At 66.9% G+C, this 55,560-nt stretch carries 54 protein-coding genes and 1 tRNA gene (1 of these 55 only partly in view); 32 read left to right on the forward strand and 23 right to left on the reverse strand.

Annotation, left to right across the window (positions count from 1 at the left end; translation table 11 throughout):
- Positions 1 to 453 precede the first annotated feature (453 nt).
- Entirely contained in the window at positions 454 to 3,288 is a 2,835-nt protein-coding gene (rapA, locus tag CFE50_RS02855; protein WP_286730996.1) for an RNA polymerase-associated protein RapA, read from the reverse strand.
- A 105-nt stretch (positions 3,289 to 3,393) separates the two neighbouring features.
- On the opposite strand from rapA, the gene CFE50_RS02860 reads away from it, so the two are divergent.
- From CFE50_RS02860 to CFE50_RS02875, 4 genes are all read left to right on the forward strand, one after another.
- Positions 3,394 to 3,651: a hypothetical protein gene (locus tag CFE50_RS02860; RefSeq protein WP_286730998.1), complete on the forward strand. Its 258-nt coding sequence runs from the start codon at positions 3,394 to 3,396 to the stop codon at positions 3,649 to 3,651.
- A 2-nt stretch (positions 3,652 to 3,653) separates the two neighbouring features.
- Positions 3,654 to 4,238: an alpha-ketoglutarate-dependent dioxygenase AlkB family protein gene (locus tag CFE50_RS02865; protein WP_286730999.1), complete on the forward strand. Its 585-nt coding sequence runs from the start codon at positions 3,654 to 3,656 to the stop codon at positions 4,236 to 4,238.
- Complete coding sequence (locus CFE50_RS02870; protein WP_007160293.1) at positions 4,235 to 4,393, forward strand: hypothetical protein; 159 nt, start codon at positions 4,235 to 4,237, stop codon at positions 4,391 to 4,393. The genes CFE50_RS02865 and CFE50_RS02870 overlap by 4 nt, the downstream gene beginning before the upstream one ends.
- Before the next feature lie 130 nt (positions 4,394 to 4,523).
- Entirely contained in the window at positions 4,524 to 4,970 is a 447-nt protein-coding gene (locus CFE50_RS02875) for an Hsp20 family protein (RefSeq protein WP_007160292.1), read from the forward strand.
- Positions 4,971 to 5,036: 66 nt separating this feature from the next.
- Here the strand turns inward: CFE50_RS02875 and CFE50_RS02880 are convergent, their stop codons facing one another.
- Positions 5,037 to 5,945: a LysR family transcriptional regulator gene (locus CFE50_RS02880; protein WP_286731013.1), complete on the reverse strand. Its 909-nt coding sequence runs from the start codon at positions 5,943 to 5,945 to the stop codon at positions 5,037 to 5,039.
- Between the two features lie 91 nt (positions 5,946 to 6,036).
- On the opposite strand from CFE50_RS02880, the gene CFE50_RS02885 reads away from it, so the two are divergent.
- Genes CFE50_RS02885 through aroQ form a run of 6 tightly spaced genes read left to right on the forward strand, consistent with a single transcriptional unit; the run spans position 6,037 to position 10,345 of the window.
- A complete protein-coding gene (locus CFE50_RS02885) occupies positions 6,037 to 6,987 on the forward strand; it encodes a ketopantoate reductase family protein (RefSeq protein WP_286731015.1) in 951 nt (316 codons plus the stop codon).
- Positions 6,984 to 7,379 (forward strand): VOC family protein, encoded by a 396-nt coding sequence (locus CFE50_RS02890; protein ID WP_044340777.1) that lies wholly within the window; start codon positions 6,984 to 6,986, stop codon positions 7,377 to 7,379. The genes CFE50_RS02885 and CFE50_RS02890 overlap by 4 nt, the downstream gene beginning before the upstream one ends.
- Positions 7,380 to 7,387: 8 nt before the next feature.
- On the forward strand, positions 7,388 to 7,846 hold the full coding sequence (locus CFE50_RS02895) for a MaoC family dehydratase (protein ID WP_286731016.1): 459 nt from the start codon (positions 7,388 to 7,390) through the stop codon (positions 7,844 to 7,846).
- Positions 7,843 to 9,075: a CaiB/BaiF CoA transferase family protein gene (locus tag CFE50_RS02900; protein ID WP_286731018.1), complete on the forward strand. Its 1,233-nt coding sequence runs from the start codon at positions 7,843 to 7,845 to the stop codon at positions 9,073 to 9,075. The genes CFE50_RS02895 and CFE50_RS02900 overlap by 4 nt, the downstream gene beginning before the upstream one ends.
- A complete protein-coding gene (aroE, locus tag CFE50_RS02905) occupies positions 9,072 to 9,890 on the forward strand; it encodes a shikimate dehydrogenase (protein WP_286731020.1) in 819 nt (272 codons plus the stop codon). Before CFE50_RS02900 ends, aroE begins: the two co-directional genes overlap by 4 nt.
- Positions 9,891 to 9,898: 8 nt before the next feature.
- A complete protein-coding gene (aroQ, locus tag CFE50_RS02910) occupies positions 9,899 to 10,345 on the forward strand; it encodes a type II 3-dehydroquinate dehydratase (RefSeq protein ID WP_286731022.1) in 447 nt (148 codons plus the stop codon).
- A gap of 361 nt (positions 10,346 to 10,706) precedes the next feature.
- Here the strand turns inward: aroQ and CFE50_RS02915 are convergent, their stop codons facing one another.
- A complete protein-coding gene (locus tag CFE50_RS02915) occupies positions 10,707 to 11,228 on the reverse strand; it encodes a cupin domain-containing protein (protein ID WP_286731024.1) in 522 nt (173 codons plus the stop codon).
- An 88-nt stretch (positions 11,229 to 11,316) separates the two neighbouring features.
- Here CFE50_RS02915 and CFE50_RS02920 point away from each other — a divergent pair, with 88 nt between their 5' ends.
- From CFE50_RS02920 to CFE50_RS02945, 6 genes are read left to right on the forward strand one after another with little or no spacing between them, the layout of a single operon-like run.
- Positions 11,317 to 13,539, forward strand: a complete 2,223-nt coding sequence (locus tag CFE50_RS02920) for an ABC transporter substrate-binding protein (protein WP_286731026.1) — start codon at positions 11,317 to 11,319, stop codon at positions 13,537 to 13,539.
- On the forward strand, positions 13,536 to 14,513 hold the full coding sequence (locus CFE50_RS02925; protein WP_286731028.1) for an ABC transporter permease: 978 nt from the start codon (positions 13,536 to 13,538) through the stop codon (positions 14,511 to 14,513). Before CFE50_RS02920 ends, CFE50_RS02925 begins: the two co-directional genes overlap by 4 nt.
- A 5-nt stretch (positions 14,514 to 14,518) precedes the next feature.
- A complete protein-coding gene (locus CFE50_RS02930; RefSeq protein ID WP_286731029.1) occupies positions 14,519 to 15,976 on the forward strand; it encodes an ABC transporter permease in 1,458 nt (485 codons plus the stop codon).
- Positions 15,973 to 17,625 (forward strand): ABC transporter ATP-binding protein, encoded by a 1,653-nt coding sequence (locus CFE50_RS02935; RefSeq protein ID WP_286731032.1) that lies wholly within the window; start codon positions 15,973 to 15,975, stop codon positions 17,623 to 17,625. The genes CFE50_RS02930 and CFE50_RS02935 overlap by 4 nt, the downstream gene beginning before the upstream one ends.
- A complete protein-coding gene (locus CFE50_RS02940) occupies positions 17,622 to 18,158 on the forward strand; it encodes a GNAT family N-acetyltransferase (RefSeq protein ID WP_286731034.1) in 537 nt (178 codons plus the stop codon). The genes CFE50_RS02935 and CFE50_RS02940 overlap by 4 nt, the downstream gene beginning before the upstream one ends.
- Positions 18,155 to 18,727: a GNAT family N-acetyltransferase gene (locus CFE50_RS02945; RefSeq protein ID WP_286731036.1), complete on the forward strand. Its 573-nt coding sequence runs from the start codon at positions 18,155 to 18,157 to the stop codon at positions 18,725 to 18,727. Before CFE50_RS02940 ends, CFE50_RS02945 begins: the two co-directional genes overlap by 4 nt.
- Before the next feature lie 209 nt (positions 18,728 to 18,936).
- Here the strand turns inward: CFE50_RS02945 and CFE50_RS02950 are convergent, their stop codons facing one another.
- The 10 genes from CFE50_RS02950 to CFE50_RS02995 all read right to left on the reverse strand — a co-directional run bounded on the left by CFE50_RS02950 (position 18,937) and on the right by CFE50_RS02995 (position 29,999).
- Positions 18,937 to 20,148, reverse strand: coding sequence for an MFS transporter (locus CFE50_RS02950; RefSeq protein WP_241808544.1), 1,212 nt, complete (start codon positions 20,146 to 20,148; stop codon positions 18,937 to 18,939).
- 438 nt (positions 20,149 to 20,586) lie between these two features.
- Positions 20,587 to 21,102, reverse strand: a complete 516-nt coding sequence (locus CFE50_RS02955) for a DUF4142 domain-containing protein (protein WP_017642172.1) — start codon at positions 21,100 to 21,102, stop codon at positions 20,587 to 20,589.
- Between the two features lie 123 nt (positions 21,103 to 21,225).
- Complete coding sequence (locus CFE50_RS02960; protein ID WP_058791598.1) at positions 21,226 to 21,981, reverse strand: hypothetical protein; 756 nt, start codon at positions 21,979 to 21,981, stop codon at positions 21,226 to 21,228.
- Entirely contained in the window at positions 21,981 to 22,175 is a 195-nt protein-coding gene (locus tag CFE50_RS02965; RefSeq protein WP_007159025.1) for a hypothetical protein, read from the reverse strand. Before CFE50_RS02965 ends, CFE50_RS02960 begins: the two co-directional genes overlap by 1 nt.
- A 94-nt stretch (positions 22,176 to 22,269) precedes the next feature.
- Positions 22,270 to 23,511, reverse strand: a complete 1,242-nt coding sequence (alaC, locus tag CFE50_RS02970) for an alanine transaminase (protein WP_286731076.1) — start codon at positions 23,509 to 23,511, stop codon at positions 22,270 to 22,272.
- A gap of 147 nt (positions 23,512 to 23,658) precedes the next feature.
- Positions 23,659 to 24,231, reverse strand: a complete 573-nt coding sequence (locus CFE50_RS02975; protein ID WP_027599890.1) for an ANTAR domain-containing response regulator — start codon at positions 24,229 to 24,231, stop codon at positions 23,659 to 23,661.
- Between the two features lie 11 nt (positions 24,232 to 24,242).
- A complete protein-coding gene (locus tag CFE50_RS02980; RefSeq protein WP_241808549.1) occupies positions 24,243 to 25,439 on the reverse strand; it encodes a CmpA/NrtA family ABC transporter substrate-binding protein in 1,197 nt (398 codons plus the stop codon).
- Between the two features lie 244 nt (positions 25,440 to 25,683).
- The gene (locus CFE50_RS02985; RefSeq protein ID WP_286731082.1) at positions 25,684 to 28,062 is read right to left on the reverse strand and encodes a penicillin acylase family protein; all 2,379 of its coding nucleotides are present in this window, start codon (positions 28,060 to 28,062) and stop codon (positions 25,684 to 25,686) included.
- A gap of 145 nt (positions 28,063 to 28,207) precedes the next feature.
- The gene (locus CFE50_RS02990; protein WP_286731084.1) at positions 28,208 to 28,987 is read right to left on the reverse strand and encodes a hypothetical protein; all 780 of its coding nucleotides are present in this window, start codon (positions 28,985 to 28,987) and stop codon (positions 28,208 to 28,210) included.
- Between the two features lie 43 nt (positions 28,988 to 29,030).
- Positions 29,031 to 29,999: an alpha/beta hydrolase gene (locus tag CFE50_RS02995; protein ID WP_077172470.1), complete on the reverse strand. Its 969-nt coding sequence runs from the start codon at positions 29,997 to 29,999 to the stop codon at positions 29,031 to 29,033.
- Positions 30,000 to 30,134: 135 nt separating this feature from the next.
- Between CFE50_RS02995 and aroC the strand changes: the two genes are divergently transcribed.
- The 13 genes from aroC (at position 30,135) to CFE50_RS03060 (ending at position 41,385) form a co-directional block, all read left to right on the forward strand.
- Positions 30,135 to 31,226: a chorismate synthase gene (gene aroC / locus CFE50_RS03000; RefSeq protein ID WP_286731088.1), complete on the forward strand. Its 1,092-nt coding sequence runs from the start codon at positions 30,135 to 30,137 to the stop codon at positions 31,224 to 31,226.
- Positions 31,227 to 31,383: 157 nt separating this feature from the next.
- Positions 31,384 to 32,547: an MFS transporter gene (locus CFE50_RS03005; RefSeq protein WP_286731089.1), complete on the forward strand. Its 1,164-nt coding sequence runs from the start codon at positions 31,384 to 31,386 to the stop codon at positions 32,545 to 32,547.
- Between the two features lie 195 nt (positions 32,548 to 32,742).
- Positions 32,743 to 33,357 (forward strand): methylthioribulose 1-phosphate dehydratase, encoded by a 615-nt coding sequence (locus CFE50_RS03010; RefSeq protein WP_027601863.1) that lies wholly within the window; start codon positions 32,743 to 32,745, stop codon positions 33,355 to 33,357.
- A complete protein-coding gene (locus CFE50_RS03015) occupies positions 33,354 to 33,905 on the forward strand; it encodes a 1,2-dihydroxy-3-keto-5-methylthiopentene dioxygenase (RefSeq protein ID WP_027599882.1) in 552 nt (183 codons plus the stop codon). The genes CFE50_RS03010 and CFE50_RS03015 overlap by 4 nt, the downstream gene beginning before the upstream one ends.
- Positions 33,902 to 34,588, forward strand: coding sequence for an acireductone synthase (mtnC, locus tag CFE50_RS03020; RefSeq protein ID WP_286731093.1), 687 nt, complete (start codon positions 33,902 to 33,904; stop codon positions 34,586 to 34,588). Before CFE50_RS03015 ends, mtnC begins: the two co-directional genes overlap by 4 nt.
- A 249-nt stretch (positions 34,589 to 34,837) precedes the next feature.
- Entirely contained in the window at positions 34,838 to 35,050 is a 213-nt protein-coding gene (locus CFE50_RS03025) for a PLD nuclease N-terminal domain-containing protein (RefSeq protein ID WP_372237634.1), read from the forward strand.
- A gap of 96 nt (positions 35,051 to 35,146) precedes the next feature.
- Complete coding sequence (gene speE / locus CFE50_RS03030) at positions 35,147 to 35,998, forward strand: polyamine aminopropyltransferase (RefSeq protein WP_286731097.1); 852 nt, start codon at positions 35,147 to 35,149, stop codon at positions 35,996 to 35,998.
- Between the two features lie 104 nt (positions 35,999 to 36,102).
- Positions 36,103 to 36,444 carry a ribonuclease E inhibitor RraB gene (locus CFE50_RS03035; protein ID WP_241808556.1) on the forward strand — a complete coding sequence of 114 codons (342 nt, stop codon included), beginning with the start codon at positions 36,103 to 36,105 and terminating at the stop codon, positions 36,442 to 36,444.
- A 258-nt stretch (positions 36,445 to 36,702) separates the two neighbouring features.
- A complete protein-coding gene (locus CFE50_RS03040; RefSeq protein ID WP_007159009.1) occupies positions 36,703 to 38,112 on the forward strand; it encodes a circularly permuted type 2 ATP-grasp protein in 1,410 nt (469 codons plus the stop codon).
- A gap of 62 nt (positions 38,113 to 38,174) precedes the next feature.
- Positions 38,175 to 39,128, forward strand: a complete 954-nt coding sequence (locus CFE50_RS03045; RefSeq protein ID WP_007159008.1) for an alpha-E domain-containing protein — start codon at positions 38,175 to 38,177, stop codon at positions 39,126 to 39,128.
- The gene (locus CFE50_RS03050) at positions 39,125 to 39,925 is read left to right on the forward strand and encodes a transglutaminase family protein (RefSeq protein WP_286731102.1); all 801 of its coding nucleotides are present in this window, start codon (positions 39,125 to 39,127) and stop codon (positions 39,923 to 39,925) included. The genes CFE50_RS03045 and CFE50_RS03050 overlap by 4 nt, the downstream gene beginning before the upstream one ends.
- A gap of 98 nt (positions 39,926 to 40,023) precedes the next feature.
- Complete coding sequence (locus tag CFE50_RS03055; protein ID WP_286731103.1) at positions 40,024 to 40,761, forward strand: proteasome-type protease; 738 nt, start codon at positions 40,024 to 40,026, stop codon at positions 40,759 to 40,761.
- Between the two features lie 534 nt (positions 40,762 to 41,295).
- Positions 41,296 to 41,385 (forward strand) — tRNA-Ser (locus CFE50_RS03060).
- Positions 41,386 to 41,455: 70 nt separating this feature from the next.
- On the opposite strand, the gene CFE50_RS03065 is transcribed toward CFE50_RS03060, so the two are convergent.
- The 3 genes from CFE50_RS03065 to CFE50_RS03075 form a co-directional block, all read right to left on the reverse strand.
- A complete protein-coding gene (locus CFE50_RS03065; protein WP_286731104.1) occupies positions 41,456 to 42,268 on the reverse strand; it encodes an HDOD domain-containing protein in 813 nt (270 codons plus the stop codon).
- A 183-nt stretch (positions 42,269 to 42,451) separates the two neighbouring features.
- Positions 42,452 to 43,180 carry a UDP-2,3-diacylglucosamine diphosphatase gene (gene lpxH / locus CFE50_RS03070; protein ID WP_286731106.1) on the reverse strand — a complete coding sequence of 243 codons (729 nt, stop codon included), beginning with the start codon at positions 43,178 to 43,180 and terminating at the stop codon, positions 42,452 to 42,454.
- Positions 43,177 to 43,671 (reverse strand): peptidylprolyl isomerase, encoded by a 495-nt coding sequence (locus CFE50_RS03075; RefSeq protein ID WP_007158996.1) that lies wholly within the window; start codon positions 43,669 to 43,671, stop codon positions 43,177 to 43,179. The genes lpxH and CFE50_RS03075 overlap by 4 nt, the downstream gene beginning before the upstream one ends.
- A 146-nt stretch (positions 43,672 to 43,817) precedes the next feature.
- On the opposite strand from CFE50_RS03075, the gene CFE50_RS03080 reads away from it, so the two are divergent.
- Together CFE50_RS03080 and cysS are read left to right on the forward strand one after the other, a co-directional pair.
- Entirely contained in the window at positions 43,818 to 45,506 is a 1,689-nt protein-coding gene (locus tag CFE50_RS03080; protein ID WP_286731109.1) for a glutamine--tRNA ligase/YqeY domain fusion protein, read from the forward strand.
- Entirely contained in the window at positions 45,506 to 46,891 is a 1,386-nt protein-coding gene (gene cysS / locus CFE50_RS03085; protein WP_286731111.1) for a cysteine--tRNA ligase, read from the forward strand. The genes CFE50_RS03080 and cysS overlap by 1 nt, the downstream gene beginning before the upstream one ends.
- Positions 46,892 to 47,044: 153 nt before the next feature.
- Here cysS and rhlE1 read toward each other — a convergent pair whose 3' ends face one another.
- Positions 47,045 to 48,361 (reverse strand): RNA helicase RhlE1, encoded by a 1,317-nt coding sequence (gene rhlE1, locus CFE50_RS03090; protein ID WP_145248070.1) that lies wholly within the window; start codon positions 48,359 to 48,361, stop codon positions 47,045 to 47,047.
- Between the two features lie 138 nt (positions 48,362 to 48,499).
- Between rhlE1 and CFE50_RS03095 the strand changes: the two genes are divergently transcribed.
- Entirely contained in the window at positions 48,500 to 50,392 is a 1,893-nt protein-coding gene (locus CFE50_RS03095; protein WP_286731114.1) for a metallophosphoesterase family protein, read from the forward strand.
- A gap of 2 nt (positions 50,393 to 50,394) precedes the next feature.
- On the opposite strand, the gene CFE50_RS03100 is transcribed toward CFE50_RS03095, so the two are convergent.
- From CFE50_RS03100 to CFE50_RS03125, 6 genes are all read right to left on the reverse strand, one after another.
- Positions 50,395 to 51,627, reverse strand: a complete 1,233-nt coding sequence (locus CFE50_RS03100; protein WP_286731116.1) for a TIGR03862 family flavoprotein — start codon at positions 51,625 to 51,627, stop codon at positions 50,395 to 50,397.
- 46 nt (positions 51,628 to 51,673) lie between these two features.
- The gene (locus CFE50_RS03105; RefSeq protein WP_286731118.1) at positions 51,674 to 52,915 is read right to left on the reverse strand and encodes a zinc-dependent alcohol dehydrogenase; all 1,242 of its coding nucleotides are present in this window, start codon (positions 52,913 to 52,915) and stop codon (positions 51,674 to 51,676) included.
- Positions 52,916 to 53,069: 154 nt separating this feature from the next.
- Positions 53,070 to 53,846 carry an NYN domain-containing protein gene (locus CFE50_RS03110; RefSeq protein ID WP_241810210.1) on the reverse strand — a complete coding sequence of 259 codons (777 nt, stop codon included), beginning with the start codon at positions 53,844 to 53,846 and terminating at the stop codon, positions 53,070 to 53,072.
- Positions 53,847 to 53,858: 12 nt separating this feature from the next.
- Entirely contained in the window at positions 53,859 to 54,785 is a 927-nt protein-coding gene (locus CFE50_RS03115) for a histone deacetylase family protein (RefSeq protein WP_286731121.1), read from the reverse strand.
- Entirely contained in the window at positions 54,782 to 55,414 is a 633-nt protein-coding gene (locus CFE50_RS03120) for an exopolysaccharide biosynthesis protein (RefSeq protein WP_007158986.1), read from the reverse strand. The genes CFE50_RS03115 and CFE50_RS03120 overlap by 4 nt, the downstream gene beginning before the upstream one ends.
- Positions 55,411 to 55,560, reverse strand: partial view of a histidine kinase famiy protein gene (locus CFE50_RS03125; protein ID WP_286731124.1) — the final stretch only. It continues 1,467 nt past the right edge of the window; 150 of the gene's 1,617 nt are visible here — the last part of the coding sequence; its start codon lies off the right edge, out of view — the gene reads right to left on this strand; the stop codon is at positions 55,411 to 55,413. The genes CFE50_RS03120 and CFE50_RS03125 overlap by 4 nt, the downstream gene beginning before the upstream one ends.

Raw genomic sequence — 55,560 nt, forward strand, 5'->3', positions numbered from 1 at the left:
CTTGGGCGCCGCCATGCGCAAACTGCTGCAGATTGCCTATGGCGTGCTCAAGACGCAGCGACCTTATCAACCACGACAGGCCCTTTAGAGGACCTGTTGTGATTGGTGGGAGAGATGGTATCTACGGCTTGCCTCGCGACCGATCCCGAGCTTGCCGAGGCCAATGCAGCTGAATGCCTGCTCGAATAGCCCCCTCTCCCGGCGGGAGAGGGTTGGGGTGAGGGCGCCCCTCGCTACTAAGTCCAGTGGAAAAGGTTGCGCCGTTTTCCACGCTACGGGGCTGAGCGGTGCCGTAGGTTGGGTTGAGCGCCAGCGAAGCCCAACGGCCGGGTTCGACTCTGCCTGTTGGGCTTCGGCGATAGAGCCGCCTCAACCCAACCTACGGGGTAACGCCTAAATGCGAGCCCGTAGGTTGGGTTGAGCGCTAGCGCAGCCCAACAGTGGCGACGGGTCTCAACCCGCCACCAGCACCCGAATCGCTTCCAGGCGCAGCGAGGCCTTGTCCAGGTAGGTCAGGCCTTCTTCGCGCTGTTGGCGCAGGCGGTCGATCTCGTCCTGGCGGACGCTGGAATTGACCGCGCGCAGCGCTTCCAGGCGGGCGATCTCTTCGTCCATGCCCGACAGATAGGCCTGGCGGGCCTTGGCCACGCGCTCCTCGTGACGGGGCAGGGCCTTGCCTTCGCCACCGCCGATCAGCTTGGCCAGGGAGTCGCGCTGGGCCTGGACGAACTTGTTGGCGCTGGTGCGCGGCACGCTTTCCAGCTGATCGTTGAGGGTCTCGAAGGCTACTCGGGCGGCCAGGTCATTGCTGTTGGCGTCGAGCAGGCAACGAATGGCCAGCGGCGGCAGGTAGCGACCCAGTTGCAGGGCGCGCGGCGCCACCGCCTCGCTGATGTAGATCAGCTCCAGCAGCACGGTGCCCGGCTTGAGCGCCTTGTTCTTGATCAGCGCCACGGCGGTGTTGCCCATGGAGCCCGACAGCACCAGGTCCATGCCGCCCTGGGCCATGGGATGCTCCCAGGTCAGGAATTGCATGTCTTCGCGGACCAGCGCCACGTTGCGGTCGTAGGTGATGGTCACGCCTTCGTCGTCGCCTAGGGGGAAGCCGGCGTCGAGCATCTTCTCGCTGGGCTTGAGGATCAGGGCGTTGTCGGAGTGGTCTTCGCTGTCGATGCCGAAGGCGTTGAACAGCTCTTCCATGTACATCGGCAGGGCGAACTGGTCGTCCTGTTCGAGGATGTCCTCGACCAGTTGCTCGCCGGCACCGGCGCCGGAGGAATTGAGTTCCAGCAGGCGGTCACGGCCGTTGTGCAACTCGGCTTCCAGGGCGACGCGCGCCTGGGCGCCCTGTTCTAGCAAGGCCTGCCAGGTGGCATCGTCGCCACCGGCCAGCTGCTCGTCGAGTTCGCTGGCGAAGCGCGCCTGCAGGGCGCTGCCGGTGGGCGAGGTGGCCAGGAAGGCGTTCAGCGCCTGGTGATACCACTGGAACTGACGCTCCTGGCGGCTACCTTCGAGGTAGGGCACGTGCAACTGGATGGTGTGACGCTGGCCGATCCGGTCGAGACGGCCGATGCGCTGTTCCAGCAGGTCCGGGTGGGCCGGCAGGTCGAACAGCACCAGGTGATGGGCGAACTGGAAGTTGCGGCCTTCACTGCCGATCTCGGAGCAGATCAGCACCTGGGCGCCGAATTCCTCGTCGGCGAAGTAGGCGGCGGCGCGGTCGCGTTCGAGGATGCTCATGCCCTCGTGGAACACCGTGGCCGGGATGCCGGACTTCAGCCGCAGGGCATCTTCCAGGTCCAGGGCGGTTTCCATGCGCGCGCAGATCACCAGCACCTTGTGCGGCTTGAGCGCCTTGAGGGTGTCGATCAGCCACTCGACGCGGCCGTCGTGGCGCCACCAGCGGTCGTTGTCGTCTTCCGGGGCGAATTCGATTTCCGGCTGCAGCGACTGGCCGGGCATCACGCCCTCGTCCAGGTAGGCATCCGGGAAGGGCAGGGCATGGGCGTGCAGCTCACGCTCGGGGAAGCCCTTGACCGCGGCGCGGGTGTTGCGGAACAGCACGCGACCGGTGCCGTGGCGATCCAGCAGCTCGCGCACCAGGCGGGCGCGGGCCTCGGCATCGCCGGCGGCGGCAGCGCTGAGCAGGGTCTCGCCTTCCTGGCCGAGGAAACCGCCGATGGCGTCCTGGGCGGCCGGGCTGAGGGCGCCGGCGTCGAGCAGTTCCTGCACGGCTTCGGCCACCGGGCGATAGTGCTGGGACTCCTGCTGGAAGGCGGCGAAGTCGTGGAAGCGGCTGGGATCGAGCAGGCGCAGGCGGGCGAAGTGGCTGTCCTGGCCCAGTTGCTCGGGGGTCGCGGTCAGCAGCAGCACGCCGGGGATGACCTCACCCAGTTGCTCGACCAGGCTGTATTCGCGGCTGGCACCCTCGGGGTGCCAGACCAGGTGGTGGGCTTCATCGACCACCAGCAGGTCCCAGCCGGCGGCGAAGGCGGCATCCTGGGCCTTTTCGTCGCGCACCAGCCAGTCCAGGGAGACCAGGGCAAGCTGGGCATCCTCGAAGGGATTGCCCTCTTCGCTGGCCATGAAGCGCTCGGCGTCGAACAGCGCCACTTCCAGGTTGAAGCGTCGGCGCATCTCCACCAGCCACTGGTGCTGGAGATTTTCCGGGACCAGGATCAGCACCCGGCTGGCGCGACCGCTGAGCAGCTGGCGATGGATCACCAGGCCGGCTTCGATGGTCTTGCCCAGACCCACTTCGTCGGCCAGCAGGACCCGCGGCGCGACCCGGTCAGCCACGCTGCGGGCGATGTGCAGCTGGTGCGGGATCGGTTGGGCGCGGGTACCGCCGAGGCCCCAGAGGCTGGACTGCAGGAGGCGGTTGCGGTGCTCGTGGGTGTGATAGCGCAGGCCGAACCAGGGCAGGGGATCGATCTGCCCGGCGAACAGGCGGTCGCTGGCCAGGCGGAACTGGATGAAGTTCGACAGCTGGGCCTCGGGCACGCTGCGTGCCTCGCGCTCGGCGGTGAAGCCGTGGTACGTCAGCAGGCCGTCCTCTTCGGAGACCTCGCGCACGGTGAGCTTCCAGCCCTCGAAATGGGTCACCTCGTCGCCCGGGGCGAAGCGCACCCGGGTCAGCGGGGCGTTGCGCTGGGCATACTGGCGCGTCTCACCGGTGGCTGGATAGAGCACCGTGAGCAGGCGGCCGTCCAGGGCCAGGATGGTTCCCAGGCCCAGTTCGGCCTCACTGTCACTGATCCAGCGTTGTCCCGGTTGATGCGACGCCATGTGGAAGCTTCTCCCCAGCTATCAAAAAGCCGGCTATTTTAGCGAAAGCGGAGTCAGAAGCCTAACGCGCTCTTTGCCGCAGTCCGCGAATTCGAGGTCCCCGTCATGATCCCCATCGTTCCGCCCCAGGGCGTGACCCCACCCAACCAGCTGGATCCGGCACCCGTGCGCCCCGTGGTCGCGCCCGTGGCGGCCGCTGCCGAAACGGCGCACGCCCCGCTGGAGGACGAAGCGACCCTGGATCGCGAGGCGCGCCGCCGCCGCCGGCAGCGCGAAGCCCTGCGCCAGGGCCTCGGCGCCGAACGGGCCCAGACCCTGGAAGAGCCGGAGCAGGTGGGCGCCCAGGTGGATCTGCGGGTCTAGCCATGCTCGAGCGCCTGGAGCTGGACGACGCCGAGCTGGCCTTCCATCCGCACTGGCTACCTGCGGAACGAGCCGACGCCTGGCTGCAGCAGCTGGACGCCGAAACCCCCTGGAGCCAGCCGCAGGTGCGGGTGTACGGCCGCTGGCACCCGGTGCCGCGGCAGGTCGCCTGGTATGCCGATCCCGGGGTGGTCTACGGCTACGCCGGGCTGGACCACGCCGCCTTGCCCTGGACGCCGCTGTTGCAGCTCATCCGTGAAGGCGTCGAGGCGGCCTGTGGCCAGGCCTTCAATGGCGTGCTGCTCAATCGCTATCGCGACGGTCAGGACTCCATGGGCTGGCACAGCGACGACGAGGCCAGTCTCGGCGCCAATCCGCTGATCGCCTCGCTCAACCTGGGGGCCGCGCGGCGCTTCGATTTCCGCCGCAAGGGCACCAGCCGCATCGGCCATTCCCTGGAACTGGGTCACGGCAGCCTGCTGGTCATGGCCGGCGCGACCCAGCATCATTGGCAGCACCAGATCGCCAAGACCCGCAAAGCCAGCGGGTTGCGGCTGAATCTCACCTTTCGCCGGATAGCGACATGAGCGACGACAGCAATCTCATTGACTTCACCACCGAGCGCGGCAAGCGCATCCACGACCTCAAGGAGCGCCGGCTGCAGGAAGTGCGCTCGGCCTTCGAGCAGGCGCTGCCGCTGACCGCCGCCAAGAAGAAAAAGCGCAAGCCAAAGAAGAAATAGCAGGCACTACCGTTCGTCGGGATTCGCCCTTGAAATTTTGCGGGGGGTTCCTATCTAGGTTCGTGTGGGATGCCGAAGTCGGGTCCCGCAGGCAACACCGAAACTTGCTGAACCTATCAGGAGATTCACCATGAGCAACGTACTGTCCCTGGCCCCGCTGTTCCGTCATTCCGTCGGCTTCGACCGGTTCAACGACCTGTTCGAATCCGCTCTGCGCAACGACGCTGGCAGCTCCTATCCGCCCTACAACGTCGAGAAGCACGGTGACGACCAGTATCGCATCGTGATCGCTGCCGCCGGCCTCCAGGAAGATGACCTGGAGATCGAAGTCGAGCGTGGCGTACTCACCGTCAAGGGTGGCCGGCGCGAAAACAGCGCCGAGAGCGTGACCTTCCTGCATCAGGGCATCGCCCAGCGCGCCTTCAAGCTGTCCTTCCGCCTCGCCGACCATATCGAGGTGAAGGGTGCCGATCTCAAGCACGGCCTGCTGAGCATCGAACTGGTGCGCGTGATCCCGGAAGAAGCCAAGCCCAAGCGCATCGCCATCGCCGGCCAGCGCCCGGCCCTGGACAACTGATCGTCCAGGCGTCCTGCCCAAAAGCCCCAGCCCCGTGCTGGGGCTTTTTCGTTTGCGGCCCCGGCGCTAGCGGCCCTGGCCGAAAAGCTCCAGCAGCACCCCGCGCAACCAGCGATTGCCGGCGTCCTGGTGATAGCGCGCATGCCAGTGCTGCCTGACCGCGAAGCCTTCGATCGGCACCGGGCATTCGTGGACCCTGAGGCCATAGGTCTCCGCCAGGGTGGTGCCGATGTGTCGCGGCAGGGTGACGATGAGGTCGGAGGTGCCGACCACCGCGCCGACGCCCAGAAAACCTGGTAGCTCCAGCACGATGCGGCGCTGCACCCCGGCGCGTACCAGGCCCGCTTCCAGCAGCTTCTGCCCGGTGCCGGCACTGACCAGCACGTGGCCCTCTTCGGCGTAGGCCGTGGCCGTCAATCGCTCGCCGAGGCGCGGATGTCGGGCGCTGACCAGGCAGACCCAGTCCTGGGGAAACAGCAGTTGCTGATAGAGGCTGCCGCCCAGCCAGGGAATGAAGCCGATCGCCAGGTCCGCCTCGCCGATCTCCAGGGCCTGCTCGGTGTTGCCGTCGATCCGCGCGATCTCCAGCCGCACCCCGGGCGCCACCTCGCGCAGCTGCGCCAGGATCCGCGGCAGCAGGGTGATGTGGCTGGCATCGCTCAGGCAGAGGCGAAACAGCCGTTGGGCGGTGGCGGGCTCGAAGGTGACCTCCCAGGCCACTAGCCGGCGCAGGGATTCGAGCACCTCGCGACAGGGGGTGATCAGGGCCTCGGCCTGGGGCGTGGGCTTCATGCCGCCCGGCGTGCGCACGAACAGTGGATCGCGCAGCTGCTGGCGCAACTTGCCCAGCCAGAGGCTGATGGTGGGCTGGCTCTGACCCAGCTGTTCGGCGGCCCGGGTCACGCTGCCGGTGCGATAGAGCACCTCGAACAGCATCAGCAGCTTGGGTTCGGGCAGGCCGTCCGTGGGCAGCATTATCAGAATTCCTGATGGGCGAATTGGACTCTTTGTATAGCTCAATACCGGGCGCAGGCCTAGGGTAGGGCGAAAACAAGGAGCCCGATCCATGAAAATCTGCATCCTCGGGGCCGGCGCCCTGGGCAGCACCTTTGGCGCCTGGCTGAGCGAGGCGGGACACGAGACCTGGCTGCTCAATCGGCCCAATGCCCATATCGAGGCGGTCGCCCGTGACGGCCTGGACATCGAGACCGCCGACGGCCGTCGCCGGGTCCAGATGCGGGCGGCGGTGAGCGCCGAGGCGGTCGGCGTGGTTGATCTGGTGGTGGTGCTGGTCAAATCCTTCGCCACCACCGCGGCCATGAGCCATGCCCGGGCGCTGGTCGGTCCGCACACCCTGGTGCTGTCGTTGCAGAACGGCCTCGGTCACGAAGAGCTGCTGGCCGAGATCGTCGGCCAGGAGCGGGTGATTGCCGGCAAGACCTATGTCGGCGGCGTGCTGCTCGGCCCCGGGCGAATCCGTAGCGGGGTGGCGGGCAAGCGCACGCTCATCGGCGAACTCGACGGCCAGCTCTCGGCACGCGTTCAGGCCGTCGCCGCCGTCTTCGAGGACGCCGGGCTGGCCACCACGGTCAGCAGCAACATCCGCGGCACCCTCTGGGACAAGCTGCTGGTCAACGTCGCCACCGGTGCCCTGACCGGCATCACCCAGCTCACCTATGGCCAGCTCTACAGTGAGCCCCTGCTGCGCGACACCGCCTTGCAGGCGGTCGCCGAGGCCATCGCGGTGGCCCGCGCCGCCGGCGTCGAGCTGGGGCTGCAGGAGCCGGAAGCCGCCTGGCAACTGGCCCGCGAAGGGCTGGCGCCGTCGTTCAAGACCTCCATGCTGCAGAGCCTGCAGAGGGGCTCCATCACCGAAATCGACTTCATCAACGGCGCGGTGGTGCGGCTCGGCCAGCAGTACCGCGTACCGACCCCGGTCAACGCCACGCTGGTCGCCTGCATCAAGGGCATCGAGCGCGCCCTGGCCGATCGACAACAAGAGGACGCCACATCATGAGCATTCCCAAGGCCTACCTGGAACACGTGGCCATCTGGGTGAAAGACATCCACTGGCATATCCGCTTCTTCCACGAGGTGTTCGGCATGACCCTGCGCGAGGTGCAGGGCACGGTCGAGCAGCCCACCCAGTACTGGACCCTGGGCGGTATGCAATTCATGAGCAAGCCGGATTTCGCCGGCCCCGAGGGGCGCCTGGGCCACCTGGGACTGATGTGCGAGGACCTCGACGCCGCCCTGGCCGCCGCCCGGCGTTTCGAGGGTGTGGAGCAACTGCCCCAGGGCTACAACTGGCTGCGCCTGCCCGATGGCCTGGCGCTGGAATTCATCCAGGCCGTTCCGGCCCGCGCCGTGCACGACGCCCTGGCCGTCAACGCCCGTCAAACCGAGTGACAGCGACCATGACCGTACAAGAAAAATATTTCGAGGACGCCCGCGAAGGCGACGAGGCGATCACCCCGAGCTACCAGGTCACCAAGGAACGCATCCTGGCCTATGCCGACCTGACCGGTGACCACACCCCGGTCCACGTCGACGAGGCCTATGCCAATGCCAGCCACTTCGGCGGCCTGGTCGCCCATGGCCTGATGGGGCTGGCCATCGCCGACGGTCTCAAGACCCAGTGCGACTATCGCTTCCTGCCGGGGATGTCGCTGGGCTGGACCTGGGACTTCCTCCTGCCGATCCGCGTCGGCGACGAATTGCACGTCAAGCTGCGGGTGGGGTCCATGCGTCCGAGCAAGAGCAAGCCGAGCTGGGGCATCGTGGTGCTGCCGTCCGAGCTGATCAACCAGAAGGGCGAGGTGGTCCAGCGCGGCGAGCACCGCCTGATGGTGCCGCGGCGGGAGGGCGCCCTATGAGTCAGCCACTGCCGCTGCAAGGCCTGAGGGTCATCGACTACAGCCACTTCCTCGCTGGTCCCTATGTGGGGCGCTGCCTGGCGGCGCTGGGCGCCGAGGTCATCAAGGTGGAACGTCCCGGCAGCGGCGATGCCGGGCGCCAGCACGCCTTCGTCCTCGACGACCAGCAGAGCGGCTACTTCCTGCAACTCAACATGGGCAAGCAGGGCGTCAGCGTCAACATGAAGGACCCGCGCGGCAAGGCCTTCATGCAGCAGCTCTGCGACAGTGCCGACGTCTTCATCGAGAACTACCGGCCCGGCGCCCTGGACAGGCTCGGCCTGGGTTATCAGGAGTTGTCCGCGCGCAATCCGCGACTGGTGTACTGCTCGATTTCCGCCTACGGCCACACCGGGCCCGACGCCCATCGCGCCGGCTTCGGCCTGATCGCCGAGGCCAAGAGCGGCATCATGCAGATGGTCGGCACGCCGGGCGAGGCTCCACCATTGCTGCGCATCTCCCTGGGCGACATGTACACCGGCGCCCACGCGGTGGCCGCCATCAACGGGGCGCTGCTCGGCCGGGTCACCAGCGGCCGCGGCCAGCACATCGACATGGCGCTGTATGACACCCTGGTGTCCATGCACGAGTACGCGGTGCAGTGCTACACCCTGTCCGGCGGCGAGATCCTGCCGCAGCAGACCGGCCACGACATGCCCACCTCGACCCTCTATGGCGTGTTCCGCGCCCAGGACGGCGATCTGGTGATCGCCGCCCAGGTGGACGACTCCTGGAAGCGCTTCGCCGCGCTGGTGGAGCAGGATGCCGGCCAGTCAGGCTTCGGCAGCGACGTCCGTTTCCACACCTCCACCGGCCGCAACGCCCATCGCGAAGCCATCCTGCCCGTCGTCAAGGCCTGGGTGGCGGCCAATCCGGTCGCGCGGCTGCTGGCGCTGCTCGACGAGATCGACGTGCCCTGCGCCAAGGTGCAGCGCATCGACGAGGTGATCGAGGATCCGCAGATCAAGGCCCGCGGCATGATCCAGGAGCAGCAGCACCCGCGCTTCGGCACCCTGCGGATGCCCAATCTGCCGTTCCGCTTTTCCGAGTGCGACACCACCATCCAGCAGGTGGCGCCGGATCTCGGTGAGCACAACGCAGTCGTGGCCCAGAGCCTCGGCTATAGCGAGGAAGAGATTGCCCGGCTGCAGGCCGACGGCGTGCTGTTCACCCAGGAGATGCCGGTATGACCGACCAGTACGCGGTGATCGGCCGTCCGATCAACCATACCAAGTCGCCCCTCATCCATGGGCTGTTCGCCAGTACCACCGGGCAGGACCTGGAATACGGCGCCATCGAAGGCTCGCTGGAGGATTTCGCCGGTGACGTGCAGCGCTTTCGCGCCCAGGGCGGGCGGGGCATGAACATCACGGCGCCCTTCAAGCTGCAGGCCTACCAGCTGGCCACCGAGCCCAGCGAGCGGGCGCGCCTGGCCAAGGCGGCCAATGCGCTGAAGTTCGAGGGCGAGCGGGTGCTGGCGGAGAACTTCGACGGCATCGGCCTGCTGCGCGACATCGAGATCAACCTCGGCCAACCGCTGGACGGCAAGCGGGTGCTCTTGCTGGGCGCGGGCGGTGCGGTACGGGGGGCGCTGTTGCCCTTCCTCGCGGCTGGACCTGTGCAGTTGGTGATGGTCAATCGCGATGGGCAAAAGGCCGCCGGGCTCGCCCAGGAGATCGGGCATCCATTGCTGAGCGTGAGCAGCTACGAGGCCCTGGAAGGGCAGAGATTCGACCTGGTGATCAACGCCACCTCGGCCAGCCTGGTCGGAGAATTGCCGCCGGTGCCGGCAGGCGTCTTCGCCCAGGCGGCGCTGGCCTACGAACTGGCCTATGGCAAGGGGCTGACGCCCTTCCTGCGCCTGGCTAAGGAACAGGGCGTGGCGCAACTGGCCGACGGCGTGGGCATGCTGGTGGAGCAGGCGGCCGAAGCCTTCGCCTGGTGGCGCGGTGTGCGCCCCGAGACCCGGCCGGTCATCGACCAACTGACCATTCCCCTGCAGTGAGCGGACCCATGAAGATCCTGATGTTGCACGGTATCAACCACAACATGTTCGGCAAGCGCGATCCCGTGCAATACGGCACCGTGACCCTGGCCGAGATCGACGCCAGGCTCGCCGCCCTGGGCGTGGAACTGGGGGTGGAAATAGAGTCCTTCCAGAGCAACCACGAAGGGGCGATGGTCGAGCGTATCCACCAGAGTTACGAGGAGGGCGTCGATGGCGTCCTCATCAACGCCGGTGCCTGGACCCACTACAGCTACGGCATCCGCGACGCCCTGGCGATCCTCACCGTACCGGTGGTGGAACTGCACATGTCCAATATTCATGCGCGGGAGCGCTTCCGCCATCACTCGGTCTTCGCCGAGATCGTCCTGGGCCAGATCGCCGGCTTCGGCGTGGACAGCTACCTGCTGGCCCTGCGCGCCGCGGTGAGCGCGGCCCAGGCGCGCAGGGCCTGAGCCGCCGACCCCCACCTCAAGGGAGAGGGAGCGCTCCCACAGCTCCCGCGTAGGGTGGAAAACCGCGCAGCGTTTTCCACGCACCAAGGTGTTGGCTGAGGCCCTGTTGGGTTGAGGCAGCTCCATCGCCGCAGCCCAACAGTAGGATAAGGAGCGGTGTGCAGGCTATCGCGGCCATGGGCCGCTCCTACAGTGTAGGAGCGGCCCATGGCCGCGATAAAGCAGGGTAGGGAGGCACCGCTTCTCTCGGCATGAGAATCAAGCTGATGCTCGCCATAGCCGAGGCAGGTATCGGGCGCCAATTGCAGCTGGGTGAGAAGTCCCGCGTTGGCGCGGATGGAGGCGGGGAGTCGCAACGGATTCAAGGGCACTCGTCGTCCTTTTTGCGCGATATCGCCTCACCCGTATGCGGCCCCAGTTCCCGCTTGGGACAGTCCTGCCACTGCTTGTCCCCCAGGCCCGCGGTGTATTCCGGATGCAGCGGATAGTGCAGGCGGTTGTCCGCCCGGCTCGCATCGCCCACCACCAGCAACTCCACCGGCTCGTCGGTCTCGTTGATGAAGGTGTGGGCGACGCCATCCCCCGCCTTGAAGCCCACCCCGTCACCTGGCTTGAGGCGCTGGGCATGGCCGTCGATCCAGGCGGTGGGATGACCGGCGATCACATAGATGAATTCGTCTTCGGTGGCCTCGGCATGGGGCCGCGAGGTGCGGCGACCGGGTGGCAGCCATTCGTGGTGGATGCCCAGGCGGGCGAAGCCGAAGTGGCGGCCGAAGGCGGCGCCCAGGGAAAAGCGCTCGTCACTGTCGGCATAGTCGGGGCCGTCGGGCGCCTGGAGCTGGGACCAGTGGACGATCTTGTCGAAATCTTTCCGGGATTGCATGGGGTGCTGCGCCTCGCGGGAAAATAGCTCAAGCTTAGCCGGTTGGGCGGACGCTGCCGCCTCAGGTCCCTTTCGGTGCAGGAACGCGATGCCCAGACTGTCCAGACAACTCCTCGCACTGCTGACCCTGGCGCTGCTCGGCGGCTGTTCACCCGATACGCCGATCAACAGCCCCTACCGCGCCGGAGCCGAAGGTCAGAATACCCTCTATACCGCCTTCACCACCCGCTCGCCGAAGTACCTCGATCCGGCCAGTTCCTATTCCGGCGACGAGACCAATTTCACCTACAACATCTATGAACCCCTCTACGGCTACCACTATTTCAAACGGCCCTACGAACTGATCCCCCGCGGTGCCGAGCGGGTGGTCATGCCTTACTACCTGGATGCCCAGGGCCGGCGCCTGCCGGACGACGCACCGGCCGCGCAGATCGCCCAGAGCGTCTACGACATCCCCATCCGCCGCGACGCCCGCTATGCGCCCCATCCGGCCTTCGCGCGCGATGCCCAGGGCCATTACCGCTATTTCCCGATCCAGCCCGCCGACCTGGCCGATCGCTACCAGATCCCCGACTTTCCCGAGACCGGCAGCCGCGCCCTGACCGCTGCCGACTACGCCTACGGCCTGCGGCGCCTGGCCAGTCCGCGGCTGGTCTCGCCCAGCTACGCCATCTTCGCCGAGCACCTGGTCGGCATGCAGGCCTATGGCGACGGCCTGCGCGCCGCCGACAAGGCCCTGCGCGCCGGCCTGCCCAGGGGCGCGCCGCTGCCCTGGCTGGACCTGCGCCAGGGCGAGCTGCCCGGGGTCGAGGTGCTGGACGACCACACCCTGCGGCTGCGGGTGATCGGCAAGTACCCCCAGTTCAACTACTGGCTGGCCATGACCTTCGCCGCGCCGGTGCCCTGGGAGGCGGATCGCTTCTACAGCCAGCCGGGGATGGCCGAGCACAACCTCGGCTTCAACAGCTGGCCGGTGGGTACCGGACCCTATCGCCTGGCCGAGTCCATCCCCAATCGCCGCCATGTGCTGGAGCGCAATCCCAACTACCACGCCGATCCCTATCCCTGCGAAGGCGAGCCCGAAGATCGCGAACAGGGCCGGCTGGACGACTGCGGCAAGCCCCTGCCGCTGATCGACCGCGCGGTGTTCAGCCTGGAAAAGGAAGGGGTGCCGCTGATGGGCAAGTTCATCCAGGGCTACTACGACACCCCCCAGGTCGAGCGCGGCGAATATGGCGTGGCGCTGCGCACCAAGGCCGGTGACTCGGCCGATTCCGCCGAGCTCTACCGCGAGCGTGGCCTCAAGTTGCCCACCGCGGTGGAGGCGTCCAACTGGTACCTGGGTTTCAACTGGCTGGATCCGGTGGTGGGGCAGGGCGCCACGCCCGAGCAGCAAGAACGCAATCGCAAGCTGCGCCAGGCACTGTCCATCGCCTTCGACTGGGAGAGCTACATCACCGTCTTTCTCAACGGCAACGGCCTGGTCGCCAATGGCCCGCTGCCGCCGGGCGTGCTGGGCTATGAAGCGCCGCCGGCCGGCAGCAACCCGGTGGTCTATCGAATGGTGGATGGCAAGCCCGAGCGGCGACCCATCGAAGAGGCCCGACAGCTGCTGGCCGAAGCCGGCTATCCCGATGGCCGCGATGCCAGCAGCGGGCGGCCGCTGATCCTGCAATACGACGCCCAGACCAGCGGCGACAGCGCCATGTTCGACTGGATGCGCCAGCAGACCGCCAAGCTGGGCATCCAGCTGGAACTGCGCGGCTCGGACTACAACAGATTCCAGGACAAGATGCGCAAGGGCGCGGCGCAGATCTTCTTCTGGGGCTGGAACGCCGACTATCCCGATGCCGAGAACTTCCTCTTTCTCTTCTACGGTCCCCAGGGCAAGGCCAAGCACGGTGGCGAGAATGCCGGCAACTACAGCAATGCCGAATACGACCGGCTGTTCGAGCAGATGAAGAGTCTCGATGACGGCCCGGAAAAGGTCGCCCTGATCCGGCGCATGGTCGCCATCGTGCAGCAGGACGCGCCCTGGCTGTTCGGCTGGAATCCCCTGTCGGCCGGGGCCTATCAGCAGTGGGTCTACAACGCCAAGCCGACCCAGATGGTGCGTGATCAGCTGCGCTATCTGCGCCTGGACCCGGCGCTGCGCGAGCGCAAGGTGCTGGAGTGGAACCGGCCGGTGCTCTGGCCGCTGTGGCTGCTGCTGGGCCTGGGGCTGCTGCTGATCTGGCCGGCCTGGCGCAGCCTCCGGCGCCGTGAGCGCCAGACCGCCTTTGGCGACGGCCACGGGGAGGGGCGGCCATGATCGGCTATGTGCTGCGGCGCCTGGCCTATGGCGTGCTCATCCTGATCGGCGTGAATCTGCTGACCTTTCTGCTGTTCTTTACCGTCAACACCCCGGACGACATGGCGCGCCTGGCCATCGGCGGCAAGTACGTCACCGCCGAAGCCATCGAGGACTGGAAGGCGGAGCACGGCTACGACAAGCCGTTGCTCATCAATACCACCCGTGAAGGGGTGGAGAAGTTGACCGATACGCTCTTCTTCGAACGGTCGGCCAGTCTGCTGGTGTTCGACTTCGGCACCTCCGACAACGGCCGCGACATCGGCCGGGAGATCGCCGAGCGCGCCGGCCCGAGTCTGGCGCTGGCGCTGCCGACCTTCGTGCTCGGCCTGGCGGCCAGCGTCGGCTTCGCCCTGCTGCTGGTGTTCTTTCGCGCCACCCGGCTGGACTTCTGGGGCGTGGTGCTCTGCGTGGTGCTGCTGTCGATCTCCTCGCTGTTCTACATCATCGCCGGCCAGTGGCTGTTCGCGAAGACCCTGCGCCTGGTGCCCTTCTCGGGCTATGAAGAGGGCTGGAATCTGTTGCGCTTCCTGGCCCTGCCGGTGCTGGTGGCGGTGATATCCGGCCTCGGCAGCCAGGCCCGCTTCTATCGCGCGCTGTTTCTCGAAGAGATCGGCAAGGACTATGTGCGCACCGCCCGCGCCAAGGGGCTGGCCGAGCGCCAGGTGCTCCTGCGCCATGTACTGCGCAATGCGGCGCTGCCGATCCTCACCGGGGTGGTCTCGGCCATTCCCTTGCTGATCATGGGCAGCCTGATCGCCGAATCCTTCTTTGGCATTCCGGGCCTGGGCAGCTACACCATCGACGCCATCAACGGCCAGGACTTCGCCGTGGTCCGCACCATGGTGTTCCTGGGATCGGTGCTCTACATCGTCGGCCTGATCCTGGCGGACCTGTCCTACACCCTCGCCGATCCGCGCGTTCGCCTCAGGTAGCCGCCATGCCGAAATTCGTCTTGCTCTGGACCGACCTCGCCCTCTACCTGCTGGTGGCCGGCAGCCTGTGCTACGCCTGGCGCGCGCGTCGCCAGCCGGCCCTGCGCGCCAGTTGGCGCCGGGTGCTGCAGGATGCTCCGGCGATGAGCGCGGCCGTGGTGCTGGCCAGCTTCGTCGCCATCGCCCTGCTGGATTCGCTGCACTACCGACCCCAGTTGCCCGCCACACCCGGCGCCACGGCGCCGATCTATTCGCCCGTGGTGCTCTCGGCCCTCGACGGCCTGCTGGCCGACACCAGCCTGACCCAGCGCGAAAAGACCTATTCCGCGCCGCTCGCCACCCACCAGTTCACCAAGGAAACCCTGGGCACCAGCGCCGAGGGCACGCCGCTGCGCGACTTCCCGCGCCTCAGGCATGCGGGTACCACGTTGCGCGATCCCGCTGCCGAATGGCGGGGCGATGTCCTCAAGCGGTTGACGTCGGGCCTGCTCGGCGGTCTGGTGCTGGCCCTGGCGACTGCCGCCCTGGCCGCGGCACGGCTGCGCGAGCCGGGTGGCTTCGCCAGCCGCTGCGGACTCATCCTCCGCGGCCAGACCGCCACGCCCTGGCGCGCCATCCTGCTGACCTGGCTGGGCGTCTGCCTGGTGGCCGGCAGCGTGATCGCCCTGGCCAGCGGTTACCACGTGCTGGGCACCGACGGCACCGGCAACGATGTCCTCTACCAGTCGCTCAAGAGCATCCGCACCGCCTTCGTCATCGGCAGCCTGACCACCCTGGCCATGCTGCCGCCGGCCATCGTCTTCGGCCTGGCCGCCGGTTACTTCAAGGGCCGGGTGGACGACGTCATCACCTACCTCTACACCACCCTGACCTCCATCCCCGGGGTGCTGCTGGTGGCGGCCTGCGTGCTGATGATGCAGGTGTTCATCGACCGTCATCCGGAGCTGTTCGACACCGGCGCGGCGCGCGCCGACCTGCGTCTCTTCATGCTCTGCCTGATCCTCGGCCTCACCGGCTGGGCCGGCCTCTGCCGCCTGCTGCGCGCCGAGGCGCTCAAGCTGCGCGAGCTGGAATACGTGCAGGCGGCGCGGGCCTTCGGCGTCTCCCACTTCACCATCCTGCGCCGGCACCTCCTGCCCAACGTCTTCTACCTGGTGCTCATCACCCTGACCCTGGAATTTTCCAGCCTGGTGCTCTACGAGGCGGTGCTCTCCTACCTGGGCATCGGCGTCGATCCGACCATGAATTCCTTCGGCTCAATGATCAACGATGCCCGCACCGAGATGTCCCGCAGCCCCATGATCTGGTGGAACCTGTTCAGCGCCTTCGCCTTCATGCTGGCCCTGGTGCTGGCGGCCAATCTGTTCGCCGACGCCGTGCGCGACGCCTTCGATCCGCGCAGTCGCCGGCTGAGATCCACCTGGCTCAGGCGCCGTCCCGGCCAGGGCGAGGTGCAGCCATGACCCCGGTGCTGGAGATCCGCGACCTAGAGATCCTGGTCGACGGCGAGGAGGGCACGCGCCAGGCGGTGCGCGGCCTGAGCCTGGCCATCGCCCGCGGCGAGACCTTCGCCCTGGTCGGCGAATCGGGCAGCGGCAAGAGCGTCACGGCGCTCTCGCTGCTGCGCCTGCTGCCGCCTGCGCTGGGCATCGCCCGCGGCGCGGCGCTGCTGGCCGGCACCGACCTGCATCGACTGCCGGAAGCCCGCCTGCGCGAATTACGCGGTGGGCGCGTCGGCACCATCTTCCAGGAGCCCGCCACCAGCCTGAATCCGGTCATGCGCATCGGCGAGCAGATCGAGGAAACCCTGCGCGCCCACACCGCGCTGCGTGGCGCCGCCGCCCGCGCCCGGGTGGTGGAATGGCTGCGGCGGGTGGGCATTCCCGAGCCGGAGCGACGGATCGACGACTATCCCTTCCAGTTCTCCGGTGGCCAGAAGCAGCGCATCATGATCGCCCTGGCGCTGGCCGCCGAGCCGGATCTGCTGATCGCCGACGAGCCCACCACGGCGCTGGACGTCACCGTTCAGGCGCAGATCCTCGCGCTGCTGGCCGACATCCAGCGCGAACTGGGCATGGCCATCCTGCTGATCACCCACGACCTGGCGGTGGTGCGCCAGGTGGCCCATCACGTGGCCCTGATGCGCCACGGCGAGATCGTCGAGAGCGCGCCGGCGGCGGACTTCTTCCAGGCGCCCCGACATCCCTATGCCCGCGAGTTGTTCGCCGCCATTCCCACCTTCGCCAAGCGCAGCCAGACCCTGGCAGGAGTACCCCGTACATTGCCCGCGCGAACCCCGGGCGAGTGCTTGCTGGAGGTGCGCGACCTAGTTGTGCACTATCCGCTCCGCCGCGGCGCCTGGGGCCGGACGCGGGACTGGGTCAGGGCGGTGGACGGGGTGAGCTTCGACCTGCACGCCGGCGAGACCCTGGCCCTGCTGGGCGAATCCGGGTGCGGCAAGACCACCACCGGCAAGGCCCTGCTGCGCCTGCTCGACGGGCCGCGCATCGGCGGCAGTGCCCGCCTGGGCGGCGCGGAGCTGCTCTCGGCCGATGGACGCACCCTGCAACGGCTGCGCCGGCAGATCCAGATCGTCTTCCAGGATCCCTTCGCCTCCCTGGATCCGCGCATGCGCATCGCTGCGACCCTGGAGCAGGGGCTGCTGGCCCTGCGTCCGGAACTGGACGCCGCCGAGCGCCAGAGACGGGCCGCCGCCCTGGTGGAGCGGGTCGGGCTGCCGGGTGACACCCTGCAGCGCTTTCCCCACGAATTCTCCGGCGGCCAGCGGCAGCGCATCGCCATCGCCCGGGCGCTGATCGTCGAGCCGCAGGTGCTGGTGTGCGACGAACCCACCTCGGCGCTGGACGTCTCGGTGCAGGCGCAGATCCTCGATCTCCTGCGCGAACTCCAGGCGGAGCGGGGGCTGGCCTATCTGTTCATCACCCACAACTTCGGCGTGGTCGAGTACCTGGCCGATCGCATCGCGGTCATGGACGGCGGTCGCATCGTCGAACAGGGCAGCGCCGAGCGGGTGCTGCGCGCGCCCGCTCACGCCATGACCCAGCGCCTGCTGGCCGCCGTGCCACGTCTGGAGTTCGGGGCCTCGCCATGAATTTTCCACCGCGCATCGCCCTGGCCGACTTCGAGCTGGTCTGGCCGCAACCGCGCCTGGCCGCGGCCTTCGCCGACGCCCTGAACTGGAGCTATGCCGAGCACCGCCGTTTCCTCGGCTGGGCGCGCGAACAGACCAGCGTCGCCCAGGCCCGCGACAGCCTTCTCGCGGCCCGCGGCGCCTTCACCCTGGCCCAGGGCGAAAAACGCTACTTCCTGGTGCGTGGTGACGAACTGCTCGGCTGCCTGGGGCTCACGCCACTGGACGGCGGGCGGCGCTTCGAGATCGGCTACTGGCTGCACAGCCTGCATACCGGGCAGGGCCTGATGAGCGCCGCACTGCGGTATTTCGTCGAGCAGCGGGGTACGGCGGGGTTCTTTCTCACCACCTCGGCCGCCAACGACGCCAGCCAGCGCCTTGCCGAACGGGTGGGTTTCCGGCGCGTCCGGGTTCTGGAAAACGATCGGGAAGGGCCGGACGGACAGCGCTGCGCCACCTGGGTCTACGAATTGCCGCCGCAGGTGCAGCCATGACCGCCCTGAGCGTTCCGCTGCAGTATCCACCGCGTTTCGCCGTGACCGAGGCGGTGGAACTGATCGACCTGACCCTGGCCGATCCTGCTGCGGTGGCCGACTACTACCGGCGCAATCGCCAGCACCTGGCGCTGTCGATGCCACGGCGCTCTGATGCCTTCTATACCCTGGCGCAATGGCAGGGGCAGGCGGCTGCCTACCGCGCCGGCGGGCCGGGTCTGAGCGAATTGCGCCTGGTGCTGCGAGCGGGGCCGCTGGTCATAGGCACGGTGAATTTCAGCCAGATAGTCCGCGGCGGTTTCCAGGCCTGCTACCTCGGCTATGGGCTGGATGCAGCCTGGCAGGGGCGGGGGCTGATGCGCCAGGCGGTACGCCTGGGGCGGGACTTCGTTATCGCCGAGCTGGGCCTGAACCGGATCATGGCCAACCATCTGCCGGAGAACGTCCGCAGCGCCCATCTGCTGACCCAGCTCGGCTTCGAGCGCGAGGGCCTGGCGCGGCGCTATCTGGAGATCGACGGGGTCTGGCGGGATCACGTGCTGACCAGCTATGTGCGTCCCGCCCCCTGAATGAAAACCGGCGGCCCCTGGCCGCCGGTTTTCCCTCAGACCCTGTTCTAAGTCTTGCGAGCTAGAGACAGGCAAGGCGAAAAGGCCTGAGGAAGCGGATCGGACTCGCGCTCGAGTTTACGAGCGGTAAATGAGCATTCCGACCGGGCTGGCGACCCAGCCATTTTCAACGCGGTTTGGCCGACGCGCAGCAGACTTTGAATAGGGTCTCAGACCCGCGCTGCGGTAACGGCAGCCGAGCCCCAGGTGGTGCGCCAGCGGCGCTTGACGCTGAGCAGGCCGAACCAGGCGAGCACGCCGAGGGCGGCGAACAGCCAGAGGCCCAGCTGATAGTCGCCGGTGGCCTGCTTGACCGCACCCAGGCCGGCGGTGAGGGCGAAGCCGCCGATGCCGCCCGCCATGCCGATCAGCCCAGTCATGACGCCGATTTCCTTGCGGAAGCGCTGGGGCACCAGCTGGAACACCGCGCCGTTGCCGGCGCCCAGGCTGAGCATGGCCACCACGAACAGCGCCAGGGCCGCCATGGCGCTGGGCAGATGGAAGCCCACGGCGGCGATGCAGATGGCCGCCACGGTATACATGCCGAGCAGCGCGCGGATCCCGCCGATGCGGTCGGCCAGGGCACCGCCCAGGGGCCGCATCAGGCTGCCGCCGAAGACGCAGGCGGCGGTGTAGTAGCCGGCCACCACCGGCTCCAGGCTGTACTGGTCATGGAAATAGCCGGGCAGGGTGCTGGCAAGGCCGAGGAAGCCGCCAAAGGTCACGCTGTAGAAGAACATGAACCACCAGCTGTCCTTGTCGTTCAGCGCACGACCGTAGTCCACCAGCTTCTTCGGTGCCGGCCGTTCCGGGGCGTTGCGGGCGCAGAGCACGAAGACCACCAGGGTCAGGATCAGCGGGATCAGCGCGAAGCCGAACACGTTGGTCCAGCCGAAGGCCTTGGCCAGCGCCGGGGCGAAGAGGGCGGCGAACACCGTGCCGGAGTTGCCGGCGCCGGCGATGCCCAGGGCCTTGCCCTGGTGCTGCGGCGGATACCACTGGGAGGCCAGCGGCAGGGCGACGGCGAAGGAGGCACCGGCGAAGCCGAGGAACAGGCCCAGCACCAGGGTCTGCTCATAGCTGTGCACGCCGTGCTGCCAGGCCACCAGCAGCGCCAGGATCACCACCGCCTGGCCGATGATGCCGGCGGTCTTGGGTGACAGCCGATCGGCGACGAAGCCCAGGATCAGGCGCAGGACGGCACCGGCGAGGATGGGCGTAGCCACCATCATGCTGCGCTGCTGGGTGGTCAGCTGCAGGTCGGTGGCGATCTGCACGGCCATGGGGCCGAGCACGTACCAGACCATGAAGCTCAGGTCGAAGTAGAGGAAGGCGGCGAACAGGGTCGGCGCATGGCCGGCTTTCCAGAAACTGGGACTCATGGAGGCACCTCGGGCACGTCACGGGCATGAAAAAGGCGTCAGTCACCCTTGCCCGTTGCCGGGAGGTGAACTGACGCCTTTGTCGGTTGGGTGACCGCCGTTGGCCACCCCTGCCGATGTCTTTGCAAGAGCGAAGCCAAGTTGAGTGAGCCCAGTGTTAGCTAGGGATCGCGATATCGGCAGCGCCTGAATCGGTCAAGGCGCTGCACAAGGATTGAGCGCCGTCACGGCGTGTTGCCCCTTGTTGGCGCTTACGAAGTAGTGCGGGCCGCGTTCGGATCGCGGCCATGGGCGGCTCCTACGGGTACAGCAGCGCCTGTAGGAGCGGCCCGTGGCCGCGATAACACGCTCAGTGCCTTCCGTCCATCTTCGGTGCATTACCTGCACCGCCACGAACTGATGGACAGGGCAGTACGCCTACAAACCGGCTCCTGGCGGTTACTTCGCGTACTTGGTCTGCAGCGCCTTGGCTTCCTGGAGGTGGTGCTCCAGCTTCGGCAGGGTCTTCTCGGCGAAGGCCTTGAGCGCGGCGTCATCGCCGGTCTTGGCTTCGTTGCGGAAGATCTCGATGGTCTGCTCGTGGGCCACGACCTGGTTGTTGGCGTAGGAGCGGTCGAAGGAGTCGTCACGCACCTGCAGGATCATGGCCTTGGCCTTGTCCATCAGCTCGGCGTCGGTGGAGACTTTCAGCTTCTTCTCCTGGGCCAGGCTCTTGAGCTGCTCATTAGCCTTGGTGTGGTCGTCGATCATGCTCTGGGCGAAGGTCTTGATGTCCTGGGACTGGCTCTTTTCCAGGGCCAGCTTGCCTGCTTCGATCTCGGCGATGCCCTTGGCCGAGGCGTCGTCGACGAATTCGGCCGGAGACAGCTTGTCGGCGGCCTGGGCCAGACCGGCACCGGCAGCCAGCAGGATGGCGAGGGACAGGCTGGAGGCTTTCTTCAGCATGGGCGTCATGGACGTGCTCCTGATTTTCTAGGCAGTAAGGGAAGGGCGTCACCGGCTGGCGGTGAACGCGCCTGCAAAATGGGACCTGCCTAAAAAGTCATACGTTCCCTGAAGAAAGTACGCCAAGCCAGATCAGGCGCGGCTTACGCTTGAGCGAAACGCTTCATAGGCGTCGAAATCGAAGCGTGTCGCCGAGACGATCTGGCTCTGTTTCAGGGTCAGGTAAATGTCCTTGCCCTTGTCCGCATAGTGGGTGGTGAAGGTCACCCAGAGTTTGTCCTTGTCGCGATAGCCGCTCATGATCGGCTTGATGCAGACGTCCTGGTCGGCGCCTTCCGTTTCGCTTGGTTCGCCCAGGGTGGTGATGCGGCCGACGTACACCTTGCGCTCCTCCAGGGTCAGCATCAGCGTCTCCTTGTTGATGGAGGCGGTCATCAGCAGATCGTCCAGCGGACTGTCCTTGAGGATGCCGGCGAGGATGAAGGTGCGGTAGTTGTCCTCGCTCAGGCCGTACTTGCGCTTGATGGTCCAGCGCGCCAGCGTGGCCCAGGCCGTGGGAATCAGCAGGGCGGTCACCGTCACCAGCAGGATCCAGGCGGCCTGCAGCGGATCTTCCAGGGTGCCGGTGCGGCGCAGCAGCTCGGCGAGACCGGCGAAGTAGTCGAGGGAGAAGGTCCGCTCACCCCAGGACCAGCTGCGCCCCTGCACGATTTGCGCGATGCCCAGGTGCAGGATCACGGCGAGCAGGGTGCAGAACAGGCCGAAGCGCGCGCTCTGCAGATAGAGGTACTGGCCCTCGTAGCGATGCAGGCGGTAGAAGTACAGCGGATGCTTGTGGCAGACGAGAAAACCGCTGACCAGGATCGGCAGGAGCAGCAGCAGGAACATCAGCGGTTGATGAGCCGCCGGGCGCGGTCCAGGTCTTCCTTGAATTCGGGGGAGTCGAAGATCTCCGCCGGATCGATGCGCAGGGTGCCGCGACCGACCACGCGCATGGACTTGTAGGAATTGTTGATGCTCGCGGCCAGCTTGAGATCGTCCGCGGAGGGCGATTTGAGCAGATTGAACAGGCCTTTCAGCATGGCGATATCCCAGGAGGTCACTAGCGGCTTATAGCTTGGAACGCCCGGACTGACAAGAATTCGCCGCGCCGCCGGTCGACGGCGCGGCGAAGGCTCAGGCCGGCTCGATGCCGGATTTGCGCGCGGCCGCCTTGGGCAGCAGGCCGTCGGCGCGGAACATCTGCTTGATGCCGCGCACCGCCTGGCGGATGCGGTCCTGGTTCTCGATCAGGGCGAAGCGCACATGATCGTCGCCATAGTCACCGAAGCCCAGTCCCGGCGAGACGCAGACCTTGGCCTCGGCCAGCAGCTTCTTGGCGAATTCCAGCGAACCCAGGTGGGCATAGGGCTCGGGAATCTTGGCCCAGACGTACATCGACGCCTTGGGGTTCTCCACCATCCAGCCGGCTTCGTGCAGGCCGCGCACCAGGACATCGCGGCGCTGCTGGTATTGCTGGGCGATGTCGCGCACGCACTGCTGGTCGCCTTCCAGGGCGGCGATGGCCGCCACCTGCAGCGGGGTGAAGGTGCCATAGTCGTGATAGCTCTTGATCCGCGCCAGGGCGGCGACCAGCTCGGGATTGCCGACCATGAAGCCGATCCGCCAGCCGGCCATGTTGTAGCTCTTGGACAGGGTGAAGAATTCCACCGCGATGTCCTTGGCGCCGGGCACCTGCATGATGGAGGGCGCCTGCCAGCCGTCGAAGACGATGTCGGCATAGGCCAGGTCGTGCACCACCAGCACGTTGTAGCGCTTGGCCAGTTCCACCACGCGCTCGAAGAAATCCAGCTCCACGCACTGGGCGGTGGGGTTGGAGGGAAAGCCGAGGATCATCATCTTCGGCTTGGGAATGCTCTCGCGGATGGCCCGCTCCAGTTCGGCGAAGAAGTCCATGCCCTGCACCAGGGGTACCGAGCGCACCTGGGCCCCGGCGATCACCGCACCGTAGATGTGGATCGGATAGCTCGGATTGGGTACCAGCACGGTATCGCCGGCATCCAGGGTGGCCAGCATCAGGTGCGCCAGGCCTTCCTTGGAGCCGATGGTGACGATGGCTTCGCTGTCGGCATCAATCTCCACCTGGTAGCGGTCGCGGTACCAGTGGGAGATGGCGCGTCTCAGGCGCGGAATGCCCTTGGAACTGGAATAGCCGTGGGTGTCTTCGCGCTGGGCGACCTGGCAGAGCTTCTCGACGATGTGCGGCGGGGTCGGCCCGTCGGGGTTGCCCATGGACAGGTCGATGATGTCCTCACCGCGACGGCGCGCGGCCATCTTGAGTTCGGCGGTGATGTTGAAGACGTAGGGGGGCAGGCGATCGATGCGCGCAAAGCGGCGCACGGGACTGGAATCAGTCATGCGTTCCTCGAAGTACGTAAGCGCCCGGAACCGTCCGAGCGACGTGGGTCACAGGAGGTGACCTGCAGCGGACAGTAGCCGCAGGTCGCTGCGCTTGTCGAGGAAAATTATGGGGTTAAAGAAAGGTCCGGGCAGCGTCCTCCGGATTCAGCCGAGCAGTTCGCTCATGGCGATGATCTGGTCGGCCACCTGGATCAGCTTCTGCTGCTTGCTCATGGCCTGGCGGCGCATCAGGGTGTAGGCCTCGTCTTCGCTGCAGCCGCGCATCTTCATCAGCAGCCCCTTGGCCTGGTCGACCTTCTTGCGCTCCAGCAACTGCTGCTCGCGGGCCTGGAGTTCGGCGCGCAGGGCCTGGTCTGTCTCGAAACGGGCGCGGGCCACATCGATGATGGCCTGCAGGCGACTGGTCTGGATGCCTTCGACGATATAGGCGCTGACCCCGGACTGGATGGCCCGGCGCATCACTGCCGGGTCATGCTCGTCGGTGAACATGACGATGGGGCGCGGCCGATCGCGGGTGACCAGGCAGACCTGTTCCATGACGTCGCGCCCGGGTGACTGGGTGTCGAAGAGGATGACGTCCGGCCGCAGGGCCTCGATGCGTGCGGGCAGGTCGATGGTCAGACCGGATTCCTCGATGACCTCGAAACCGGCTTCGATCAGCGCGGCCTTGAGACGGCCGACCTGCTTGGGGGTGTCGTCGATGAGCAAGATGCGCAAGGTCTTTCTCCCTAGTAGTCGCTGAGCGCGTGGATGGCGAAGCTGCGGGCGTAACCGGCCGGATCGCTGCCGTCCCAGGTGCGACCGTCGAACAGGGTGCTGCTGCGCCGGGTCGGCGGTACCGCCAGCCCCAGGTCGGTGGCGGCCTGCCGGTACAGCTCGGTGCACTGCACGGCCTCGGCGATGGCCAGGTAGTCCGGCTCCTCGCGCAACAGGCCCCAGCGGCGGAACTGGGTGAGAAACCAGAGGCCATCGGAGAGATAGGGTGGATTGACCGCGCCCTGGCGATGGAAGGCCAGGGGGTGCTGGTCTTCCCAGTGGCCATCGAGGCCGTCCTCGTAGTGACCGAGAAAGCGCTGGGCGAGCAGCGCCGGGTCGGTGTCAACATAGTCGGCGCCGCTGATCAGCTGGGCGGTGCCCAGGCGATTCTCGCGACTCTCCTCGATGAAGCGACTGGCGTCGAGCAGGGTGCGGATCAGCGCCCGGGCGGTGTTGGGATAGCGCTCGGCGAAGTGGCCGGTGCAGGCCAGCACCTTTTCCGGGTGGTCCGGCCAGATCGCCTGGGTGGTGGTCAGGGTGAAGCCCTGGCCACGGGCCACCGCGGCAGCACCCCAGGGCTCGCCGACGCAGAAGCCGTCGACCCGGCCGGCGGCCAGGTGCTCGGGCATCTGCGGTGGCGGCACCAGCGCGGTGCGCACGTCCTGCAGGGGATGGATGCCCTGGGCGGCCAGCCAGTAGTAGAGCCAGAAGATATGGGTGCCGGTGGGAAAGGTGTGCGCCAGGGTCAGCGGTCTGGCGTCTGGCTGGCGGATCCGTTCCACCAGGGAGGCGGTGTCCCGGACGCCTTCCCGGGTCAGGCTGCGCGCCAGATTGAGGCTCTGACCGTTCTGCGCCAGGCTCATGAGCACCGCCATCGGCGTGGCGGGCGCGCCGCCCAGGCCGAGATGGGCGCCATAGACCAGGCCGTAGAGGCAGTGGGCGGCGTCGAGCTGGCCGTTGAGCAGGTTGTCGCGCAGCGCCGACCAGGAGGGCTGGCGGTGCAGATGGAGCGTCAGGCCATGGGGTTCGCCAAAGCCCTGGGTCGCCGCCACGATCAGCGAGGCGGCATCGCTCAGGGGCAGGAAGCCCAGGTTGAGCTCCGGCTTTTCCGGGGCGTCCGAACCCGCGACCCAGAGATACGCGGCGTGGGGGGAAGGCTGGGCAGGCATGGTGTCTCCGGCGGCTGACAGACGCTCAGGTGCCTCTCTGTGCACCGCTATGGGCGTCTCGACTAGAGCCTGCACCATTATGGTGACAGGCACGGCACCATCACCGGGCGCTTTCACTGCCCATGCACCCGCGGGACAGCGGCTCTGCAGCGGTCCGCGGCGCGGCGGAAAGGGGCGACGCCGGCTGAGGTCTGTCAGAAGCGGGGCAAAACCCGCGCCAAGTCGCGGGTTGCCAGCGGCGGGGCTACTTCTGCGGGATCAGCAGCAGGCGGTCGCGCCCATAGACGCGCTCCAGATTCTGCGGCTGCAGCGGCAGGCTCCGGTATTGCCCGCGGGTCCAGCCCTTGCCCGGGGTGCCGGCCTGGCTCGCCTGCAGCGGTTCGGCCAGACCGAAGTCCACCACCAGGCGCAGCGCCGGCGCCAGCCAGACCTGGTCATTGCCGCCCCAGTGGCTGGCGGTCAGGTCCAGGGTCGAGCCATCGCCACCATAGGCGTTGCCGTCCTGGCGGTGCAGGCGGCCCCATTGCCAGCTGGCGCGATCGCTGCCCAGCCGGGCTTCGCAGGTGGCGATGGCCGCGGCCAGGGCGCGGGCGAAGATCGCCGGCTTGTCTTCGTGGGTGGCGGTGCTGACGTCATCCCAGTAGGGGCTGTCGTCGCGCGCCAGGAGGTGATCGACGATGGCGTTGTAGCCGGTGTCGCTGAGGGTGGTGAAGGCCTGCCAGGCCGGACTCCGGGTGCCACCCAGCTCGTCGGCGAAGGTCTGTTCGGCCAGGGCCTGGAGAAAGGCTTCGTAGAGCGCCGCGTCACCGGAGCCGGCGGCCAGGCGGCCGTCGAAGCCCTGCAGACGCCGCAGGGCCTCTTCCGCCTGCGGGCGCTGGCCCGCCGAGAGGGCGGCGATGGCCTGGCGCAGCGGCGCGGCGAAGCCGGGGGAGTCGAGCTGGGTCTTGAGCTTGGCGGCCAGGGTGGTGGTCTGGTCCTGCTGCAGGGCCATGGCGTCGCGGCCATCGAGGCGCGCCGAACGGCCGGCCAGTTGCGCCAGGCGCTCCTGACGCTCGGGGCCCGACCAGTTGCTGGACAGCTGCATGCCGTAGCCACGCGGTACCACGCGCTGGTTGGCGGCGCCCAGCCAGCCCTGGGCCGGATCCTGGTCATAGGGGTGCAGCATGGGATCGGCGTAGCCATCCCAGGCGTAGCGCTCGTCCCAGCCGGGCGAGGGCAGCAGACCCAGGCCGCTGCGGCGGTTGGGATAGCGCCCGGTCACCTGCCAGCCGATGTGCTCGGCATCGGCGAACACCAGATTCCAGTCGCTGGCGCGCAGGTCGCGAGCCAGTTCGAAGGCGCGCTCCACATCCTTGGCGCGGGAGAGGTCGAAAAGGGCGTCCAGGCTCTTGTCGGCCTCCAGGCGACTGCTGCGCAGGGCCAGGCCGTAGCCGTTGGCGTCCGGCGCCAGGGCCAGATTCAGCAGCGGACCGCGGGGACTGGTATAGAGCGTCTCGCGCCGCGGCTTTTCACCGCGGACGAAAAAGGTCTCCACCCGCTCGCCGGCCGGCTGCCACTGACCGCCGCTCTGCACCTGCAGGCGACCGCCCTGGCGTTGCAGGCGTTCGAGGTAGAGGTCCTGGCTGTCGCCCATCAGGGTCGCGGCGCCCCAGGCCAGCTTGCCGTTGTAGCCGTCGAGCAGCAGTGGCAGACCGGGCAGGGTGGTACCCACGGCCTCGAAGCGCGGCGCCCTCAGGGTCACCAGGGTAAAGGGCGACTGGCCGACGGCACTGACCTTGTCCACCGCGAGCAGGCTGCGGCCGCTGCGGGTGTGCCCCGGGGTGGCCGCCCAGGCGGTACCGGTGGGGCCGCCGAAGGGCGCCTGCTCCGCCAGTTGCCGCTGGACCTGCAGCAGGGCTTCGAGCCCTGGCAGCTGGCCGCGCAGATTCAGGCCGCGCAGCTTGGCGGTCTCCTCGTCCGGCAGGGGTTCGTCCGGGTAGGTGGGCAGGAGCCAGGCCAGGCGCTCGGGACCGACCTGGGTGGCCAGGGCCAGCGCCGCGGTTTCCTTGCGCAGGTCCACCGCCTGGGCGAAGTTGAGCAGTTCGAAGAGCAGGGCGCTGTCTTCGGCCTTCCAGTATTCGGCGCGGTAGTCGTGGCCATCCAGCTGGACCCGTTCGCCGGCGCGATAGAGATAGGCGTTGACCCCCCGGGCATAGACCTCGAAGAAGGCCTTCATCCGTGGCGAGGCGTTGCCGTAGGCCACCTGGGCGGCCTTGCGCAGGTCCACGGCGCGCATGAACCTGTCGCTGTCCAGGCGGCTTTCGCCGTAGGCCTCGGCCAGCCGACCCTGGGCCAGCAGGCGCAGCTCGACCATCTGCGCCAGGCGTTCGCTGGCATGGACGTAGCCGAGGGCGAAGAGGGCATCGTGAAAGGTGGTGGTCTCGATCAGCGGCTGGCCGTCGGCATTGCGGCGCACCGAGGCGGTCTGCGCCAGGCCGCGCAGCGGCAGGCTGCCCTTGAGTTGCGGCTGGCTGCGGGTCGGCTGCTCTTCGCCGAGGTACTGGCAGCCGGCGAGGGCGGTCAGCAGGCCGAGGGTAGCGAGACGCAGGGGCGCGCGCGGGCGAAACAGGAGAGGCGAGACCATGAACAGCGGACACTCCGGGCGGATGGATGCGAACGGGTGGCTACGTTAGCAGGGTCCGGCGGGGGAGCAAGCCTCGGGCGAGGGGTGGCGCCTGGGCGCTGCCGACAGGTCGTCGGCAAGGGTGCCTGGCGCGGCACCAGACCGCTCAGCGCAGCGCCATCCAGATCAGCAGCGCGGCCTGGAACAGGCAGAACACCGCCAGGCAGCCGATGGCGAAGCGCAGCGAGATGTCATCGCGGCGATAGAGGGCGATGCGGTCCTCCAGCTGGCGCAGACTGGCATCGCGCTCGTCGATCACCCGGTCGCACTGCTCCAGCAGGGTGGCGCCGTCCAGCAGCGACAGCAGCTGCACCTTGTCGGCATTCCAGTCCTCGCGCAGCTGGCTGACCCGGGCGGCCCGGCAGAGCTGCTGACGCTCGTCATCCGCCGCCGTCTCGACGGTGAAGCCCTGGGCGCCGAGCACGTGGTCGCGGCGCTTGCGGCTGTCTTCGTCGAGGGCGTCGCGGCGCGCCAGGGGCAGGTCCTGCACCCGGTAGTGGCTCCAGCGCAGGCGTGCCCAGGCGGCCGCCCGCGCCAGCAGGAAGCGTCCCAGGCCGCGTTCTTCCGGCTCGATCTGCAGACCGCGCTCCGGGCCGAGGCGGATTTCGCCTTGGCGATGGTCGACCCAGACCTCCAGCACGTTCACCTCGCGGTGCAGCAGCTGACCGGGAATCTGCACCGTCAGCCGCAGCAGGCTTTCCTCGTCACCATGGCGCTCGACCAGGCCGAGTTGCACGAAGCGCAGTGGGCGCGAGCCGACCCGGCGATCCGCCGGCTGCGGCATCAGCCGCAGCAGCTGAAAGCGCTCCGGCGGCAGGCTGGCCCAGGGGTGGGGCTCGTTGGGTGCGGCCTCGACGGCCGGTGATGCGTGATCGGGGGTGTCCACGGACGGGCTCCAGCGGGTGCGCCGCCTGGGCGCCTTTGCTGGCTTATCGGCCGGCGCGCGAGGAACCTGAGCGCGCGACGAAGGCGGTCACGCGCTCGACCAGCGCGCGGGCCAGGGGCAGGTTGGGATTGTCGTAGCTGGGCAGTTGCGCCTGGAAGTCCGCCGGGGTGATGCGCAGCATGTGGTTCATGCCGGCAATGATGGCCAGTTCCGCATCCGGTTTGGCGCGCTGCAGGGCGCGGGCATCGTCGACCTCCACCTGGACGTCATGGGTACCCTGGACGATCAGCGCCGGCGCGTGGATGCCGGCGAAGGCCCTGGCCGGATCCTGGCGGAACAGCGAGATCAGATAGGGCTGGACGCTGGGGCGGAACAGCACCAGCAACTCCTTCGGCACCTCGGGCACCGGGGTGCCGCGCAGCAACTGGTCGATGATCCACTGGGCGCTGGCCAGGCCGGCCGGCGACAGCTTGCCCGCCAACTGCTCGCGCAGCACCACGTCGATGGGCCGGCCGCTGCCGGCCAGGGTCACTACCCCGGCGACCGGCACCTGGTCGGCGGCCAGACTGGCGATCAGGGCGCCTTCACTGTGGCCGAGCAGGATCACCGCGGAAAAGCGCGGATCGGCGCGCAGCAGCCGGATCCAGCCGACCAGGTCGTCGACATAGCGCTCCACGCTGAGGCGACTCTCGTCCGGCTCGGCGCTGCGACTCTCGGCCACGCCGCGCTTGTCGAAGCGCACGCTGGCGATCCGCTGCCGGCCCAGGGCCTCGGCCAGCCGCTGCAGGGCCGCGTTGCGCGCGCCGGGGGCGTTGCCGTTGCGATCGATGGGCCCCGAGCCGGAAACGAAGAGCACCACCGGTTGCGGCCTGTCGCTACGCGGCAGGATCAGACTGCCCTTGAGCACACCGCTGCCGGTGTCGAGCTGGAGGGGACGATAGAGCACGGGATCGGCCGCCGTGGCGAGGGCGGGCAGGGCGAGGCACAGCAGCAGGGAGAACAGCAGACGCATGGCGGGAAGGGCACCGGAGAGCTGGGGTGTGGGGGCCTATCCCGCACACAATCCGTGTAAAAGACCACGGCGCGTGTAAAATCGCCCATTCCCAATTTGAATCTATACCTTTCACCCGTAGCGCGGAGCCCTCGCATGTCCGGCAATACCCTCGGCACGCTGTTTACCGTCACCACCGCCGGCGAAAGCCATGGCCCGGCGCTGGTCGCCATCGTCGACGGTTGCCCACCCGGACTGCCCCTGGACCTCGCCGACCTGCAGCGCGACCTGGATCGGCGCAAGCCCGGCACCAGTCGCCACACCACCCAGCGCCAGGAAGCGGACGAGGTGGAGATCCTTTCCGGGGTCTTCGAGGGCGTCACCACCGGGACCCCCATCGGCCTGCTGATCCGCAACACCGACCAGAAGTCCAAGGACTACTCGGTGATCAAGGACCTGTTCCGTCCGGCTCATGCCGACTACGCCTATCACCACAAGTACGGCCTGCGCGACTACCGCGGCGGCGGTCGCAGCTCGGCGCGGGAGACCGCCATGCGCGTGGCGGCCGGCGCCATCGCCAAGAAGTACCTGGCCACCCAGGGCATCCGGGTGCGCGGCTACATGAGCCAGCTGGGTCCCATCGAGATCCCCTTCAAGACCTGGGACAGCGTGGAGGAGAACGCCTTCTTCAGCCCCGATCCGGATCGGGTGCCGGAGCTGGAGGCCTACATGGACCAGCTGCGCCGCGATCAGGATTCTGTGGGTGCGCGCATCACCGTGGTCGCCGACGGCGTGCCGCCGGGGCTGGGCGAGCCGATCTTCGATCGCCTCGACGCCGAACTGGCCTATGCGCTGATGAGCGTCAACGCGGTGAAGGGCGTCGAGATCGGCGCGGGCTTCGCCAGCGTCGCCCAGCGCGGCACCGAGCACCGGGACGAACTGACCCCGGAAGGCTTCCTGTCCAACAACGCCGGTGGCGTGCTGGGCGGCATCTCCTCCGGCCAGCCCATCGTCGCCCACCTGGCGCTGAAGGCCACCTCCAGCATCACCACCCCGGGGCGTTCCATCGACGTCCATGGCCAGCCGGTGGATATCATCACCAAGGGTCGCCACGATCCCTGCGTGGGCATCCGCGCCACGCCCATCGCCGAAGCGATGATGGCCCTGGTGCTGATGGATCACCTCTTGCGTCACCGCGCGCAAAATGCCGATGTACGGGTGGGCACGCCCGTCCTGCCGCAACTCTGAGCACCTGTCCATGATCAGCTGCGCGTCGGCCAAACGGCGTTGAAAATGCCTTCGGAATGCTCATTTACCTTTTGTAAACTCCGCTTCCTCAGGCACTTTCGCCTTGTTTGTCTCTAGCTCGCAAGATCCTGAACAGGCGCCAAGCACCGGACCCACGATGCCGGTTCCCTATTGGCGTCTGTCGGGCTTCTACTTCGCCTACTTCGCGCTGCTGGGGGCCACGGCGCCCTACCTGGGGCTGTACTTCCACCACCTGGGCTTTTCCGGTACCGCCATCGGCCAGCTGGTGGCCATCCCCATGCTGATGCGGGTACTGGCGCCCAATCTCTGGGGCTGGCTGGCCGATCGCACCGGTCGCCGGCTGAGCATCGTCCGCCTGGGCGCCGCCTGCACCCTGCTGTGTTTTTCCGGCATCTACCTGGGGCAGGGCTTCGCCTGGCTGGCGCTGATCATGGCCGGGCATGCCTTCTTCTGGCATGCGGTGCTGCCGCAGTTCGAAGCCATCACCCTGGCCCACCTGCGCGACCAGCCGCAGCGCTATGGGCGCATCCGTCTCTGGGGCTCCATCGGCTTCATCGCCGCGGTGGCGGGACTCGGCTGGGCCTTCGAATACGTCAGTCTGGATCTCTATCCGGCCTACCTGCTGCTGGTGATGGCGATCATCCTGCTCGCCTCGCTGGCGGTGCCGGGGGTCAAGGTCGATCCGGACCAGCGCCCCGAGGCGCCGGCCGAGCCCTTCCTGACCACCCTGCGCCAGCCGCGGGTGCTGGCCTTCTTCCTCGCCGCGGCGCTGATGCAGCTGTCCCACGGTCCCTACTACACGGTCTTCACCCTGCACCTGGAAGAACTCGGCTATGGCCGCGGCGTCATCGGCCAGCTCTGGTCGCTGGGAGTGGTCGCCGAGGTGCTGATCTTCCTGGTGATGCCGCAGCTGCTGGCGCGGCTGGCGCTCAACACCCTGCTGGTGGCCGCCTTTCTCATCGCCGCCGGGCGCTGGCTGCTGCTGGGCGCCCTGGCCGATCACCTGACGGTGCTGCTGTTCGCCCAGTTGCTGCATGCGGCCACCTTCGGCTGCTTCCATGCCGCCGCCATCCAGTTCGTCCAGTCCCATTTCGACCGCCGCCGCCAGGGCCAGGCCCAGTCGCTCTACGCCGCCCTGTCCGGGGCTGGCGGGGCGCTCGGCGCGCTGTATGCTGGCTATGCCTGGCAGGTGGCCGGTGCCCTTGCCGCCTTTGCCGGCGCCTCCCTGGCGGCGCTGGCGGGGGCCTTCCTCATCCTCTTGTCCGTTAGGTCCAGTACGAAAAGTGCCTGCGCTCGGTGAGGCTTCGTTGAAAACACCTGGATCGCCAGCCCGGTCGCAATGCTCATTTACCTCTCGTAAACTCCGCTTCCTCAGCGCTTTGATTCGCTGGCGCTCACCCTCTGGGCCAGCCGTTGGCTGTTACTCCCGTTGGTCGTTGCGCCTCGCCTGACCGTCGCTCGGCGACTTTTCGTACAGAACCAAGGAGAACCCTCCATGATCCAGCAGCGTGAGCAACTGGCCCGGGAAATCATCGATGCCGGTCGCTTCCTCTATGGCCGCGGCTGGTCGCCGGCCACCAGCAGCAACTATTCGGTGCGGCTGTCCGACAGCCGCCTGTTGCTGACCGTGTCCGGCAAGCACAAGGGCCAGCTGGAGCTGGACGACATCCTCGCCACCGATCTGGATGGCACCCCGCTGGAGGCCAAGAAGCCGTCCGCGGAAACCGCGCTGCATACCCAGCTCTATCGCTGGCAGCCGGAGATCGGCGCCGTGCTGCACACCCATTCGGTGAACTCGACGGTGCTCTCACGCCAGCTCGAAGGGGATCGCCTGCTGCTGGACGGCTACGAGCTGCAGAAGGCGCTGCACGGCGTCACCACCCACGAGGTGCGGGTGGAGATCCCGGTGTTCGACAACGACCAGGACATCCCGCGCCTGGCCGACAAGGTGCAGACCTGGCTGGACGTGCATCCCGACTGCGTGGGGTACCTGATCCGCGGACACGGCCTCTATACTTGGGGCCCGCGCATGGCCGATGCCCTGCGCCACGTGGAAGCCTTCGAATTCCTCTTCGAATGCGAACTCAAGACCCGGAGCCTGCGTCCATGAGCCGACTGACCGTCTACCACGATGCCGAACCGCGCCAGCCGCTGAAGGTGATCAGCGATGGCGAGCACATCGCCGCCACCCTGGCCGAGGTCGGGGTGCGTTTCGAGCGCTGGCAGGCCACCGCCCCGGTGGCACCCGGCGCCAGCCAGGAAGAGGTGATCGCCGCCTACCGACCGGAGATCGATCGCCTCATCCAGGAGCGTGGCTACCAGACCGTCGACGTCATCAGCATGCATCCCGAGCATCCGCAGAAGGAAGCGCTGCGCGCCAAGTTCCTCGAGGAGCACCGGCACAACGAGGACGAGGTGCGCTTCTTCGTCGCCGGCCAGGGGCTCTTCACCCTGCACATCGACGATCACGTCTATGCCGTGCTCTGCGAGAAGGACGACCTCATCTCGGTACCGGCCGGTACCCCGCACTGGTTCGACATGAGCGAGTCGCCGTCCTTTGTCGCCATCCGCCTGTTCGACAATCCCGACGGCTGGGTGGCCCACTTCACCGGCGTCGACATCGCCCAGCGCTTCCCGCGCCTGGAGGTCGAGGCGTGACGATCAAGGCCATCCTCACCGATATCGAAGGCACCACCAGCGCCGTCAGCTTCGTCTTCGACGTGCTCTTTCCCTATGCCCGCGAGCACCTCCCGGCTCATGTGCGCACCCATGCCGGAGAGCCGGCGGTGGCCGAGCAACTCGACGCCGTGCGCGCCGAAGCCGGCGAGCTGGATGCCGACGTGGAGCGGGTGATCGCCATCCTCCTGGAATGGATCGCCAGCGACCGCAAGGCCACGCCGCTCAAGGCCCTGCAGGGGCAGGTGTGGGAGCAGGGCTATCGCGCCGGCACCCTCAAGGGGCACGTCTATCCCGACGCGGTCCAGGCGCTGCGCCAGTGGCACGTGGCCGGGTTGCCGCTGTACGTCTATTCCTCGGGATCGATACAGGCGCAGAAGCTGATCTTCGGCTGCTCCGAGCACGGCGATCTCACCCCTTTGTTTTCCGGGTATTTCGATACCCTGACCGGCGGCAAGCGCGACGCCGCGTCCTATGCGCGCATCGCCTCGGCCACCACCCACGAGCCGGCGGACCTGCTGTTTCTCTCCGACGTGGTGGAAGAGCTGGATGCCGCGCGCCAGGCGGGTCTGCCGACCTGCGGCCTGGTGCGTGTCGGTGGCCAGCTCGGCGATCATCCGTGCGTGGCGTCCTTCGCTGACATCGATCTCGCCGCCTTCGCCTAAGAACCTGGACAAAGGCTGCTGCGCGTCGGCCAAACGGCGTTGAAAATGGCTTCGGAATGCTCATTTACCGCTTGTAAACTCCGCTTCCTCAGCCATTTTCGCCTTGTTTGTCTCTAGCTCGCGAGCCTTTGCCCTGGCTCTGAACGCCCCCGGCCGGCGCCGCTGCCAAGCGAGCCGGCCGAACTCGACGCCGCCCTTGCCAGTCCCAATTGACGAGACCTATGTCCTCGCAACGGGAGTCGCGACATGATCAATTCCACCATCGGCGGTGTACTGGGCTTCATCGTCTTCCTGCTCGACATCTGGGCCATCGTCAACGTCATCCGCAGCGACAGCACCAACAACGCCAAGATCGGCTGGACCGTGCTCATCATCGTGCTGCCGGTGATCGGCCTGATCGCCTGGGCGGCCGCCGGCCCGCGCGGTAATCGCTCGGCCACCGCGCCCACCCACAAGGGTTAGCCAGCACAACGCTGGAGCCTGTCACATCCAGCTCTTACAATGCCCGGCTTTTGGCCGGGCATTGCTTGTCTCGGCCTGCCACCTGCGGAGATCGACATGAGCGACTACCTGGAAACCCTCTATGACGGCTATGGCCAGCGATTCACCGTCGAGCGCCTGCTCCACGAGGTGCGCACCGAGCACCAGCACCTGGTGATCTTCCAGAACGCTGTGCTGGGCAAGGTCATGGCCCTGGATGGCGTCATCCAGACCACCGAGGCCGACGAATTCATCTATCACGAGATGCTCACCCACGTGCCCCTGCTGGCCCATCCGGCGCCCAAGCGGGTGCTCATCATCGGCGGCGGTGACGGCGGTATCCTGCGCGAAGTGGCCAAGCACCGGGGGGTCGAGCACATCACCATGGTCGAGATCGACGGCTCGGTGGTGGAGATGTGCAAGGAGCACTTCCCCGGCCATTCCGCCGGCGCCTTCGAGGATCCGCGACTGAACCTGGTGATCGACGACGGCATGAATTTCGTCGCCAACACCACCGAGCGCTACGACGTCATCATCTCCGATTCGACCGATCCCATCGGCCCGGCCGAGGTGCTGTTCTCGGAGAACTTCTACCAGGCCTGCCATCGCTGCCTGAACGAGGGCGGCGTGATGGTGGCCCAGAACGGTACCCCCTTCCTGCAACTGGACGAGGTCAAGACCACCGCCGGCCGGATGTCCGGGCTGTTCGCCGACTGGCACTTTTATCTGTCAGCGGTGCCTACCTACATAGGGGGTGTCATGACCCTCGCCTGGGGCAGCAAGGACGTGACCTTGCGTCGGCAAGATGCCGAAACCCTGGCGCAGCGCTACAGTGATACAGGCATCCAGACCCGTTACTACACCCCGGAGCTGCATGCTGCTGCCTTTGCTCTACCTCGATACGTGCTGGAGGCCATCGGCAAGGCGTAAGCCCTGGCGGTCGCGGCACCGTTCGAGTTCTCAGCCGCGACTCGCCGGACGTCGGTAGCGACGCTTCGGCGAGAAGATCATCCGAACCAGAGGAGGGTTGTCCTATGTCCTTGTCGTTTGCCGATGATGTGAGCTTGAACCTGCTGCAGCGGATGAAGGAGGGCGGCTTCGATTTCGCCCGTTTCCATCCAATCGACTTCTTCGCCATCTTCGCCGATGAAGGCAAGGCCCGCATCGCTGCGGACCAGTTTCACGGCGAGTCCCTCAATACCCAGGTGATGCCGCACGAAGAGGGTGGTTGGCATCTGCAGGTCAGCAAGGTGATGTTCGCCACCCACGCCACCATCGACGATTTCGAAAGCGATCTGGAAGCGGTGGTGGTGCCCCTGGGCGGCCAGCTCGACGGCTGGGGCGTGACCCAGGAAGTCAGCCACAGCTCTGCCTGATCCAAGCCCTGCCGAGACGGGCATCCCGCCAGGGATGCCCGTCTCACCCTCTGAAATCACTCCGCCGCTCAATCATCGCACTTTCCGCCGGCCGCACCGTCTTAGGCTCATGACGGAAACGTTGCGGTGCATGCGCACGCTTACGTGCCTGGCTTTGGTGCACCGCGCGACCCGATGCCGCGCAAGAGCTTGATCTACAAGCCTCTTGCGCTGGCACGCGGCTTGCGAAGCTGCACCGTGGGTGACAAGGAGATCGGCATGAGCCGCCAACTGTATAACGAGATGTATGACGTCCAGGCGCAATGCCGACCGCACTATGGTCGCTATGCGCAATGGCTGAGCGAGACACCCCCGGAACTCCTGGCCCAGCGGCGGCGCGAAGCCGATCTGCTGTTCCATCGCGCCGGTATCACCTTCACCCTCTATGGCGACGAGCAGGGCACGGAGCGCCTGATTCCCTTCGATGCGCTGCCGCGGGCGATTCCCGCCAGCGAGTGGCAGATCATCGAGCGCGGTTGTATCCAGCGCGTCCAGGCGCTGAATCTCTTTCTCCACGACCTCTATCACGACCAGCGCATCATCAAGGCCGGGGTCATTCCCGCCGAACAGGTGCTGGCCAACGACCAGTACCAGCTGGCGATGCAGGGGCTGGACCTGCCCAATGGCATCTACGCCCATATCGCCGGGGTCGACCTGGTGCGCGATGGCGACGGCGCCTACTACGTGCTGGAAGACAACCTGCGCACCCCCAGCGGGGTGTCCTACATGCTCGAAAACCGCAAGATGATGATGCGGCTGTTTCCCGAGTTGTTCACCCTGGAGCGCATCGCGCCCATCGACCACTATCCGAATCTGCTGCTCGACACCCTGCGCAGTTCCACCCCGGTCAACAATCCCACGGTGGCGGTCCTCACCCCGGGGCGCTTCAACAGCGCCTATTTCGAGCATGCCTTCCTGGCCCGGGAGATGGGCGTGGAGCTGGTGGAGGGCGCCGATCTGCTGGTGCGCGACGAACAGGTGTTCATGCGCACCACCTCGGGCTTCCAGAAGGTCGACGTCATCTATCGCCGTCTCGACGACGCCTTCCTCGATCCCCTGGCCTTCAATCCGGATTCCCTGCTCGGCGTGCCCGGCCTGCTGGCGGCCTATCGCGCCGGCAACGTCATCCTGGCCAACGCCATCGGCACCGGGGTGGCCGACGACAAGTCGATCTATCCCTATGTCCCGGAGATGATCCGCTTCTATCTCAGCGAAGAGCCGATCCTCTACAACGTGCCCACCTGGCAGTGCCGCAAGCCGGACGAACTGTCCCACGTGCTGGCCAACCTGCCCGAGCTGGTGGTCAAGGAAGTCCATGGCTCCGGCGGCTACGGCATGCTGGTCGGTCCCACCGCCAGCAGCATGGAGATCGAAGCCTTCCGCGCCCGGCTCAAGGCCAATCCCAGCGCCTACATCGCCCAGCCGACCCTGTCGCTGTCCACCTGCCCGACCTTCGTCGAGAACGGCATCGCGCCGCGGCACATCGACCTACGGCCCTTCGTGCTGTCCGGGCGCAAGACGCGCCTGGTGCCCGGTGGCCTGACCCGGGTCGCCCTGCGTGAAGGCTCGCTGGTGGTGAATTCCTCCCAGGGCGGCGGCACCAAGGACACCTGGGTGGTGCAGGACTAGATCGCCACAGAACAGTGGCCGCCCCGGCGGCCTCGCAAGGACCTTTGAAAGGCGACCCCACCATGTTGAGTCGTACCGCTGCCGATCTGTACTGGATGTCCCGCAACCTGGAGCGCGCCGAGAATCTCGCGCGGATGCTGGACGTCAGCTATTCGCTGTCGATGATGCCGCAGAGCGGGCAGGGCGGAGGCCTGGACGAGCTGGCCATGCCGCTGCTCATCACCGGCACCCTGGATGACTACCGGGAAAAGCACGGCGCCCTGCACCCCGAGCGCCTGCTGCACTTCTTCGCCCTGGACGAGCGCAACCCCGGCAGCATCTATTGCTGCCTGCAGGCCGCGCGCAGCAATGCCCACGCGGTACGTGGACGCATCACCGCGGACATGTGGGAGAACGTCAACTCCACCTGGCTGGAGATGCGCGAGATCGCCGTCACCGGCCTGATCCGCTTCGGCATCAGCCGGTTCTGCGAATGGGTCAAGGAGCGCTCCCACCTGTTCCGCGGTGCCACCGTCGGCACCATCATGAGAAACGATGCCTATCGCTTCATTCGCCTGGGCACCTTCGTCGAGCGCGCCGACAACACCCTGCGCATGCTCGACGCCCGCTACCAGGTCCTGGGGGAAGAGGAGGCGGAAGCCATCAGCGACGCCTCGGCCCGCGGCTTCTATCAGTGGAGCGCCCTGTTGCGCGCCCTGAGCGCCTTCGAGGCCTACACCGAGCTCTATCGCGATGCCCTCAACGTGCGCAACGGTGCCGAGCTGCTGCTGTTGCAGGAAGACCTGCCGCGCTCGCTGCTGGCCTGCGTGATCGAACTGCACCGGGTGCTGGCCAGTCTGCCCGGCGAGAACGGCCGTGAGGCCAAGCGCCTGGCGGCCGGTCTGGAAGCCCGGCTGCGCTACACCAGCATCGACGAGGTGCTCGAAGAAGGACTCCATGCCTGGATCGGCGACTTCATCGTTCATGTCCGCCAGCTCGGCAGCGCCATCAACACCGCTTACCTGGAGACCGTATGAGACTCGCGATCCATCACGAAACCCTGTATCGCTACGCCGACCAGGTACGCGCCAGCATCCAGTACCTGCGGCTCACGCCCCAGGACGACGCCCGTCAACGGATCCTCGGCTGGGAGCTGGACTTGCCACGGCCGGCGCGGGCGCAGCGCGATCCCTTCGGCAACATCCTGCATGTGCTGACCCTGGATACGCCGCACGACGCCATCACCATCACCGCCAGTGGCCAGGTGGAGATCGACGAGGCCTTCGAGGCCGAGCCCTGCCAGGCCTCGGCCTTTCCCTTCCTGCGCCAGACCCGGCTGACCGAGGCCGACGAGGCGCTGACGGCCTTCGCCCGCGAGGTCTGCGATGGTCGCCGCGATCGTGCCACCCTGATCCAGCTGATGGAGCGGCTGCACGAGCGCATGACCTATCTGCCCGGTTCCACCGAGGTGGACGGCAATGCCGCCCAGGCCTTCGCCAAGGGCGCCGGGGTCTGCCAGGACCATGCCCATGCCTTCCTGGCCTGCGCCCGCAGCCTGGGCATTCCGGCGCGCTATGTGTCCGGCTATCTATGCACCGACGACAGCGCGCACCTCTCCAGCCACGCCTGGGCGGAAGCCTGGCATGACGGTGCCTGGTACAGCTACGACGTCACCAATCGCCTGGCCCGGCCGGAGCGGCACCTGCGCCTGGCCATCGGCCTGGACTACCTGGACGCCTGTCCGGTGCGCGGCATGCGCCGCGGCGGCGGGGTCGAGCACATGGAGGCCAAGGTGTTGGTCGAGCCCTTGCAGCAGGCGCAGCAACAGCAATAATCGTTGCTACCCGCAGCAGACGAAAAGGCGGCCATGGGCCGTCTTTTCTTTTGTTGCCGGGCGCTGTCGCGTCGACCGTTCGATCAGCCGAGGTTCGCATGACCTATTGCGTCGCTATGAAACTGCAAGATGGCCTGGTATTCGTCGCCGACTCCCGCACCAATGCCGGAGTCGACAACATCGCCACCTTTCGCAAGCTGCACCTGTTCGGCATCCCCGGCGAGCGCCTGATCGTCATCCAGTCGGCAGGCAATCTGGCCACCTCCCAGGCGGTGATCAGTCTGCTGCGACAGCGCCTGGACAGCGAGCAGGACAACCTGCACGGCGTACCCACCCTGTACGACGCCGCCCGGCTGCTGGGGCAGACCCTGCGCGAGGTCCTGCAGCGCGATGCCGAGGATGCGCCCAGCGGTCACGGCCTGGACCTGAGCTGTTCCTTTCTGCTGGGTGGGCAGATTCGCGGCGCGGAGCCGGAGCTGTTCAATCTCTATCCCCATGGCAACTTCATCAGCGCCACCGAGGACACGCCTTACTTCCAGATCGGCGAGAGCAAATATGGCAAGCCCATCCTGGATCGGGCGCTGACCTTCGCGACGCCGCTGGAGGAAGCCCTGCGCTGCGCGCTGCTGTCCTACGACGCCACCATTCGCAGTAACCTGTCGGTCGGGCTACCGCTGGATCTGGTGGTCTATCCGCGGGATCAACTGGCGCAGGTCAGCAGTCATCGGATCGACGAACAGGATCCCTACTTCCAGGCCCTGCGCAAGGGCTGGGGGGAGGGGCTGCGTGATCTGCTGGCAGCCTTGCCGGCAGCACCTGCGGACTATTGGCGCTAGGGATCAGCCAAAGAACCGCGAGAGGTTGGGGATGACCAGCACGACGGTGGTGACGATGAGCACGAAACTCGCCTGGCGCCACTTGGGGACGGGATTCTTGAACATGACTCGGGGCCTTTTATTGTTAGCTGTTTAGAGCCTTTACGTCTTCAGCGGGAAGCGCTTGCGCAACAGCGGCATGCAGTTACTGATACCCGCAGGCTTGAGCACTATCCAGTAGCTATAGAACATAAATTTCAGTTTTGTGGCGATAACCGGCCAGGCGGTTATCAGAAATGTCGTACCAGGGGATTTTCCCTTCGCTTTCAAGCGATTAGGGAAATGCGTGCGACGCTACCGTTGGTCGGAGGTAACAGGGGCTCAAGGCGGCGAGAGAGCGACCAACCGGTCATCCCGTGAACGGGGCAGGGTGGAGCCCCTTTCAGGTCACGAATGCAAATGCATGAATCGATTGAAGAAAAAGCTTGCCATCGAAATCGCCTTTGCCTATAGTTGCGCGCCTCGGTGATGCAGATGCAGCCACTGAGCAAATCTGGTGAGGTGTCCGAGCGGTTGAAGGAGCACGCCTGGAAAGTGTGTATAGGAGAAATCTTATCGAGGGTTCGAATCCCTCCCTCACCGCCAGATCTGAGAGAACCCCTGAGAGCCCAGCTCCAGGGGTTTTTTCTTGCCCACCGTTTGGTCAGGGCTCGGCTCAGGCAGCCTGGCTGAAGGTGGCGGCGGTGTCCCGGGCGTTGGGCAGTACCAGGGTCAGTTGTTCGAGGTCGATGTCGGCGAACAGGGGGCCGCTCAGGTCCAGGATCTTGCTGTCGCCGGCGTTCTCGTGCAGCACCTCGGCCACGGCGACCGCCTGGGCCACGATCAGGGCATAGCCGTTGCCCTCGGGTGCCTGGAGCGGGCGCGCCTGGAAGGCGATGGCATCGCGCAGCACCTGGGGCAGCTGCCAGCGGCGCGCGAGTTCGGCGCCCACTTCCGGATAGCCGAAGCCCAGTTGCAGGGTTTCATCGGCGGCGCGGTGGCTGCTGGCGGTGGCCGGGCCGGCGAGGCTCGGCGCCAGTTCCGGAGCGCCGCTCTGAATCAGCAGCTCGCCGATGTCATGCAGCATGCCACAGGTGAAGGCGGTCTCCTGGTCCAGTCCGGCCTGCTTGGCCAGCGGCTTGCACAGGCTGGCGACCAGGAAACTGTTGTACCAGAAGGCCTGCAGATCGAAGCCGGGTGCGGCCTTGAAGCCGCCGGCGAAGGCCGAGGCCAGGACCAGGGTGCGCAGGGTGTTGAAGCCCAGGCGCAGGGCGGCATCTTCGATGCTGGTGGATTCACGGGCACCGCGAAAGCGCGCCGAGTTGGCCAGGCGCAGCACCTTGGCGGCGATGACCGGGTCGCGCGCAACGGTGCGCGACAGGGTTTCGATGCTGGTGTTGGGGTCGTCGAATTGCCGAATCAGGACCTGCGCCACTTCGGGGACGTTGGGCAGGGTGTGCAGCTGGTCGAACAGGGTATCGAGTTGCATAGGCGGTCTCCGAGAAAAGGATATATCTCCTTACATCCTCATCATCGGTCGTCAGTGCGCTTTTCTGTAATCGTCATGTGACGATCGGTCGCAGGGGCTCTGCGATCTGGTTTTCCAGCTGATCAAAAAAGCTTACACAATAAGGACTTGAAGCCTTTGCTACGCGCAAGTCAGGATGTCTGACTACCGTTCGTCGATGGCGAAATCGACCTGGCTCAGGCCCGCTTCGCTGGCTTCCAGCACCCAGCCGCGACAGTCCCAATCGCCCAGCACGATACGTTCGGCCGGCTGTCCATCGAGCAGCAACTCATGGCGCGCGGGTCTGTGGGTGTGCCCGTGGATCAGCGTTGTCACCTGGGCGGCCTGCATTTCCCGCTCGACCTCGGCCTGGGTGACATCGGTGATGTCCATGGCCTTGGCGCGGGTCTGCTGGCGACTCTCGCTGCGCAGCTTGCGCGCCAGCTTCTGGCGGCTGGCGAGCGGCAGGTGGCGCAGGACGAAGAGGGTGAGGGGATTGCGCAGGATACGGCGCAGTTTCTGGTAGCCCTCGTCACGGGTGCAGAGGGTATCGCCGTGCATGAGCAGCACGCGGCGGCCGTGGAAATCGGCGATCTGGCGATCCGGCAACAATCGGCAACCGGCCTGGCGGCAGAAGGCCTTGCCGATGAGAAAGTCGCGATTGCCATGCATCAGGTAGAGGGCCGTGCCACTGTCGGCCAGCTGGCGCAGGGCCGTGGCGATCTCCTGCTCGAAGGCACCCATGGCGTCGTCGCCGATCCAGGCTTCGAACAGATCGCCAAGGATGTACAGGGCCTCGGCACCGCGGGCCCGGGTTTCGAGGAGATGCAAAAACGCCCGGACCAGGTCCGGGCGTTGCGGTTCGAGATGCAGGTCGGAGACCAGTAGAATCACTCGACGATCTCGGCCTTCTCGATGATCACGTCTTCGCTCGGCACGTCCTGGTGACCGGCCTTGCTGGTGGTGGCGACGCCCTTGATGGCGTTGACCACGTCCATGCCCTCGACGACCTTGCCGAACACTGCATAGCCCCAGCCCTGGCTGGTGGGCGCGGTGTGGTTGAGGAAGGTGTTGTCGGACACGTTGATGAAGAACTGCGCCGAGGCGGAGTGCGGGTCCATGGTGCGGGCCATGGCGACGGTACCGATCGCGTTGGAGACGCCATTGTTGGCTTCGTTCTTGATCGGGGCGCGGGTCGGCTTCTGCTTCATGCCCGGCTCGAAACCACCGCCTTGGACCATGAAGTTGCTGATCACGCGGTGGAAGATGGTGCCGTCGTAGTGACCGCTCTTGACGTATTCCTTGAAATTGGCCGCGGTTTCGGGCGCCTTGTCCTCGAAGAGTTCCAGGGTGATGACGCCGTGGTTGGTGTGCAGCTTGATCATGGCAGCGAATCCGTAGCTAAGGGGGACAGCATCCAGACCAGGCGAGGGCCTCAAGGGTTTCGCCGGGACTTGACGGGTTGGGCTATGATACGGGTTTACCTTTGCCCGGCCTACCCTGGCCGTGCGTCTGCCCAGTTAAGGATCCCATGAGCAAGCCGACTTCCGACTCGTCCACCGCCGCCAAAGCCGCCCCCGCGCATTTCCTGCGGCAGATCGTCCAGGCTGACCTGGACGCCGGCAAGCTGGCCAAGATCGTCACCCGTTTCCCCCCGGAGCCCAACGGCTACCTGCACATCGGCCACGCCAAGTCGATCTGCGTGAACTTCGGCCTGGCCAAGGAATTCGGCGGCGACTGCCATCTGCGTTTCGACGACACCAACCCGGCCAAGGAAGACCAGGAATACATCGACGCCATCAAGAGCGATGTGCACTGGCTGGGCTTCGACTGGGCCGGCGAGGTGCGCTACGCCTCCAGCTATTTCGACCAGCTCTATGCCTGGGCCGTGAACCTGATCGAGCAGGGCCTGGCCTATGTCTGCGATCTCACCCCCGAGCAGGCCCGCGAATACCGCGGCAGCCTCACCGAGCCGGGTCGCAACAGCCCCTTCCGCGACCGTTCGGTGGCCGAGAACCTGGACCTGTTCGCGCGCATGAAGGCCGGCGAATTCAAGGACGGCGAAAAGGTGCTGCGCGCCAAGATCGACATGGCCTCGCCCAACATGAACCTGCGCGATCCCATCCTCTATCGCATCCGTCATGCCCATCACCACCAGACCGGCGATGCCTGGTGCATCTATCCGAGCTATGACTTCACCCATGGCCAGTCCGATGCCCTGGAAGGCGTGACCCACTCCATCTGCACCCTGGAGTTCGAAGACCATCGTCCGCTGTACGAGTGGTTCCTGGCCAAGCTGCCGGTGCCGGCGCAGCCGCGCCAGTACGAATTCGCCCGCCTCAACCTGAACTACACCGTCACCAGCAAGCGCAAGCTCAAGCAGCTGGTGGACGAAGGCCACGTGCAGGGCTGGGACGATCCGCGCATGTCGACCCTGTCGGGCTATCGCCGTCGCGGCTACACCCCGGCCGCCATCCGCAACTTCTGCGAGATGATCGGCGTAACCCGCTCCAACGGCGTGGTCGACGTGGCCATGCTGGAATTCGCCATCCGCGAGGACCTGGACCAGAACGCTCCGCGCGCCATGTGCGTGCTCAAGCCCCTCAAGGTGGTGATCACCAACTACCCCGAGGGCCAGGTGGAAAATCTGGAACTGGCACGGCATCCCAAGCAGGACCTGGGCGTGCGCCAGCTGCCCTTCACTCGCGAGCTGTACATCGACCAGGGCGACTACGAAGAGAATCCGCCCAAGGGCTACAAGCGCCTGGAGCCGGGTGGCAAGGTACGCCTGCGCGGCAGCTACGTGATCCGCGCCGACGAAGCCATCAAGGACGCCGACGGCAACGTCGTCGAACTGCGCTGCAGCTACGATCCGGACACCCTGGGCAAGAATCCCGAAGGCCGCAAGGTCAAGGGCGTGATCCACTGGGTGCCGGCCGAAGGCAGCGTGGAATGCGAAGTACGCCTCTACGATCGGCTGTTCCGTTCGGCCCAGCCGGAGAAGAGCGAGGAGGGCGGCAGCTTCCTCGACAACATCAACCCCGAGTCCCTGGTGGTGCTCAAGGGCTGCCGCGCCGAGCCGTCGCTGGCCCAGGCCCAGCCGGAAGACCGCTTCCAGTTCGAGCGCGAGGGCTACTTCTGCGTCGATCTCAAGGATTCGGCGCCCGGCAAGCCGGTGTTCAACCGCACCGTGACCCTGCGCGATTCCTGGGGGCAATGATGGCGCTGCACCTCTACAACACCCTGACCAAGACCAAGGAAGCCTTCACCCCGCTGGTGCCGGGGCAGGTGCGCATGTACGTCTGCGGCATGACCGTCTATGACTACTGCCACCTGGGCCATGGCCGCAGCATGGTGGCCTTCGACGTCATCACCCGCTGGCTGCGCCATAGCGGCTACGACCTGACCTACGTGCGCAACATCACCGACATCGACGACAAGATCATCAACCGCGCCAACGCCAACGGTGAGCCCTTCACCGACCTGGTGGCGCGGATGATCGAGGCGATGCACGAGGACGAGGCGCGGCTGAACATCAAGAAGCCCGACCAGGAGCCGCGCGCCACCGATCATATCGATGGCATGCACGCCATGATTCAGACCCTGATCGACAAGGGCTATGCCTATGCCGCGGGCAATGGCGACGTCTACTACCGGGTCAATCGCTTCGCCGGCTACGGCAAGCTGTCGCGGCGGCGCGTCGAGGACCTGCGCATCGGCGCCCGCATCGAGCCGGGCGAGGCCAAGGAAGATCCGCTGGACTTCGTGCTGTGGAAGGCCGCCAAGCCGGGCGAGCCGAGCTGGCCGTCGCCCTGGGGCGAGGGGCGGCCAGGCTGGCACATCGAGTGTTCGGTGATGTCCACCTGCTGCCTGGGCGAGACCTTCGACATCCACGGCGGCGGCAACGACCTGGAATTCCCGCACCACGAGAACGAGATCGCCCAGAGCGAGGCGGCCACCGGCAAGACCTACGCCAATGCCTGGCTGCACTGCGGGATGATCACCATCAACGGCGAGAAGATGTCCAAGTCGCTGGGCAACTTCTTCACCCTGCGCGAGGTGCTGGAGAAGTACCACCCCGAGGTGGTGCGCTACCTGCTGATCGCCAGCCACTACCGCAGCCCGATCAACTATTCGGAAGACAACCTGCGCGAAGCCAAGGGCGCCTTGGAGCGCTTCTATCATTCGCTCAAGGGCCTGCCGCAAGCACCGGCGCAAGGCGGGGAAAGCTACGCCGAGCGCTTCGCCCAGTGCATGGACGACGACTTCAACACCGCCGGTGCCTGCGGCGTGCTGTTCGAGCTGGCCCGCGAGATCAATCGCCTGCGGGAGAGCGATCCCGCCGCGGCGGCGGGCCTGGCCGGACGTCTGCGCGAACTGGGTGAGGTACTGGGCGTGCTGCAGCTGGAGCCGGAAGCCTTCCTGCGCGCCGATGCGGCGGGCCGGGTGGATGCCGCCGAGGTCGAGGCGCTGATCCAGGCCCGGCTCACCGCGCGCGCCGAAAAGAACTGGGCGGAGTCCGACCGCATCCGCGATCAGCTCACCGCCCTGGGCGTGGTGCTGGAAGACGGCAAGGGCGGCACCACCTGGCGCCTGGCGGAGTAATCGACGCCTAGCATATCGCGGCCATGGCGGTCCGCCGATGCGGCCGCTCCTACAAAAGCATCACCCCCTGTAGGAGCGGCCCATGGCCGCGATTGGCAAAACATCAGCATCGTAGGGTGGACAACGGCGTAGTCTTGTCCACCCTTCCTAGGCTCAGGGCTTCTTGCGCGCCTTGCCGAAACCCGGCGCCTTGCGCACCGACTTGACCTTGGGCTTGCCGTCTTCCACCCAGCGGCCCAGGGGCTTGTCGGATACCGGACCGCCCACCTTGGGTTTCTTCGGCTTCTTGGGTTTCTTCATGACCAGGCCGCCCGGGCCGGTCTGGGGCACGCGATGGTCGGGGATGAAATCCGGCTCGTCGCGGCGCATGAGGATCTGGCCGATCAGGGTCTCGATGGCCGCCAGCTGCTCCACTTCATCGGCGCACACCAGGGACACCGCCTGGCCCTGGTTGCCGGCGCGGCCGGTCCGGCCAATGCGGTGGACATAGTCCTCGGCGACAATGGGCAGGTCCAGGTTGACCACTAGCGGCAGGTCCTGGATGTCCAGGCCACGGGCGGCCACGTCGGTCGCGACCAGGATGTCGGCCTCGCCGGCCTTGAAGCGGGCGAGGGAGCGCAGCCGCGCGGGCTGGGGCTTGTCGCCATGGATGGATTCCGCCGCCAGTCCCTCGGCCTGCAGCGCCTCCACCAGTTGCTCCACACCCTTGCGCGTCTTGGCGAACACCAGCACCTGGCCATGGCGTCCGCTGCGATAGAGGTGCAGGAAGAGTTCGGTCTTGCGCTTCTTGTCGACCGGCACCACCCACTGCTTGACGGTGACCGCGGCGGTGTTGCGCGGACTGACGTCGATGGTCTGGGGATCGCGCAGCACCGGGGCGGCCAGCTGACGCACCGCGTCGGAGAAGGTCGCCGAGAACAGCAGGGTCTGGCGCTTGCGCGGCAGCATGACGAACAGCTCGCCCAGTTGCCGGGAAAAGCCCAGGTCGAGCATGCGATCGGCTTCGTCCAGCACCAGCAGCTGTACCTGGTCGAAGCGCACGGCGTTCTGGTTGAACAGGTCGAGCAGGCGCCCGGGGGTCGCCACCAGCACGTCCACGCCCTTGCGCAGCTTCATCATCTGCGGATTGATGCTCACGCCACCGTAGGCCACGGCGGTACGCAGGGGCAGGTGCTGGGCATAGTCGCGCAGACTGGCATGGACCTGCTCGGCCAGCTCGCGGGTGGGGGTGAGGATCAGGGCGCGGATATGGTTGGGCGCTACCGCCGGGCCTTCCTGCACCAGTCGCTGCAGGAGCGGCAGTCCGAAGGCGCCGGTCTTGCCGGTACCAGTCTGGGCGGCGGCCAGCAGGTCGCGACCGGCCAGCACCGCCGGGATGGCCTGGCGCTGGATGGGCGTGGGGGAGCTGTGCTCCAGGGCGGTGAGCGCCTGCAGCAGCGGATCTATGAGGCCGAGGTCGGCAAAGGTCATGACAGGCCCGGATGGCGTCGAAAAGGGAGCGAATTCTAGGCCGACTGTGAAGCGCGCTCAAACTTTGTAGCCAAGCGGCGGCTGCAGCCGGAATCCCGGCACGGCATAGTGGTCAGTTGCGTGGCTACAGGAGACCCCATGAGCGCTACCCCTACCTTGCCCCCGGTATTGGCCGGCCCGCTGCTGCGGCGCACTGAAGCGTCTCGGTTGCTGCTTTGGCTGGTGACCCGCTCGGCCGAGACGCCCGTGCCGCGGCTGTGGCAGGGGGCGACCGAGCTCGGCGTGCAGGGGGAGACCCAGTGCCTGCGCCTGGGCGAGCAGGCCTATCTGCAGCTGATCGAGGTCCGGCCGGACACCGAGTTGCCCACGGACACCTTCCTCCACTACGACCTGCAGCTGAGCGCCGGCGGAATCCGCGACTGGGCGCCGCACCTGCTCTCCGCCGAGGGCGAATTGCCGCGCTTCGTCCTGCGCGCGCGTTTCGATCATCTGCTGCACGGCTCCTGCCGCAAGCCCCACCATGCCTCGGCCGATGGCCTGATCGCCGTGGATCGCCTGCTGCAGGCCTGCACGACGCCCGAGGAGCGGCCCGCGGCCTTGCTGCTCACGGGCGATCAGGTCTATGCCGATGACGTCGCTGGGCCGATGCTGCTGGCGGTGCAGGCGCTGATCCGCCGTCTCGGGCTCTATGGCGAGGACCTCGAAGGGGCGGTGGTGGCGGACAGCGAGGCGCTGACGGCCCATGCCGCCAACCTCTATCACCGCGAGGACCTGCTGCCGGCCTTCAAGTCCAACCGGGCGCTGCGCGAGAAATTCTTCGGCGGGGTGGAGAAACCCATCTTCACCTCCACCAATGCCCACAACCACCTGGTGACCCTGGGCGAGGTGCTGGCGCTCTATCTGCTCTGCTGGTCGCCGACGCCCTGGACGCTGATCGAGGTCGTGCCCCCGGCGCTCGACGCCAAGGACGGTGAACGTTACGCGGCCGAGTCCAGGTGCATCGAGGGCTTCGTCGCGACCCTGCCGCAGGCGGCGCGGGCCCTGGCCGGGGTGCCGACGCTGATGATCTTCGACGACCACGACGTCACCGACGACTGGAACCTCTCCGCGCGCTGGGAAGAGACCGCCTACGGCCATCCGTTTTCCCGGCGCATCCTCGGCAATGCGCTGCTGGCCTATCTGCTCTGCCAGGCCTGGGGCAATGCCCCGGAAGCCGTGGCCGAACCCCTGGCCGCCACGGCCCGGCTGCTGGACACGGCGGGGGAAGACGGCAAGCTGGATTGCCCGGCGCAGAACGCCTGCATTGACGACCTGCTGCGCTTCCAGGGCTGGCACTACGTGCTCAAGACCAGCCCGCCGCTGATCGTGCTGGACACCCGAACGCGTCGCTGGCGCAGCGAGCGACGCCTGGAGCACCCCTCGGGGCTGATGGACTGGGAAGCCCTTTGCGAATTGCAGCAGGACCTGCTGGACCATCCCTCGGCGGTGATCGTCTCGGCCGCGCCCATGTTCGGCGTCAAGCTGATCGAGGCGGTACAGCGCATCTTCACCTGGTTCGGCCAGCCGCTGATGGTGGATGCCGAGAACTGGATGGCCCACCCCGGGGCGGCCAAGACCATGCTCAACATCTTTCGCCACCGCCGTACTCCGGGCAACTACGTGGTGCTCTCCGGCGACGTGCACTACTCTTTCGTCTACGACATCCGCATCCGGGACCGGCGCGGTGAGCCGCGGCTCTGGCAGATCACCAGCAGCGGCATCAAGAACGAATTCCCGCCGCGCCTGCTGGCCACCCTGGACCGGCTCAATCGCTGGCTCTATGCGCCCTGGTCACCGCTCAACGGCTTCACCAAGCGCCGCCGCTGGGAGCTGCAACCGCGCCTGCCGGATCGCCGCGAGGCCGGCGAGCGACTGTGGAACGGTGCCGGCATCGGCCAGGTGCTGCTGGACGCGGAAGGGCGCCCGGCGGTGATCCGTCAGCACAATGCCGATGGCTCGCCGGCCACCGAGTTCGTCGAGCGCTCCACCTGACGCTAGCGGTCAGCCAGCCAGCGCAGCACGCCATGGCCCGCCGCGCGGCCACTGGCGAAGCAGGCCGTGAGCAGATAGCCGCCGGTGGGCGCCTCCCAGTCGAGCATCTCGCCGGCGCAGAAAACGCCCGGTAGCTGCCGCAACATCAGGCCGTCGTCCAGCGCTTCCAGGGGCACGCCGCCGGCGCTGCTGATGGCTTCTGCCAGGGGCCGCGCTCTGACCACGGTGAGGGGCACGGCCTTGCAGGCCTGGGCCAACCGGCCCATGTCTTGGAAGGCCTCCGGTGGGGCCAGCTCGCGGAGCAGGGCGGCCCGGGCGCCGTCGATCCCGGCATGACGCCGCAGGTGATTGGCCAGGGACTGGCTGCCGCGCGGCCTGGCCAGGGCCCGGCTAAGCTCCGCCAGGTCACGCTGGGGCGCCAGGTCCAGGGTCAGGGTCGCCTGGCCATTCCGTTCGATGGCCGTGCGAATCTCGGCGGACAGCGCATAGACCAGGCTGCCCTCGATCCCGGTGTCGGTGAGCACGAATTCGCCCTGGCGTGGCGGCTGACCCGGCAGGGCCAGGGCGGCGGGCTTGATCGGCGCGCCCGCATGGCGGGTCTTGAGGAAGTCACTCCAGCCGGCCACCTCGAAACCGCAATTGGCCGGTTCCAGCGGGCGCAGTCTGATCCCCCGCGCCGCCAGCAGCGCCTGCCAGGCCCCATCCGAGCCGAGCCGCGGCCAGCTGCCACCGCCCAGCGCCAAGACAACGGCTTGGGGCTGCAGTAGACGCTCGCCCTCCGGGGTGGCCAGGCGCAACCGGCCCTCGGTGTCCCAGCCCAGCCAGCGACTGCGGGTATGGACGCGCACGCCCTGGTCGCGCAGCCGATGCAGCCAGGCACGCAGCAGGGGCGCGGCCTTCATGTCGGCGGGAAATACCCGGCCCGAGGTGCCGACAAAGGTCTCGATGCCCAGTTCATGGATCCAGGTACGGAGGGCGTCGCTGTCGAAGCTGTCGAGCCAGGGGCTGACGCCGCGCTCGCGCTCGCGATAACGCTGGCGAAAGGCAGCCTGCTCCTCGGCGTGGGTGATGTTCATGCCGCCCACGCCGGCCAGCAAAAATTTGCGGCCGACGGAGGGCATGGCATCGAAGAGATCGACAGGAATATTGGCGGCGGCCAAGGTCTCAGCCGCCATCAGCCCGGCAGGGCCACCCCCGATGACAGCGACGGCGGGCGTGGCGGAGAGGAGAGACATGGCGGCATCCAGGAGCTGAGGAAAACCGCCATTGTACGCGACGCGACTAGACCACGCCGGCCTGGCCCAGGGGCGCTGCCAGGGGTTCTTCCAGCCGCTCGGGAATCAGCGGCTCGCTGCGCCCGGGCGTCAGGATCACCTTGCGGCAATCCTCCTGCTTCTTGTCGAAGATCTTGTAGCCCTCGACCGCCTGCTCCAGGGACATCCGGTGGGTGATGATGGCCTCCGGCGCCAGATCACCGCGCTCGATGTGTTCGAGCAACTCCGGCAGGTAGCGCTGCACGTGGGTCTGGCCCATCTTGAAGGTCAGGCCCTTGTCGAAGGCGTCACCAAACAGGAAGCCGTGGATGAAGCCGGCATAGACGCCCGGTACGCTCACGGTACCGCCACGGCGGACCGCGGCAATGCACTGGCGCAGGGCTTTGCCGCTGCTGCCTTCCAGCTTGAGGTTGGCGAGGATGGTCTCGGTGGTGCTGCCCTTGGCCTCGAAGCCCACCGCATCCACCACGCCGTCGACGCCGCGCCTGCCCGGGGTCTGCTCGATGATGGTGGCGGCCGGGTCGTCGTCCTCGTCGAAATTGATCGGGATGACGCCATAGGTCTGCTGGGCATAAGCCAGCCGATAGGGGTGGTGATCGACCATGAAGATGCGCTCGGCGCCCAGCATCCGCGCACAGGCGGCCGACAGCAGGCCGACCGGGCCGGCGCCATAGATGGCGATGCTCGATCCCTGGCCGATGCCGGTGTTGAGCACCGCCTGCCAGGCGGTGGGCAGGATGTCGGACAGGAACAGCACCTTCTCGTCGGCCAGGGTGCCGGGCACCTTGAAGGGACCGGTGTTGGCCTTGGGCACCCGCACGTATTCGGCCTGGCCACCCGGTACGCCGCCATAGAGATGACTGAAGCCGAACAGCGCCGCGCCCGGCGGGATCTGCTTCTTGTTGAGGATGGCGCCGCGACCGGTGTTGGTGGTCTCGCAGGCGGCGTAGAGATCCTGGTTGCAGAAGAAGCAGCTGCCACAGGCGATGACGAAGGGAATCACTACCCGGTCGCCTTTCTGCACGGCGGTGACGGCCGGGCCGGTTTCCTCGACGATGCCCATGAATTCGTGGCCGAAGATATCGCCGTGTTCGACGGTGGGGATCTTGCCGCGGTAGAGGTGCAGGTCCGAACCGCAGATGGCCGTGGCCGTCACCCGCAGGACGATGTCGTCGGCATCCTGGATGGTCGGATCGGGGACGGTATCGACGCGGACATCGTGGGCACCGTGGTAGGTCAAGGCTCGCATGGCGGTCTCCGTAGGGCGGTAAGCACCTAGGGTGGAGGCCGCCGGCCGCCGAGCGGTTCCGCGAGGTCGGACCGGTGGTATGGCGATCTGATAGCGACAATTCGCGACTTTTCGCCGCTATTGCCCGGACCAGAGCCGGGCAGGCGCAGCGGTGTCAGCGGTTGCGGATATAGACGGCCTTGCCGGCGCTGCCGTCGGCGGGATCGCGTTCCTGGACCTCGAAACGATCGCCATGGGCCTTGACCAGCCCGCTGAATTTGCGATGCCCATAGAGGCGGGCGTCGAAATCGGGACGCACCTTGCCCAGGTTGGCGCCGACCATGCCCAGATTGGCCCAGCCGCCTTCGTCGGAGGCGTCCTCCACCGCCTGCTCGATGAGCTTGAGAATGGTGTTCAGCTTGGGCTTGCCACGGTTGGTGGTGGCGGGCTTGTCACTGGCGCTGGCGGTCTCGCGAGATTCCTCCCGTGGCTTGGACCTGAGGATCTCGGTGTAGATGAATCTGTCGCAGGCCGAAACGAAGGGATCCGGCGTCTTCTCCTCGCCGAAGCCGTAGACCGTCAGTCCTTCCTCGCGCAGCCGCGCCGCCAGGCGGGTGAAGTCACTGTCGCTGGAGACCAGGCAGAATCCGTCGAAGCGGCGGGTGTAGAGCAGGTCCATGGCGTCGATGATCAGGGCGCTATCGGTGGCGTTCTTGCCCTTGGTGTAGCCGAATTGCTGCACCGGCTGGATGGAGTGGTCGAGCAGCACCTTCTTCCAGCTGTTGAGCTGCGGCTGGGTCCAGTCACCGTAGATGCGCTTGACGCTGGCCACGCCGAAGCGGGCGATCTCGGCCATGAGGCCATCGACGATGGCCGCGGGGGCATTGTCGGCATCGATCAGCACGGCCAGGCGCGCCTGGCTGGATTCGGGTGTCTTGGCGGTCTTGCTCATGAAAACTCCCGTTCAGTTCAGACCCAGCTCCTGCCAGACCTGGGTCGCGGTGTGATGGAGGATGCCGTGGCGGCGGGCGAGGGCCAGGCGATCGGTCGAATAGCCGCCGCCGATGACCCCTACCACCGGTATATCCGCCGCCAGGCAGCGTCGCAAGACCAGGCCGTCGCGGGCGGCGAGGCCGGCGTCGGTCAGGTCGAGATAGCCGAGGGCATCGTCGCGATGAACGTCCACCCCGGCGTCGTAGAGCACCACGTCGGGCTGATGGAGCGGCAGCAGGTAGCCCAGGGCGTCGTCGAGCACCCGCAGGTAGCCGGCGTCGTCCAGCCCGCGCGGCAGGGGGATGTCCCAGTCGCTCTGCGCCTTGCGCGCCGGATAGTTGGTGGCGCAGTGCAGAGAAACGGTGACGGCGTCGGGCACCTCGGCGAGGATGCGCGCCGTGCCGTCGCCCTGGTGGACGTCGCAGTCCAGGATCAGCACCCGTCCGGCGCGCCCGCTTTCCAGCAGCGACAGCGCCAGGATCGCCAGGTCGTTGAAGATGCAGAAGCCGGCCGGATAGTCGTGATGTGCATGATGGGTACCCCCCGCGAGGTGACAGGCCAGGCCATGACGCAGCGCCAGCTCCAGGGTGAGCAGGGAGCCGCCCACGGCGCGGATGGTGCGGCGCACCAGGGCTTCGCTCCAGGGCAGGCCCAGTTGGCGTTGCAGCGGCGGCGGCAGTTCGCCGGCCTTGAACGCCTGGATGTAGTCGGGGGCATGGGCCAGCGCCAGCAGGTCGTCCGGGCAGAGTTCGGGCCGCTGCCAGTTGTCCGCGCCCAGGATGCCGCTGCCACTCAGGTGCTCGTGCAGCAGCCGGAATTTCTCCATCGGAAAGCGATGGCCAGCGGGGAAGGGCGGACTGTAGTCCTCGTGGTAGACCAGGGGCAGGCGTGTGCTCAAAACACCAGGAGCTCCAGGATGAACCAGAGGATACCGGTACAGAAACCCAGCGCCAGGAGAAACAGCAGGCCGTCGCGGGCGATCAGCGACAGGGCGAAGGAAGTCAGCGCCAGCCCCGCCGTGGTGTTGGCGAAGGGCACCAGATCCAGCACCGGCATGGTCGCGGCGATGAGAATGCAGAGCAGGGCGGTGACGAAGTGCGCCGGGCGCGAGGTGAGCACCCGCAGCCGCGACTTGACCACCTTGTCGACCCAGCGCGCCGGCTTCTGCAGCAGCCGCAGCGACTTGCGCAGCTTGCCGCGGGAGACGGAGCGCTGCAGCACCCAGCGCGGCAGCCAGAAGTGGTCGCGCCCCAGCAGCAGCTGACCGCTCACCAGCATCACGAAGACGGCGATGGCGGTGGCGATCCCGGGAATGCCGGTCAGTGGCGAGATCGCCAGCACCCCCGGCAGGAGGATCATGGGCCCGAAGGAGCGACTGCCGATGGCGTCGATCAGGTGCTGCACCGAGACCTGGCTGGGGCTGTTGCCCACCCGCTCCAGGCAGGCCAGAAAGCTCTGGAGGTCCACCGGGCCATCCTGCCCGGTGTCGCAGCTGGCGGGCTCGCGCTCCAAGGCCTCCTCTTTCATGGCTGGGCGCTGTCCAGCATGCGGCGGATCCAGCGGGTCAGGTCCTGGCGGCCATAGGGCTTGTTGAGGATGGGGAAACGCTCGCCGTTGCCTTCCTCCAGTTCCAGGGCGTTGTTGGCGTAGCCGGTGGTGAGCAGGATGCGTAA

It is taken from the genome of Pseudomonas sp. PGPPP4 (genome assembly GCF_002256045.1).
GTDB classification, from domain to species: domain Bacteria; phylum Pseudomonadota; class Gammaproteobacteria; order Pseudomonadales; family Pseudomonadaceae; genus Chryseomonas; species Chryseomonas oryzihabitans.

Excerpts from the sequence above, each read along its gene's own strand:
- CFE50_RS02870 (WP_007160293.1), top strand. The coding sequence starts at position 4,235 with ATGAGCGACGACAGCAATCTCATTGACTTCACCACCGAGCGCGGCAAG.
- CFE50_RS02900 (WP_286731018.1), top strand. The coding sequence starts at position 7,843 with ATGAGTCAGCCACTGCCGCTGCAAGGCCTGAGGGTCATCGACTACAGC.
- CFE50_RS02885 (WP_286731015.1), top strand. The coding sequence starts at position 6,037 with ATGAAAATCTGCATCCTCGGGGCCGGCGCCCTGGGCAGCACCTTTGGC.
- CFE50_RS03110 (WP_241810210.1), bottom strand. The coding sequence starts at position 53,846 with ATGAGCAAGACCGCCAAGACACCCGAATCCAGCCAGGCGCGCCTGGCC.
- CFE50_RS02895 (WP_286731016.1), top strand. The coding sequence starts at position 7,388 with ATGACCGTACAAGAAAAATATTTCGAGGACGCCCGCGAAGGCGACGAG.
- CFE50_RS02995 (WP_077172470.1), bottom strand. The coding sequence starts at position 29,999 with ATGCGTCTGCTGTTCTCCCTGCTGCTGTGCCTCGCCCTGCCCGCCCTC.
- CFE50_RS03045 (WP_007159008.1), top strand. The coding sequence starts at position 38,175 with ATGTTGAGTCGTACCGCTGCCGATCTGTACTGGATGTCCCGCAACCTG.
- CFE50_RS02965 (WP_007159025.1), bottom strand. The coding sequence starts at position 22,175 with ATGCTGAAAGGCCTGTTCAATCTGCTCAAATCGCCCTCCGCGGACGAT.
- CFE50_RS03010 (WP_027601863.1), top strand. The coding sequence starts at position 32,743 with ATGATCCAGCAGCGTGAGCAACTGGCCCGGGAAATCATCGATGCCGGT.
- CFE50_RS02880 (WP_286731013.1), bottom strand. The coding sequence starts at position 5,945 with ATGCTGCCCACGGACGGCCTGCCCGAACCCAAGCTGCTGATGCTGTTC.
- CFE50_RS03080 (WP_286731109.1), top strand. The coding sequence starts at position 43,818 with ATGAGCAAGCCGACTTCCGACTCGTCCACCGCCGCCAAAGCCGCCCCC.
- CFE50_RS02930 (WP_286731029.1), top strand. The coding sequence starts at position 14,519 with ATGCCGAAATTCGTCTTGCTCTGGACCGACCTCGCCCTCTACCTGCTG.
- CFE50_RS02960 (WP_058791598.1), bottom strand. The coding sequence starts at position 21,981 with ATGTTCCTGCTGCTGCTCCTGCCGATCCTGGTCAGCGGTTTTCTCGTC.
- CFE50_RS02985 (WP_286731082.1), bottom strand. The coding sequence starts at position 28,062 with ATGGTCTCGCCTCTCCTGTTTCGCCCGCGCGCGCCCCTGCGTCTCGCT.
- CFE50_RS03055 (WP_286731103.1), top strand. The coding sequence starts at position 40,024 with ATGACCTATTGCGTCGCTATGAAACTGCAAGATGGCCTGGTATTCGTC.
- CFE50_RS02860 (WP_286730998.1), top strand. The coding sequence starts at position 3,394 with ATGATCCCCATCGTTCCGCCCCAGGGCGTGACCCCACCCAACCAGCTG.
- CFE50_RS02920 (WP_286731026.1), top strand. The coding sequence starts at position 11,317 with ATGCCCAGACTGTCCAGACAACTCCTCGCACTGCTGACCCTGGCGCTG.
- cysS (WP_286731111.1), top strand. The coding sequence starts at position 45,506 with ATGGCGCTGCACCTCTACAACACCCTGACCAAGACCAAGGAAGCCTTC.
- CFE50_RS03075 (WP_007158996.1), bottom strand. The coding sequence starts at position 43,671 with ATGATCAAGCTGCACACCAACCACGGCGTCATCACCCTGGAACTCTTC.
- CFE50_RS03035 (WP_241808556.1), top strand. The coding sequence starts at position 36,103 with ATGTCCTTGTCGTTTGCCGATGATGTGAGCTTGAACCTGCTGCAGCGG.
- rhlE1 (WP_145248070.1), bottom strand. The coding sequence starts at position 48,361 with ATGACCTTTGCCGACCTCGGCCTCATAGATCCGCTGCTGCAGGCGCTC.
- aroQ (WP_286731022.1), top strand. The coding sequence starts at position 9,899 with ATGAAGATCCTGATGTTGCACGGTATCAACCACAACATGTTCGGCAAG.
- CFE50_RS02925 (WP_286731028.1), top strand. The coding sequence starts at position 13,536 with ATGATCGGCTATGTGCTGCGGCGCCTGGCCTATGGCGTGCTCATCCTG.
- CFE50_RS03095 (WP_286731114.1), top strand. The coding sequence starts at position 48,500 with ATGAGCGCTACCCCTACCTTGCCCCCGGTATTGGCCGGCCCGCTGCTG.
- CFE50_RS02980 (WP_241808549.1), bottom strand. The coding sequence starts at position 25,439 with ATGCCTGCCCAGCCTTCCCCCCACGCCGCGTATCTCTGGGTCGCGGGT.
- alaC (WP_286731076.1), bottom strand. The coding sequence starts at position 23,511 with ATGACTGATTCCAGTCCCGTGCGCCGCTTTGCGCGCATCGATCGCCTG.
- CFE50_RS02915 (WP_286731024.1), bottom strand. The coding sequence starts at position 11,228 with ATGCAATCCCGGAAAGATTTCGACAAGATCGTCCACTGGTCCCAGCTC.
- CFE50_RS02935 (WP_286731032.1), top strand. The coding sequence starts at position 15,973 with ATGACCCCGGTGCTGGAGATCCGCGACCTAGAGATCCTGGTCGACGGC.
- CFE50_RS02945 (WP_286731036.1), top strand. The coding sequence starts at position 18,155 with ATGACCGCCCTGAGCGTTCCGCTGCAGTATCCACCGCGTTTCGCCGTG.
- CFE50_RS03015 (WP_027599882.1), top strand. The coding sequence starts at position 33,354 with ATGAGCCGACTGACCGTCTACCACGATGCCGAACCGCGCCAGCCGCTG.
- aroC (WP_286731088.1), top strand. The coding sequence starts at position 30,135 with ATGTCCGGCAATACCCTCGGCACGCTGTTTACCGTCACCACCGCCGGC.
- CFE50_RS02890 (WP_044340777.1), top strand. The coding sequence starts at position 6,984 with ATGAGCATTCCCAAGGCCTACCTGGAACACGTGGCCATCTGGGTGAAA.
- rapA (WP_286730996.1), bottom strand. The coding sequence starts at position 3,288 with ATGGCGTCGCATCAACCGGGACAACGCTGGATCAGTGACAGTGAGGCC.
- CFE50_RS03005 (WP_286731089.1), top strand. The coding sequence starts at position 31,384 with ATGCCGGTTCCCTATTGGCGTCTGTCGGGCTTCTACTTCGCCTACTTC.
- aroE (WP_286731020.1), top strand. The coding sequence starts at position 9,072 with ATGACCGACCAGTACGCGGTGATCGGCCGTCCGATCAACCATACCAAG.
- CFE50_RS03050 (WP_286731102.1), top strand. The coding sequence starts at position 39,125 with ATGAGACTCGCGATCCATCACGAAACCCTGTATCGCTACGCCGACCAG.
- CFE50_RS03040 (WP_007159009.1), top strand. The coding sequence starts at position 36,703 with ATGAGCCGCCAACTGTATAACGAGATGTATGACGTCCAGGCGCAATGC.
- CFE50_RS02865 (WP_286730999.1), top strand. The coding sequence starts at position 3,654 with ATGCTCGAGCGCCTGGAGCTGGACGACGCCGAGCTGGCCTTCCATCCG.
- speE (WP_286731097.1), top strand. The coding sequence starts at position 35,147 with ATGAGCGACTACCTGGAAACCCTCTATGACGGCTATGGCCAGCGATTC.
- CFE50_RS03120 (WP_007158986.1), bottom strand. The coding sequence starts at position 55,414 with ATGAAAGAGGAGGCCTTGGAGCGCGAGCCCGCCAGCTGCGACACCGGG.
- CFE50_RS02950 (WP_241808544.1), bottom strand. The coding sequence starts at position 20,148 with ATGAGTCCCAGTTTCTGGAAAGCCGGCCATGCGCCGACCCTGTTCGCC.
- CFE50_RS02955 (WP_017642172.1), bottom strand. The coding sequence starts at position 21,102 with ATGACGCCCATGCTGAAGAAAGCCTCCAGCCTGTCCCTCGCCATCCTG.
- CFE50_RS02940 (WP_286731034.1), top strand. The coding sequence starts at position 17,622 with ATGAATTTTCCACCGCGCATCGCCCTGGCCGACTTCGAGCTGGTCTGG.
- CFE50_RS02875 (WP_007160292.1), top strand. The coding sequence starts at position 4,524 with ATGAGCAACGTACTGTCCCTGGCCCCGCTGTTCCGTCATTCCGTCGGC.
- CFE50_RS03100 (WP_286731116.1), bottom strand. The coding sequence starts at position 51,627 with ATGTCTCTCCTCTCCGCCACGCCCGCCGTCGCTGTCATCGGGGGTGGC.
- CFE50_RS03065 (WP_286731104.1), bottom strand. The coding sequence starts at position 42,268 with ATGCAACTCGATACCCTGTTCGACCAGCTGCACACCCTGCCCAACGTC.
- CFE50_RS03105 (WP_286731118.1), bottom strand. The coding sequence starts at position 52,915 with ATGCGAGCCTTGACCTACCACGGTGCCCACGATGTCCGCGTCGATACC.